The following is a 55,511-nucleotide window of genomic DNA, read 5'->3' as shown; positions in this document are numbered from 1 at the left end:
GCCATCGAGGACCTCATGCCCTGGCGCTTCAACCAGCCGTCAAGCATCGCCGCATAGGGCAACGACCTCGCGCTTACCGAAAGCTAAAGATCGGCCGGAGTCATCTTCACGACGGAGGAAAGAGATGGCCTCGGAGACGAAGCAGCCACGGTCCCTGTTGTTACCGCGACCGGCACTCGAAGTGGGCCTGACGAATGGACATCAGCCTCCTACTCGCGAGGCCGCTGGGACATCCAGTCGGCGCGAGCGGCTGCATGTGTATCATCTTGGGTCGTTGCGCGTATTCTTTTGCGCATTGTATTGTTCCCAGACGTGCATTCTGCCTTTCTGCCTCGCGTCAGCGAGCCAGAGCTTTCGACGCGCGCCCGGCACCTCAAGAGAGCGGTATTTTCCATCCGAGAATTTCGGCCAGTCGATGGCGAGGCCCAGCTTGACCATTTCGGCTGAAAGGTCGCGCCCATCCTTCAGATAACATCGGGCAACAGCGCGACCGTGCGAATCTTGAGCTATGATCTCCGCGCGAACAGTGTCACCTTTGCATAAGGTTATCAGGGCACTTTTGGCGTTTCTACCGAACGGATGGTCGAGTTCGGGAGCATCAATCCCAAACAGGCGAACCTGAGTTTTTCGGATTGTAATGGTGTCTCCATCGACCACATAGGCGCTGCCTTGGACCACCTTCTTGCTAAGCGGCGGCTTTTCAACCGTGTCTTCGGAACGTGGGGGTACGTCTTGCGACGTCCAATCAGTATGTTTGGCAATTGTCTCGCGACTGACGCGTATGAAAAAGACGACGAAGAAGACAATAGCAAGGAACAGCAAGAAAGGTATCGTTTCCATCATTCGACCCATCCATGTCTGCTATTCACGAGCACGCCCGCGAATAGCAGCGCCGCTGCCTCCGCGAAGCGTCGCCGCCGGCGGTCAGCTCGTTCAGTGTATTCCGCTCTGCTGACATGACAACGCCGCCCCCCATTGGGGGCGGCGCAAGGTTCTTGCATGCTCAGGCGATCAGCCGCGGTTCTTCAGCGCCGCGCCCAGGATGTCGCCCAGCGACGCGCCCGAGTCGGACGAGCCGTACTGGTCGATCGCTTCCTTTTCCTCGGCGATCTCGCGCGCCTTGATCGACAGGCCCAGACGGCGGGTCTTGGTGTCGATGTTGGTCACGCGGGCGTCGATGGTGTCGCCGACCTGGAAGCGCTCGGGGCGCTGGTCCTGGCGGTCGCGGGCAAGGTCCGAGCGGCGGATGAACGACTTGACGCCGTTGTATTCCACCTCGATCCCGCCTTCCTCGACGGCCGTCACGGCCACCGAGACGATCGAGCCACGCTTCACGCCGTCAACGGCTTCCGACATGGTGTCGTTTTCCAGCGCCTTGATCGACAGCGAGATACGCTCTTTCTCGACGTCGACTTCCTGCACCGCCGCGCGGACGACGTCGCCCTTGCGGAAGTTCTGGATCGCGTCCTCGCCGCGCTGGTCCCACGACAGGTCCGACAGGTGGACCATGCCGTCGATGTCGCCTTCCAGGCCCACGAACAGACCGAACTCGGTAATGTTCTTGACCTCGCCCTCGATCTGGGTGCCGGCGGGGTGGGTTTCGGCGAACACTTCCCACGGGTTGCGCTGGGTCTGCTTGAGGCCCAGGCTCACGCGGCGCTTCTGCTCGTCGATTTCCAGCACCATGACGTCGACTTCCTGCGAGGTCGAGACGATCTTGCCGGGGTGGACGTTCTTCTTGGTCCAGGACATTTCCGAGACGTGGACCAGCCCCTCGATCCCGGCTTCCAGCTCCACGAAGGCGCCGTAGTCGGTGATGTTGGTGACGCGGCCCTTGTGGACCGACCCGATCGGGAACTTGTCCGCGACGGTGTCCCACGGATCGGACTGGAGCTGCTTCATGCCCAGGCTGATGCGGTGGGTTTCCTTGTTGATCTTGACGACCTGGACCTTGACGGTCTCGCCGATCGCCAGGATCTCGGACGGGTGGTTCACGCGGCGCCACGCCATGTCGGTGACGTGCAGCAGGCCGTCAACACCGCCCAGATCGACGAACGCGCCATATTCGGTGATGTTCTTGACGACGCCGTCAACGACCTGACCCTCGTGCAGGTTGGCAATGACTTCGGCACGCTGTTCGGCGCGGCTTTCTTCCAGGATCGCACGGCGCGACACGACGATGTTGCCGCGGCGACGGTCCATCTTGAGGATCTGGAACGGCTGCTTGAGACCCATGAGCGGGCCTGCGTCGCGCACCGGGCGCACATCGACCTGCGAACCCGGCAGGAACGCCACGGCGCCGCCCAGGTCCACGGTGAAGCCGCCCTTGACGCGGCCGAAGATGGCGCCGTCGACGCGCTCTTCCTTGGCGTAGGCTTGCTCCAGGCGGTCCCACGCCTCTTCGCGGCGGGCTTTCTCGCGGCTGATCGAGGCTTCGCCGCGCGCATTCTCGACGCGGTCAAGGAAGACTTCGACTTCGTCGCCGACCTGCAGGCTGGCTTCCTCGCCGGGGCCTGCGAATTCCTTAAGATCGACGCGGCCTTCCATCTTGTAGCCGACGTCGATGATGGCCTGGCCCGCCTCGATGGCGATGACCTTGCCGCGCACGACCGAGCCTTCGCTGGGCGTGTCGATCTCGAGGCTGTCGTTCAGGAGGGCCTCGAACTCCTCCATGGATGCGTTCTTCGCCATGTGGCGCTGTTATCCTTTGCGTTGCACTTTACGGGCCGGGCGGTTGGCTCCGCCGGTCTGATTGTGGCGTCCCGCAGGCGGTGACCGGGCAACGACAAAGGGTCGCGGCTGAGCGCCCGACCCGATAGCAGCGGCCTGTTGTGGCCATGTCGCCTGAAGCATGTCGCCTGAAAGACTGGCGCGCGTATACCGCGCCGGACGCCGCCGCGCAAGGCGGGCGACGCCCCGCCGAGGGAACGGGGGTCAAAGACGGGTCGCGGCCAGCTTGATCCCGAACCCCACGAACACGACCCCGACCGCCCGGTTGATCCAGCCGAGGACCCGGGGGCTGCGCCCGATCCGCGTCCCGAGCCGCGCGCCGGCAAGGATCATCGCGCCGTAGATCAGCGGACCCATGAGCCACACGACCACGCAGTGAAGCGCCATCTGCGCCCAGGCGGGACCCGCCCCCGCGACCACCTGCTGGGGCAGGAACGCCACGAAGAACAGGATCGCCTTGGGGTTCAGCAGGTTGATCAGCACCCCGTCTCGCCAGATCCGGGCGGGCCCGTGGGCGGCCGAGGTCCGGTCGACCGCCAGCGGCGACGCCGATGCCCGCAGCGCCCCGATCCCCAGCCAGACGAGCCACGCGGCCCCCGCCCACTTGATCGCACCCAGCGCCGCGGGCGATGCCGCGATCACCGCCGCCAGCCCGGCGAAGGCTGCCGTCCCCTGCAGCACCGCGCCCGTCATCACCCCCGACATCGCGATCAGCCCGTGCCTGCGCCCGCCCGAAAACGTGCGACCCAGCATGTAGGCCATGTCGGGTCCGGGCACGATAATGATGAGGACGCAGGCGGTGAGGAAGTAGGTCCAGTGGAGGTAGGTATAATCGAACATGCGGCACCTGTGTTCGCGTCGGACGTTGCGGGTGTTCCGGCTATGTTCTCTTTCTACCCGCGGCGCGGGGTTCGTCAACGAGGAAGGCTCAGCCTTCCATCCGCGCCTCGACCTCGGCCACCGCGCGGGCGATCGCCTCGTCGATGCTGAGGGCGGTGGTATCAAGGAACACCGCGTCGGGCGCGGGGCGCAGCGGGGTCGTCGCGCGGGTGCTGTCGCGGGCGTCGCGGTCGCGCAGCTGCGCCAGGATCTCGTCCTCGTCGGCGTCAAGTTCCGCCGCGCGCCGCTGTGCGCGGGTGCGGTCGTCGGCGATGACGTACAGCTTGACCTCGGCATGCGGGCAGATCGCCGTGCCGATGTCGCGCCCGTCGAGGATCGCGCCCGGTTCCTGCGCGGCGAAGCGGCGCTGGAAGTCGATCAGGGCCGCGCGCACCTCGGGGATGGCCGCGACGATGCTGGCGGTCACGCCGGCCTCGGCCGACCGCAGGTCGGGGCGGGACAGGTCGGCGGGGCCGAGCGCAAGCGCGGCGGCGATCGGATCGCCCCCCATCGCGCCCACCGCGCGGTAAAGCAGCCCGGTGTCGAGATGGGCAAAGCCGTAATGCGCGGCCAGGGCGCGCGCGATGGTGCCCTTGCCCGAGGCGGCGGGGCCGTCGATGGCGATGGTGAAGGGCATGTGGCTTCTCCCGCAGCGTGGCCGTTACATGCCATGCGCCGCCGCCGCGGGGAACCCGCGTCAGACCACCGCGGCCTCGGTCATCGGGCGCCCGTCCAGCACCCGTTGCAGCGACAGGGGCGACAGGTCCAGCGTCACCCAGTCCCCATGCACGATCTGCTCGGCGATCCCGCGCCCGACCGCCGGCGCCTGCTGCAACCCGTGGCCGGAAAAGCCGTTCGCGTGATAGAGGTTCGGCACCTGCGGATTGCGCCCGAGGATCGCGTTCTGGTCGAGCGTGTTGAACGCATAATGCCCGGCCCACAGCCGCACCACCTTTGCCGCGCCGAACCCTTCGGCGCGGTTGTAGAGCGCGGGCCAGACCTCGTCCTCGAACAGCGCGTGCTCGGGCTCGAAGTCGTTTTCGTCGCAGGGCCCGTCGGTCGCGGGCACGGTCGCAGCAAGCCACTGGCCGTGCTCGGGGCGGAACCAGATGCCCGAGGGGTCGATCACCAGCGGCGCGTCGGGGTGGCGGGCCTCGGGCGCGTCCACCACGAACACGGTGCGCTTGCGCGGCTCCACCGGCAGATCAAGGCCCGCCGTCCGCATCAGCATGGCCGCGCGGGGACCGATGCAGTTGACATAGGCCTGCGCCGTCCGGCGCCCGCCCTGTTCCAGCACGGCGGCCGCGATCCGGTCGCCGTCGCGTTCCAGCGCCACCACCCGGTCGCGCACGAACCGCACGCCCGCCGCCCGGGCCGCGTTCCGCAACCCGCCAAGCAGGCCCATGTTGTCGAAGAACCCCTCGTCCCGCGACCCCCACGACCCGGCGGCGATATCGTCGAACCCCATCCATGGGAACTTCGCCGCAAGCTCGGCGGGGTCCAGCACCCTCGTCCCGGCCCCAAGGCCGCGCTGCATCTCGGCCAGGCTTTCCAGCGTCGCGGCCCCGGTCTCGGTCCGGGCGAGGAACAGGTAGCCGTTTTCCCGGAACCCGAGGTCCGGCACCTCGCCCGCGGGACCGGTGTGGCGGGCGAAATCGCGGATGAAATCGACGCCGAAGCGGCTGATCTGCACGTTGACCGGGTCGGAAAACTGCATCCGTATCCCGGATGCCGCAAGCGCCGTCGAACTGGTGGCGTAGGTCGGATCGGGCTCGACCACTTCGATGTCGAGCGAAGGGTCCAGCCGCTTCAGCCAGAACGCCACCGAAGCGCCCATCACCGCGCCCCCCGCGATCAGCACGTCGACCATACCGGCATCCCCCTTCCGCTTGTCCCCGGGGCCAAGCGTTGGCGCAGGGTGCGGGCGGGCGCAAGACCCCGCTGCGGGTCGGGCGTGCCCCGCGGCGCGCGGGCAAGGCGCTGGACCTTGGCCGCGGTTTGGGCGATACCGCACCCCAAGGTTGCCGCAAGGATCACGTCCATGCCGTCGAAGACGTCCTCGATCATCTACCGCCTGCTGACCTGGTGGAACGGGCAGACGCTGAACACCCAGGTCTGGACCGCGCTCAACGGCAGCAAGGTCGGCGAGGACGAGCAGGGCAACGTCTATTACCAGAAGGACGGCGGCAAGCGGCGCTGGGTCATCTACAACGGCGAGTCCGAGGCGAGCCGCGTCAGCCCCGAATGGCACGGCTGGCTGCACCATACCTACGACGAGCCGCCGACCCGCGCGCCGCTGGCGCACAAGCCGTGGGAACAGCCGCACCGGCCCAACATGACCGGCACCCCCGCCGCCTATCACCCGGCCGGGTCGCTCTTGCTCGCGGACCCGATCAAGCGCCGCGACTACGACGCCTGGCAGCCCGAATAAGGGTCGCGCGATGCGGCGAAGCCTCGCCCTCGTTGCGGCCGGGATGCTGGTCGCGGCCGCCACGCCGCCCGCGTTCGCGCAGGATGCCGCGGTGCGGGCCGTGCGCGCGAACGGCGCGCTGCTGCGCGGGCTCGACAAGATTTCCGGGACGACGACCGACCTGCCGCTCGCGGTCGGCGGCAGCATCGACTTCGGTCGCCTGACCGTGCGGCTGGGCGAATGCCGCCAGCCCGCCGACGACCCGGAATCCGACGCCTTCGCGCAGATGACGATCACCGACCGGCAGGCGGGCAGCACCGCGTTTTCCGGCTGGATGATTGCATCGTCCCCGGCGCTGTCGGCGCTGGACGATTCGCGCTATGACATCTGGGTCGTCAACTGCAACGATGGCACCGACGCGGCGCGCCCCGAACTCGTCTACGAACCCGACACGACCCCCCAGCCCGAGGACGTGGGCGAGGGCGGTCCGGCCCCGGGCGAAGTTGTCGATCTGGGCGGCGAGATCAGGAACGACAGCGGCGTCGAGACGGGCGAGGAGACGGCTGGCGACGATGCTGCCGCAGATGACGCGGTCGCCGCAGACGACGCATCTGAACCCGCTGAGCCCGCCGTGACCTCGCCCCTCGTCCCGCCGCCCCGACGCAGGCCCTGAAAGCGGGGCTTCGTTCCCCCGTCGGGCCTTCAGCCGGGCGCCGGCCCGGTCGAGCCGCGCACCAGCAATTCCGGCCGCAGCACCGTCTCGCGCGGGATTTCCTCGCCCCCGATCCGCGCCAGCAGCGTGCGGGCGGCGGTCCGGCCCAGGTCCTGCTTGGGCTGACGGATGGTCGTCAGGGGCGTGGGCAGGTGCGCGACCCAGTCGATGCCGTCGAAGCCCACCACCGACACCTCGCCGGGGATCGACACGCCCGCGCGCTGCAACTCGGCCATGAACCCGGCCGCCATCTCGTCGCTGAACGCCGCGATCCCGGTGGGGCGGGCGGCGGGATCCGAGGCGAGCCACGCGGCCCCGGCGCGCGCGCCCGCCTGCAGCGTGAAATCGCCCGCATATTCCTGCGGCGGCTGTGCCAGCGCGGCCCGCAGGCCGTCCATCCGCGACAGGTGCAGGACGTTGTCGGCGGGCCCGCCGATGACGCCGATGCGGCGATGCCCCAGCGCGGCAAGATGCCCCGCCGCCATCGCCGCCCCGGCGGCGTTGTCCAGCACCACGCGCGGCAGATCGGTGCCGTCGATCCATTCGCAGGCCATCACCACCGGCGGCGCGTCGGGCAGCGCGCGCAGGTCCGCGGGCGTGACCTGCCCGTCCAGAAGGATGATCCCGTCGGCGCGCGAGGGATCGAGAAAGCGGTTGAGCGCGCGGTGCCGTCCGCCCGCATCCATCGTGTCGCCGACCAGAAGGTCGTAGCCGGCGGCGCTGACTTCCTGCCCCATCCCGGCCAGGATCTTGGCGAAGAACGGGTTCGCGAGGTTCGGCACCAGCGCCACGATCGCGCCGGTGCGCTGCTTGCGCAGGTTCCGCGCGGCGTGGTTCATCCGGTACCCGGTCGCCTCGACCGCCTGGAACACCGCGTCGCGGGCGGCGGGGGACACCATCTCGGGCCGCGACAGCGCCCGGCTGACGGTCGCGGGTGACACGCCGGCGCGGCGTGCCACGTCGGTCAGGCGGATGGTGGGCTGAGGCGCATCGGTCATGCCCGCTACGCTAGTGCCGAGGGGCGCGATCGCGCAAGCCGCCGTGAAACCGTTTGCACGTGCCAGGTGATAATCGTTGCAACCGATTTCAGGCTGTGCATTGCTGAGCCGTGGAAAGGCGGAGGCATGATGCGGACGATCAAGGGACCGGCCCTGTTTCTGGCGCAGTTCGCGTCGGACGTGCCGCCGTTCGGCGACTGGCACGGGATCACCGCATGGGCGGCCTCGCTCGGCTATGAAGGGGTGCAGGTGCCGAGCGGCGACTCGCGGCTGTTCGATCTGGACCTCGCCGTCAGCTCGCAGGACTGGCGGGATGAGTTTCTTGGCATCGCCGCGGCGAACGGCATCGCCGTAACCGAACTGTCGTGCCACCTGCAGGGCCAGCTGGTCGCCGTGCATCCCGCCTATGACGCGGCCTTCGACACATTCGCGCCACAAGCCCTGCGCGGGAACGCAAAGGCGCGGCAGGACTGGGCCGCCGATCAGGTCGGCAAGACGATCCGCGCGAGCCGCCTGCTCGGCCTCGATGCGATGGCGACGTTTTCGGGCGCGCTGGCTTGGCCCTATCTCTACCCCTGGCCGCAGCGCGCGCCGGGGCTGGTCGAGACCGCGTTCGACACCCTCGCCGCGCGCTGGCGGCCGCTGCTGGAGATGGCCGAGGATCACGGGATCGACGTCTGCTACGAGCTTCATCCCGGCGAAGACCTGCACGACGGCGTCACGTTCGAGATGTTCCTGGACCGCGTGGGCCACCACGCCCGCGCGAACCTGCTGTACGATCCATCGCATTTCGTGCTGCAGCAGCTGGACTACCTGGACCACATCGACATCTATCACGACCGCATCCGCATGTTTCACGTCAAGGACGCCGAGTTCCGGCCGACGGGTCGGCAGGGCGTCTATGGCGGGTTCCAGAACTGGGCGGATCGCGCGGGCCGCTTCCGCAGCCCGGGCGACGGGCAGGTGGACTTCGCGCAGGTTTTTTCGAAGCTCGCCAAGCACGACTTCCCGGGCTGGGCGGTCGTGGAATGGGAATGCGCGCTGAAGCACCCCGAGGACGGGGCGCGCGAGGGGGCCGAGTTCGTGCGCCGGCACATCATCCGCACCACGCCCCACGCGTTCGACGACTTCGCCGCGCAGGCGCCGGACAAGGCGGCCGTCGCCGCCGCGCTGGGGCTGGCATGATGACGGCGATCCCCTTGGGCATGGTCGGCGGCGGCGAGGGCGCGTTCATCGGCGCCGTCCACCGCATCGCCGCGCGCTTGGACGGCCGGTTCCGGCTGGTTGCGGGGGCGCTGTCGTCGGACCCGGCGCGGGCGGAGGCGTCGGCGCGCGACCTCGGCCTCGACCGCAGCTATTCCGACTTTCGCGAGATGGCGCGGGCGGAAGCCGCGCGCGAGGACGGCATCCGCGCGGTGTCGGTGGTGACGCCGAACCACCTTCACGCGGCGGTGGCGACCGCCTTTCTCGACGCCGGCATCCACGTCATCTGCGACAAGCCGCTGGCCGCGACGGCCGGGCAGGCGCAGGCTATCGCGGACGCGGCCGCCCGCAGCACCGCGCGGCTGTTCCTGACCCACAACTACTGCGCCCACCCGATGGTGCGCGAGGCGCGCGCGATCGTGGCCGAGGGCGGGATCGGCGATCTGCGGCTGGTGCAGGCGGAGTTCCTGCAGGGCTGGCTGGCCGACGACACCCGCAGCAAGCAGGCCGACTGGCGCACCGATCCGCAGATGGCCGGGGCGGGCGCGATCGGCGACATCGGCACCCATGCGTGGCAGCTTGCGGCCTTCGTCACCGGGCAGGTGCCTGACCGGATCTCGGCGGACCTCTCCAGCATGGTGGCGGGGCGGCGGGTGGACGACGACGCGCGGATCGCCCTGCGCTATGCGTCGGGCGCGAAGGGCGGGCTGTGGTGCAGCCAGGTCGCCGTGGGGCAGGAGGGCGGGCTGTCGCTGCGCGTGTTCGGCACGAAGGGCGCGCTGGAATGGCGGCTGGACGACGCCGAGCGGCTGGTATTCACGCCGAAGGACGGGCCCGCGCAGCTGCTGACCCGCGCCCGCGACCGCTCGGCCTCGTCGCGCACGCCCACGGGCCACCCCGAAGGGTATCTGGAAGCATTCGCCAACCTATACGCCGACATCGCCGACGTGATCAGCGGCGACCTGCGCCACGCGGACCGTATCCCGGGCCTTGCCGACGGGCTGTCGGGCATGGCCTTCATCGCTGCCGCGCAGGCGTCGTCTGCAAAGGACGGCGCGTGGGTCGAGGTGACGCCATGACCGCGCCCGTCCTCGCCCTGTCCGCCGTCACCCGCCGCTTCGGCGAGATCGAGGTGCTGCACGGCGTCGATCTTGCCCTGCAGGCGGGTGAGGTTCACGCCCTGATAGGCGAGAACGGCGCCGGCAAGTCCACGATCATGAAGATCCTCGGCGGGTTCCTGCAACCGACCACGGGGCAGGTGCTGCTTGACGGCGAGCCTGCCGCCTACCGCAGCGGCCCGGCGGCGGAAGCGGCGGGGATCGTGGTGATCCATCAGGAATTCAACCTTGTCCCCGACCTGTCGGTGGCGGCGAACATCTTCCTGGGGCGCGAGATCACGCGCGGGCCCCGCCTTGACCACAAGGCGATGGCGGACGCGGCGGCGGCGCTGCTGGCGCGGCTCGACACCCCGATCCGGCCCGGCGCGCTGATCCGCGACCTGTCTGTCCCCGACCGGCAGATGGTCGAGATCGCAAAGGCCCTGTCGCGCCGCGCCCGCGTTCTCATCATGGACGAACCCTCGGCCGCGCTGACCCGCCGCGAGGTGGAATCGCTTTACGCGCAGGTGGACCGTCTGCGCGCGGAAGGTGTGGCGCTACTGTTCTGCTCGCACCGGCTGGACGAGGTCGCGCGGCTCGCCGACCGCATCACCGTGCTGCGCGACGGGTCGGTCGTGGGTCGTGCCGTGCGGGGCGAGATGACCGAGGACGGGATGGCGACCGCGATGGTCGGGCGCGAACTGTCGGACATCTTTCCGGCCAAGGCCGCAAGCTTTGGCGACGAATTGCTGCGGGTCGATCATCTGAACGTTGCCGGCGCGGTGCCGGTGCGCGACGCGACCCTGACGCTGCGCCACGGCGAGGTGCTGGGGATCGCGGGCCTCGTGGGCTCCGGCCGGACCGAACTGGCCGAGGCGATCGCGGGGCTGCGCCGCAGCGACGGCCGGATTTCCGTACGCGGCGCGCCCACGCAGATCGGCAGCCCTGCCGACGCCGCACGCGCGGGTATCGCGTATCTGACCGAGGACCGGAAGGAAGCGGGCCTGCTGCTGGACAAGCCGCTGACGCAGAACCTCACCCTCGCGGCGCTGGGCAGCTTCGGCTTCCGCATCGACGCCGCGCGCGAGGCCGCCGCCATGGCCGACGCCACCCGCGACTTCGACATCCGCGCCGCGTCGCCGGACATGCAAGCGGGGTCGCTGTCGGGCGGGAACCAGCAAAAGCTGCTGCTCGCCAAGACCATGCTGACCGAGCCGCGCATCGTCATCATCGACGAGCCCACGCGCGGGATCGACGTCGGCACCAAGCAGCAGATCTACCGCTTCGTCCGCTCGTTGGCGGCCGAGGGGCGCGGGGTCATCGTGATCTCGTCCGAACTGCCCGAGGTGATGGGCCTTGCCGACCGCGTGCTGGTCATGCGCCAGGGCCGGATCGCGGGCGAGGTCGCGGGCGACGCGATCACCGAGGAAAACATCGTCCGCCTTGCGATGGGCGTCGCGGGCGGCGCGGGCGGCGCGGGCAGCACCCGCCAGGACGAGACGCGGAAGGAACCGGCATGACGCGACGCATCGACTTTCACCTGCTCGGGCCGCTGGTGGCGCTGATCGGCCTGTTCATCCTTGGCGCGCTCCTGAACCCCGCCTTTCTTGCGCCCGCGAACCTGTCGAACGTGCTGGCGCGGTCGGCGTTCATCGGGCTGATCGCGGTCGGCATGACCTTCGTCATCACGCAGGGCGGGCTCGACCTGTCGGTGGGGTCGATGGCCGCGTTCCTTGCCGGCGCGATGATCATGGTGATGAACTGGCTCGCGCCGATCACAGGGGAAAACTGGTCCACGATCCTGATCGGCATGGCCGCCGCGCTGCTGGGCGGCGTGCTGGCGGGCTGGGTCAACGGCGCGCTGGTGACGAAAGCGCGGATCGAGGCGTTCATCGTCACCCTGGGCACGATGGGCATCTTCCGCAGCCTCGTGACGTGGCTGGCCGACGGCGGCACGCTGAGCCTCGATTCCGGGCTGCGCGGGCTTTACCGGCCCGTATATTTCTCGGGGATCGGCTGGATCACATGGCCGATCATCGTCTTCGCGGCCGTGGCCATTCTCGGCGAATGGCTGATGCGCCACACCCGCTTCGGCCGCCATGTCGAGGCGATCGGGTCGAACGATCGCGTCGCCCGCTATTCCGCCGTGGACGTGGAACGGGTGCGGCTGCAGACCTATGTCCTGCTGGGCGCGCTGGTGGGCCTTGCGACCATCCTCTACGTCCCGCGCCTCGGCTCGGCCTCGGGTTCGACGGGCGTCCTGTGGGAGCTTGAGGCGATCGCCGCCGTCATCATCGGCGGCACCGCGCTGAAAGGCGGCCGGGGCCGGGTCTGGGGCACGGTCGTCGGCGTCCTGATCCTGAGCCTGATCGACAACATCCTGAACCTCGCGGACATCGTCAGCCCGTATCTGAACGGCGCGATCCAGGGGATCATCATCGTGCTTGCGGTGGTGCTGCAGCGCGAGAAACGGCCCGCCGAGGTCTGAACGACGAAGCTGATCCACACGGATAATCTAGGGAGGAACCGATGATCCGTCGCAACTTGCTGAAACTCACCGTGGCCGCGGCCGCGCTGTCGATGGCGGCGGGCCAAGCCCTCGCGCAGGACGCGGCCGCCGCCGAGCCGGTCGTGATCGGGGTATCGATCCCGTCCGCGACCCACGGCTTCATGGGCGGGCTGAACTGGCACGCCCAGCAGACGATCGACCGCCTGGGCGCGGCCAATCCGAACGTCACCTTCGTCCTCGCGACGGCGGGCGATGCGGCCAAGCAGGTCGCGGACATCGAGGACATGCTGGCCACCCGCGATATCGACGGCCTGGTCGTGCTGCCGTTCGAATCCGAGCCGCTGACCGACCCGGTCAAGCAGGTGAAGGCCGCGGGCAAGTTCGTGACCGTCGTGGATCGCGGGCTTGCGGAAGAAGGGATCGAGGACCTGTACGTCGCCGGCGACAACACCGCCTTCGGCCGGGTCGCGGGCGAATACTTCCGCGACAACCTCAAGGCGGGCGGCAAGATCGTCGTGCTGCGCGGGATCCCGACCACGCTCGACAACGAGCGGGTCGAGGCGTTTCAGGCCGCGCTCGAAGGGTCCGACAAGCAGATCCTCGACATGCAGCACGGCAACTGGAACCGCGACGACGCCTTCAACGTGATGCAGGACTATCTGGCAAAATACCCGGAAATCGACGCCGTCTGGGCGGCCGACGACGACATGGCCGTGGGCGTGCTGGAAGCTATTGCGCAAGCGGGCCGCGAGGACGAGATGGTCGTGGTCGGCGGCGCCGGCATGAAGGAAATCGTCAAGCGGATCATGGACAAGGACCCGCAGCTGCCGGTGAACGTGACCTACCCGCCGGCGCTGATCTCGTCCGCGATCGAGATGACGGCGCTGCACTTCATGTCGGACGCGCCCATGGCCGGCCGTTACATCATCGGTAGCCAGCTGATCACGCCCGAGAACGCCGAACGCTACTACTTCCCCGACAGCCCGTTCTGATCGGCGGCTCCTCGGACCTGGAACCGGACCCGGCCCCTGCGGCCGGGTCTTGCTGTTGCGCGCGGGCCATGTGCCATCCCGCAGCGCCCCCGCGCCCCTTCCCAAGCCTTCGCCGCGCGCCTAATGAATGGCCGACGCGAGGGAGAATGCCGATGAGTCAGTCGATCCAGCCACAGCCCGGCATCATGGACATCGCGCTCTACGAACCCGGAGCGGCCCATGTCCCGGGTCGCGGAGAGGCCCTGAAGCTCAGCTCGAACGAGAACCCCTTCGGACCCTCGCCCAAAGCCCGCGACGCGGTGATCCGCGCGGCCCACGTCATGCACCGCTACCCGCCGACCGACCACGCAAGCCTTCGCCGCGCGATCGGCGAGGTCCACGGGCTGGACCCCGACCGGATCATCTGCGGCGTTGGCTCCGACGAGATCATCCACTTCCTCTGCCAGGCCTACGCGGGTCCCGGAACCGAGGTCCTGTTCACCGAGCACGGCTTCCTCATGTACCCGATCAGCGCGATGGCCGCGGGCGCGACCCCGGTGCGGGTGCGCGAACGCGCGCGCACGACCGACATCGACGCGCTGATCGAGGGGGCGACGGCCGCCACGCGGCTGGTGTTCGTCGCGAACCCCAACAACCCCACCGGAACGATGGTGCCGCTGTCGGAGCTTGAGCGCCTTGCCCGCGCGGTGCCGCAGGCGATCATCGCCATCGACGCGGCTTACGCGGAATACGCGGGCGGGGACTATGACGGCGGGGCGGCGCTGGCGACCGAACTGCCCAACGTCGTCATGCTGCGCACGTTTTCCAAGATCTACGGTCTGGGCGGCCTGCGGGTCGGCTGGGGCTACGGTCCGCGCGAGGTCATCGACGTGCTGAACCGGATCCGCGGGCCGTTCAACCTGTCCGGGCCCGCGCTCGACGGCGCGCTGGCGGCGGTCATGGACCGCGAGCACGTGGACCGCTCGCGCGCCGAGAACGCGCGGATGCGTTCGTGGCTCGCCGATGCGTTGGCGGAACGCGGCGTGCCGTCCGACCCGTCTTGGGCGAACTTTGTCCTCGCCCGCTTCGACGACGAACCGGCCGCCGCCGCCTGCGACGAGGCGCTGCGCGCCGACGGCATCATCGTGCGCCGCGTCGCGGGCTACGGCCTGCCCGAGTGCCTGCGCATCACCGTAGGCGACGAGGCGTCCTGCCGCCGCGTGGCCCACGTGATCGGCCGCTTCATGACCGACCGCGCGGCCGGGTCCGGGACGGAGCGGCCGGCATGACGGCCCGTCCGTTCCGCCGCGTGGCGCTGATCGGGCTGGGCCTCATCGCCGGGTCGATGGCCCATGCGATCCGCCAGAACGGCCTTGCGGACGAAATCGTGGGCCATGCCCGCAGCCGTGAAACCCGCGACACCGCCCGCCGGATCGGGCTGGTGGACCGGGTCTGCGACACCGCCGCCGAGGCGGTCGCGGACGCCGATCTGGTCGTCCTGTGCGTGCCGGTCGGCGCCATGGCCGACGTCGCGCGAGAGATCGCGCCCCGCCTCGCCCCCGGCGCGGTCCTGACCGATGTGGGATCGGTCAAGCAGTCGGTCATCGACGCGGTCGGCCCGCATGTCCCCGAAGGCGTCCATTTCATCCCCGGTCACCCGCTGGCCGGGACCGAACATTCCGGCCCTGAATCCGGCTTCGCGACCCTGTTTCGCGACCGCTGGTGGCTGCTGACGCCGCTGCCCGGAACCGACGAGGCGGCCCAGGCGCGGCTGCTGGCGCTGATCCGGGGCATGGGCGCGCGGACCGACACGATGGACCCGGCCCATCACGACCTCGTGCTGGCGGTCACGAGCCATGCGCCGCACCTGATCGCCTACACTATGGTCGGCGTCGCCGATCACCTGAGCCGCGTGACCGAGACCGAGGTCATCAACTACTCCGCCGCCGGGTTCCGGGATTTCACCCGGATCGCGGCATCCGATCCGACAATGTGGCGCGACGTGTTCCTGCACAACCGCGAGGCCACGCTGGATATCCTCGGCCGCTTCACCGAAGAGCTGTTCATGCTGCAGCGTGCGATCCGCATGGGCGACGGCCCGTTGCTGCACGACTATTTCGGCCGCACCCGCGCGATCCGGCGCGGGATCATCGACGCGGGCCAGGACACGGCGGCCCCGGACTTCGGCCGCGCGCAGCGGGCGGACGGCAAGCCGGAAGGCTGAGCGGCGGGCTGCCTTGCGCCCGGTCGGCGCCAAGCCGGGGCAAACGGTCGAACGGACGCACCCCGCAGGATCAGCCCAGCCGGGGCGCGTTCCCGATCGGCAAGCCGCCGACGCTCGCCTTGCCGTTCCTGAACTCGACCGGCAGGCGCAGCTCGCCGGGTTGCGGCTCCGGCGGGCCTGCGGGCCGGGTCTGGACCTGGATCTGTTCGGACGCGCGGCTGGTGCGTGTGTCGGCAGGGGGCATGGCCTCGGCCCCGGGCTGGTCGGCGAGGTTGGTGAGCATCGTGTTGGCCAGCGGCACGGCGCCCGCCGGCAACAGCCCCGCCGCGGCCGCCGCATCAAGAAACGCGCGGGCATCGGCGGTGTAGACGTAGATCGTGCCCGACGCGAACCCGGCCTCGTCCCGCTCGACCCGCCCCAAGACGCGCGCCGACAGGTCGCCAAGCGTCAGCGTCAGCCCGTCCGATTGCAGCCCCTGCAACTGCGGCGGCTCCGTCGCACCGGGCACGAAGGCCCGGTCCAGATAGACCCGCGCCACGCCCCTGGCGCCGACCGGCTGCGCCAGCACCGCCCCGCCATCCGGGGCGACACCGGCCGCGAACGCGCCGGGCATCAGCCCGCTGACGTCCGCAGTCACCGCATAGGCGCTGCGCGCCGCCCGCGGCGCCTGGTTGCCCAGCTTCACCAACTCGGTGGTCACGTCGATGCCGGCCAGGGCGGGCGCGCCCGAGATCGTGACCGGCCCGCTTTTCACCGCGGCCCCGGTCAGGGCCATCGAATGCAGGGGCGACAGGCGCGCGGACAGGTCCGCGTTCGTCGCCGCGACCTCTTGCATGCGGCCGGCGACCGGCAGCGTCATCGTGGGCGGCAGGGTGGCGTGAAAGCGGTTCGGCCGCGACGGCTCGGCCCAAAGCGCCAGGGCCGGGAACTGCGCCGTGCCCGCCGCAGTCGCGACCGAGGCGTCGGTCAGCCCCAGCCCGATCCGGTCGATCTGCCGCAACGGCGTCACCGCGCGGGCGTCGATCAAAGGGTCGCTTGCGATGAAGGTCGCCGCGCGGCGGGCCAGCAGCGTCTCGCCCCCAAGCCACGCCATGCCCAGAAGCGCCGCGACGACCGCCAGCAGAACCAGAAAGACACGCATCCTATTTCCCTTCGCCTGCCGCGGCCGCGCCGCCTGTCGTCTGCCGCTTGGCATCGCCGCGCGCTTTCGCGTAACCTGCGGGACGGTCAAAGGACAAGCCATGCCCGAACACTGGATCTTCGCCTACGGGTCGCTGATGTGGGACCCGCAGGTGCCTGTCGCCGAAACCGTGGTCGCGCGGGCCGACGGCTACGCCCGCAGCTTCTGCATGCGCTCGATCCAGTATCGCGGCTCGGTCGAGGCGCCGGGTCTGGTGCTGGGCCTCGATCCCTGCGATGGGGGCGCCTGCAGCGGCGTCGCGCTGCGCTTCGACCCCGGCGACTGGCCCGAGGCGCTGGCCGAGATCAGAAAGCGCGAGTTGGTCACCGAAGCCTACCGCGAGGCCGAGTTGACGCTGACCCTTGCCGACGGGCGGCGCGTCGCGGCGCTGGCCTATGTGATGCGGCACGATCATTGGCAGTATGCGGGCGGGCTGAGCGGGGCCGAGCAGGCGCGGATCATCGCCGCCGCGCGGGGCCTGCGGGGGCCGAACGCTGATTACCTGTTCAACACCGTAGCCCATCTCGATGAGCTGGGCCTGCCCGACCCTGCCCTGACCGAGCTTGCGGCCCGGGTGCGCGGCCTGATCGCGCCCGCCGATGGCGCGCCGCCCGCGCGGGATCCTTAACCCACGCGGCGCGGGTCGAGCAGCGCATAGGGGTCGGGAAAGCGGTTCAGGTAGTCCAGCATCGGCCCTGCCGCCCGCCACTGCCGACCGAGCGCGCGCCGCAACGCGCGCGCCGCGGGCCAGTGGCGTCGGTCGAGCCCCGCGGGCAGGTCGGCCGGGCGGATATCCGGCGCGAGACGCGCGTAAAGCTCGCGGTAACGCGTCGGCACCACGGATGCGGACTGCGCGAGCCAAGGTTTCGTCGGGCCGATGAAATGGATGATGAAGGGATCGGCCATCCCTAGCAAATGCGATGACGCCCAGGTGAACTGCCAGTTCCAGAGCGGGCTCATCTCGGCCCAGTTTCCGCGCAGGATGCCGTTCAGCAGCGCCTGGTCGCGCCCCAGCCGGGCGAGGTCGCTGCGGGCGAACGCCGCCGCGTGGGCCGGCATCCCTTGGGCAATCCACGCCGCCGGGTCGGCCATCACCACGCCCGCGTTGAAATAGGGGGCGGACGGCCAGCGCATCGTCTTGAACTCGGGCGCGAGCTTGCCGGGATTGCGCCACTGCCGGTTGTCGCGCACGGCTGCGAACGCATGGCCCGCCATGTCGGCCGCCATCAGCCGGGCCGGATCGGGCGACAGCGCCGTGTCGATGACCACGTCGGCATCCATGACGAGGATGCGGCGATAGACCCCAGCAAGCGCCCGCGCCGCGAACACGTCGACATAGGTCGCGAGCGAGCGGCGGGCGTCGCCGGGCAGCGATCCGGCAAGGTCCGGGTCCACCGCGCCGAAGGCGGCGATCCCCGCGCCTGCAAGCGATGCGGGCAGGTCGACCCGCTGCGGCGATCCGATCAGCACGTCGAAGCGGCGGTCGGGCAGGGCGGCAAGCTGGAGCGCCGGGACCGCCGCATAGGGCAGGTAGGCCGCGTCGCAGGCAAGGATCACGGCGCAGTCGTGGCGCGGCGAAAAGCCGGGCGTGAAGTCGGGGTCGGCGGTTGCGGGCATCGGCGGCTCCCTGACTGGATCGGGGCGCGCGCCCGCCGGGGACGGGCAGGGCGCATCCCGACCCGCCTAGCGCCGAAGGCGCGGGGTCCGCAAGGCAATGTTCCGCGCGGTGGGGGCATCGGTGCGCCGGTCGTTTCGTCATTCCAGTGCCGCCATCTGCCACAGCGACGAATTGGACGCAGGCGGTCCGTTGCGGGCGTCCGGCAGGCCGGGCAGGGCCTGCGCGCCGCCCGGCAGGATCGGGGCGCGGGCATCGCCCAGAAGCGCCGGGTTGCCCTGCGCCAGCGCCGCGAGCGATCCGCCGCCCTGCGCCATCGTGCCGACCGGCGCGCCCAGCAGAAGGCCGGGCGGCAGGTCCGAGGGGAGGTCGGGCTGTGGCGATTGGTCCATTCGCAGATCATCGGGCAGGTCGGCGGGGGTCTGTCCGGTCCACCCGTCCGCCATGTCGCTGACGGGCCCCGCGGCCGCACCGCTGTCCAGCAGCGCATCGACCGAGGTGCCGTTCGCCTGCGCGACGAACCGGTCAAGCGCGGCGATGTCGGGATCGACCGCCGCGACCCGCCGCCCGGTCCCAACGCCCGCACGAACCGAGATTCCGTGCGCCATGTCCGACCGCCACAGGTCCGGCGCCGCGCGAGTTCCGCGAGGGCGGGTGCGCGTGGGCGCCAGGCCCGCGACCTGCACGGCCTGATGCGGCCCCGCCTGCGGCAGCCCACGCTCGTTGACCATCGCCCGCAGCTGGTCGAACCGGGACAGATACCTCGACGCGTAGTGCGGGGTTCGGGAGTGGAACGCGCCCGCCGCGGCCCGCCAGTCGCCGGTGTCCTGATACAGTTCGCGCACGAACCGCGCCGCGTAGCGGGCGTTCGACAGCGGGTCCAGCATGTCGGCCACCGACGCGAAATGCTGCCCGTGCCAGCGATAATTGATCTGGAAGCAGCCGAGGTCCATGTTCGTTCGTCCCTGCCGCACCCGTTCCTCGGCGAACGCCAGAAGCGACTGGGGATCGTCGTGCCAGCTGCCCGTGCCTTCGGCATTGACGCTCCACGCCCATGGGCGCAGGCGGCCGTTCAGCTTGCGGCCGGTTTCGGTCAGCGTGAGCGCCGTCAGGATGTCGGGCGGCACCCCGCTTTCGGCGGCGGCCTGCAAGGCGGCCTGTTCGCAGACCGCGGCATAGGCTTCGGCCCGATTGTCGCCCGCCGCCGCGGCCGCACGCGCCCCCGCCGGCGCGATCAGCGCCAGCAGCATCAGCAGAAGGGACAGGACAGGGCGCGACATGACGCCCTGCCTACACCCTTCCGCCTAACGCGCGGTTAAGGGCGGGCCGTCACCATCTTCATCACCGCGCCGCCGATGTCGGCCACCGCCGCGTTCCGCGCGCTCATGTCGGCGGTCGTGTCCGAGACCGAGATCGAGATGAACACCGGCGCGCCGCCCGGCGGCGTCACCATCGCGGAGAGCGTGCGGCTGTTGTCGCCCGATCCCGACTTGTCGGCCACGTCCCAGCCCGCCGGAACCGATGGCCGCAGCAGCGCCCCGGTGACCCCGCCCGGCCGCATCCAGTCGGCAAGCTGCGCCCGCGCGGCGGGGGGCAGCGCGTCGCCGGTCAGCAGCACCTCAAGCGTGTTCGCCATCGCGGCGGGGGTCGTGGTGTCGCGGTCGTCGCCCTTGGCCAGCACGTTCAGCGCAGGCTCCAGCCGGTCCGACCGCGACACCTCGTCGCCGATCCCGCGCAGGAACTTCGTCACCTCGGACGGACCCCCCAGCCGCTCGAACAACAAATTCGCGGCGGTGTTGTCGCTTTGGTCGATGGTGGCGAGGCAGAGGTCGGCGATGGTCATGCCGCCGCCGACATGCCGTTCCGTGACCGGCGCGTGGGTGACGATGTCGTCCTGCGTCACCGCCAGTATCTCGTCCAGCGCCAGATCGCCGCCCTCGACCCGCGCGAGCACCGCGGCGCAAAGCGGGACCTTGACGGTGCTGTTCATCAGGAACCGTTCATCCTGTCGGTAGCCCCACCGCGTGCCCGCGCCGCTGTCGTGGACGGCGACGCCGATGCGGCCCTCCAGCCGCTGCTCCCATCCGCTGATCGTTGTGCGAAGGTCGTCGGCCGCGGACTGCGCGAGCGCGGGAAGGGGTGTGAGGGCGAGGGAAAGCGCAAGCGCGGCGCGGGTGAGAAACATGGGCGTATTCCTTTTGGCCATGATGAAAAGTCGTGCAACCAAGGCTATTCAGGCCGCGACGCCTGTTGCAGGCGACAAAATCTCGACCTTGCGATAAGTTCTTCTCATGCCGGATCGTCCCGACCTGCCGCTGAACGGGCTGCGTGCCTTTGAAGTCGCCGCCCGCCAAGGCAGCTTCATTCGCGCCGCGATCGAGCTGCGGGTGACGCAGGCCGCCGTCAGCCACCAGATCGCCCGGCTGGAGGATCTGCTGGGGGTGGCGCTGTTTCTCAGGACGCCCGGCGGCCTCGTCCTGACCGACGCGGGCCAGGCGATGTTCCCGGCGGTCGAGCGCGGCCTTGACGGAATCGCCCGCGCGCTCGACCGGCTGTCGGGCGGGCAGCGGGCCGAGGTCCTGAACCTGGGCGTCGTCACCACCTTTGCGACCGGCTGGCTGATCCCGCGCCTGGGCGATTTCAGCCACAGCCATCCCGGAATCACCCTACGGCTTTCGACCCACAACAACCGGGTCGAGATCGCGCGCGAGGGTCTGGACGCCGCGATCCGGTTCGGGGCGGGGCGGTGGCCGGGGCTCGAGGCGGTGGAGTTGCTGGCGGCGCCCATGACGCCGCTGTGCGCGCCTGGGCTTGCGCTGCGCGACCCGGCCGACCTGCGCGACCACCTGCTGCTCAGAAGCTACCGCGCCGACGAATGGCCGCGCTGGTTCGCCGAGGCGGGCGCGGCCTGCCCGCCCTTAACCGGCCCGGTGCTGGACAGCTCGGTCGCGCTGGCCGACCTTGCGGCGGGCGGGCACGGCGTGGCGCTGCTGCCGCTGCCGATGTTCGGGCAGGCGCTGGATGCCGGGCGGCTGGTCCGGCCGTTCGCCCAGGCGGTCACGCTGGGCAGCTATTGGCTCACGGTGCCCGGGGATCGCCGGATGACGCCGGGCACGGCGTCGCTGCTTGAATGGATGCGGGCGGAACTGGCGGGCTGAAGCGGCGATGCCTCAGCCGCACTTCGAGTTGCCGCAATCCATGCAGGTCAGGCAGTTTTCCACCTTGCGGACGGCGGTGCTGCCGCAGGCGGGGCAGGTGGGTCCGCGCGGGCGTGCGGCCGCAGCGGCCCCCAGTTCCGTCACCTCGGCCTGCGGGTCCGATTTCAGCCCCAACCCCTCGCCCGCAAGCGATCCCGTCGCGACCATGTGCCGCTCGATCACGCCGCCGATCGCCGCGAGGATGGACGGCACGTAGCGCCCCTCCATCCATGCCCCGCCGCGCGGGTCGAACACGGCCTTCAACTCTTCGACCACGAAGCTCACGTCGCCGCCGCGCCGGAACACGGCCGAGATCATGCGGGTGAGGGCCAGCGTCCAGGCGTAATGCTCCATGTTCTTCGAGTTGATGAAGATCTCGAACGGACGCCGCGCGCCGTCCATCACCACGTCGTTGATGGTGATATAGATCGCGTGCTCGCTGCCCGGGAACTTCAGCTTGTAGGTCGCGCCTTCCAGCGCCGCCGGGCGGTCCAGCGGCTCGGTAAGGTAGCCCGCGCCGGCCGCCGGCGCCGGCTGCGGCGTGGCCGCGTCGCTGACCGACAGGACGCTGCCCGTCACCTCGTTCGGGCGGTAGGTGGTGCAGCCCTTGCAGCCGAGGTGCCAGGCTTGCAGGTAGACGTCCTGAAAGGCGTCGAAGTCGATGTCCTCGGGGCAGTTGATGGTCTTGGAGATGGACGAATCCACCCATTCCTGCGCCGCCGCCTGCATCGCCACGTGGTCCAGCGGCGGCAGGGTCTGCGCGTCCACGAAATGCGCGGGCAGGGGTGCGTCGCCGTTTATGCCGCGCCACATCTGGACGGCGTGATCGACGACCTCTTCCTCGGTCCGGGTGCCGTCCTTTTGCAGGACCTTGCGCTTGTAGGCATAGGCGAAGACCGGCTCGATCCCCGAACTGACGTTGCCCGCGTAAAGGCTGATCGTCCCGGTCGGCGCGATCGAGGTCAGCAGAGCGTTGCGGATGCCGTGGGTGCGGACCGCCTCGCGCACGTCGTCGTCCATCCGCCGCATGAAGCCCGAGGCGAGATAGGCATCGGCATCGAACAGCGGGAAAGCGCCCTTCTCGCGCGCAAGGCCCGCCGAGGTCAGGTAGGCCGCGCGCGCGATCCGCTTCATCCACGCGCGCGTCGCCTTGACCGCGTCGGGGGCGCCGTAGCGCAGGCCGACCATCAGCAGCGCGTCGGCGAGCCCGGTGACGCCCAGGCCGATCCGGCGCTTGGCCGCCGCCTCGCGCGCCTGCGCCTCAAGCGGAAATCTGGACGCGTCGACGACGTTGTCCATCATCCGAACGGCGGTCGCGACCAGTTCGTCCAGCGCCGCCTCGTCCAGCCGCGCTCTGTCGGTGAACGGGTCCAGCACTAGCTTCGCGAGGTTGATCGACCCCAGCAGGCAGGCGCCGTAGGGGGGCAGGGGCTGCTCGCCGCAGGGGTTGGTGGCGCTGATCTGCTCGGCGTAGTGCAGGTTGTTGTCGGCGTTGATGCGGTCGATGAAGATCACGCCCGGCTCGGCATAGTCATAGGTCGCGCGCATGATCCGGTTCCACAGCTCGCGCGCCTGCACGGTGTGATAGACCCGGCCGCCGAACTGCAGGTCCCAGGCGGCGTCGGCCTGAACCGCCTCCATGAACGGGTCGGTGACGAGGACGGACAGGTTGAACATCCGCAGCCGGGCGCTGTCCTGCTTGGCCTTGATGAACGCCTCGATGTCTGGGTGATCGCAGCGCATCGTGGCCATCATGGCGCCCCGGCGCGACCCCGCCGACATGATCGTGCGACACATCGCGTCCCAGACGTCCATGAACGACAGCGGGCCGGATGCGTCGGCGGCGACGCCCTTCACCTCGGCCCCGCGCGGGCGGATGGTCGAGAAGTCGTAGCCGATGCCGCCGCCCTGCTGCATGGTCAGCGCGGCTTCCTTCAGCATCTCGAAGATGCCGCCCATGCTGTCGGGGATCGTGCCCATCACGAAGCAGTTGAACAGCGTCACGCTGCGCCCGGTGCCCGCGCCCGCGAGGATGCGCCCGGCGGGGAGGAAGCGGAAATCCTCGAGTGCGGCGTAGAAGCGCTCCTCCCATATCGCCGGATCGGCCTCGACGCTGGCGAGATCGCGGGCGACGCGGCGCCAGCTGTCCTCGACGGTGCCGTCCACGGGCGTTCCGTCCGCGTCCTTCAGGCGGTACTTCATGTCCCAGATCTGCTCGGCGATGGGGGCGGCGAAACGGGTCATGTCGGGGATCCTCGAAGCGGTCTGCGGGCAAAGAGGGGGTGAATGCCGCACGGCGCGGGTTCGGGCAAGCGGATAAGCGGGATCAGTCGTCGGCATCAGTCGTCGGGTCGGTGCCGCACTGGCCGGCCAGTTCGTCCATGACCTGCTGCCACAGGGTCGCGGGCTGCGCGCCGGGCACGACATGGGTGTTGCCCACGATGAAGGTCGGGACTGAGGTCACGCCGCGCTGGCGGGCGTGGGTTTCAGCCTCGATCACCTCGTCGCGGTCGGCGTCGGTGGCCAGCAGGCGCTCGACCATCATGCCGTCCATGCCGGCCGCGTCCGCGATCTGCGCCAGCACGTCGGCGCGGCCGATGTTGCGGCCCTCGCGCCAGTGCGCGGTCATCAGACCCGACATGACGCGGGTCTGCGCGCCCTCGATCCGCGCCCAGTGCAGCAGGCGGTGCGCGTCGGTGGTGTCGGGGATGCGGTCGATCGCGGCCATGTTCAGCCACAGGCCCAGCCGCTCGGCCGCTTCCAGCACGGGGCGGTTGGCGGCAATGATGCCCTTGTCGTCCTTGAACCGCGCCAGCATGTAGGCGGTGTGCGCCATCCCCGACCGCGGCATGTCGGGGTTCAGCCGGAACGGGCGCCAGGTCACGTCGAACGGGTGGTCGGGGCGGCTTTCCAGCGCCCGGTCCAGTTCCGCCTTGCCGATTAGGCACCACGGGCACACGGGATCGGCGAAGATGTCGAGGGTGACGGTCATCTGGGTTCCAAGGGCTGGGGCGGCTGTGGGCGGCTGTGGGCGGGCGGCTGTCGGGCGTCGTTCGATCCCGAGATGCGGGCTTTGCATACGCGCCGCAAGGGGCGGGGCCCGGAAACGGGCAAGGGGCGGGAGCCCGGAAACGGGCAAGGGGCGGGGGCCCCGAAACGGGAACGGCCCGCGCGGGTGGCGGGCCGTTCGCATCCTGTCCCGCCGGCACCTCCGGCCGCGCCCTGTCGGGGCGGCCGGGAAAGCCGGGTCGGAGCCGGGGTTCAGAGCAGGCGGAGGTTCGCGGCAGAAGCGCGGCCGTCGCGGCCGGACTGCAGCTCGTATTCCACTTTCTGGTTGTCGTTCAGGCCGGTAAGGCCGGCACGCTCGACCGCCGAGATGTGGACGAACACGTCCTTGCCGCCATCATCGGGTGCGATGAAGCCGAAACCCTTGGTGCCGTTGAACCATTTAACCGTGCCGGTCGCCATGACCTTGTCTCCTTCGTAATCCCGGCGGCGAGATTGCCGTTCCGAGCCGTGCAGCCCTTTCGCAGTCCGGCTGCCCCGTGAAGGGAGGCGGTAGAAAGTCATGCTCACGCATCGTCAACGATGCCCGATTCGCTGCAAAACGCAAGCCCCTGCATCACGGTTGCGCGACCAGCGCCGGATGCCCGGCAGAAAACTGCCGGGCGCGTGCTCGCAGGTCGTCCGGCGCGCCCGTCAGCGCTGATCGGGCGGGGTCGCCTCGGCCGCCAGCGCCGCGATGGCGTCGTCCAGCGTTTCGGTTCGCGATCCCTGCTGGTCGAGGCGTCGGATCGACACGGTGCGCTCGGCCACTTCCTTTTGCCCGATCGCCATGATGACCGGGACCTTGCCCAGCGAATGCTCGCGGACCTTGTAGTTGATCTTTTCGTTCCGCGTGTCCGCCTCGGCGCGGATGCCCGCCGCGGTCAGCGCCGCCACGACCTCGTGGACGTAAGGATCGGCATCCGACACGATCGAGGCCACCACCACCTGCCGGGGCGCGAGCCAGAGCGGCAGCTTGCCCGCGAAGTTCTCGATCAGCATGCCGATGAAGCGCTCGAAGCTGCCCAGCACCGCGCGGTGCAGCATGATCGGGCGGTGCTTCTGCCCATCCTCGCCCACGTATTCGGCGCCCAGCCGCTCGGGCAAGTTGGGGTCCACCTGCAGCGTGCCGCACTGCCAGTCGCGGCCAATCGCGTCGGTCAGCACGAACTCGAGCTTGGGGGCGTAAAAGGCGCCCTCGCCGGGAAAGATTTCATAGCTGTAACCGGCGCTCGTCACGGCGTCGGCAAGCGCAGCCTCCATCCGGTCCCAGCTTTCCTCGGTTCCGACGCGTTTTTCGGGACGCGTGGACAGCTTGATGCGCCAGTCGGTGAAGCCCAGGTCGGCATAGATCTGCGACAGGAACCCGATGAAGCGGCGCGATTCTTCCTCGATCTGGTCGAAGGTGCAGAAGATATGCGCGTCGTCCTGCGTGAAGCCGCGAACGCGCATGATCCCGTGCAGCGCGCCCGACGGCTCGTAGCGGTTGCACGACCCGAACTCGGCCATGCGCAGCGGCAGGTCGCGGTAGGATTTCAGGCCGACGTTGAACACCTGCACGTGGCAGGGGCAGTTCATGGGTTTAAGCGCGTTGACCGTCTTTTCGCGGGCATGATCCTCGTCCACTTCGACGATGAACATGTTCTCCTGGTAGTTCTCCCAGTGGCCCGACTGTTCCCACAGCTTGCGGCTGACGACCTGCGGCGTGTTCACCTCGACATAGCCGCCGCGGCGCTGCTGGCGGCGCATGTAGTCCTGCAGCGTGGTGTAGATCGTCCAGCCGTTCGGGTGCCAGAAGATCTGGCCCGGCGCCTCTTCCTGCATGTGGAACAGGTCCATCTCGCGGCCGAGCTTGCGGTGGTCGCGTTTCGCGGCCTCCTCCAGCATGGTCATGTGGGCCTTGAGTTCGTCGCGGTTGCGGAACGCCACGCCGTAGATGCGCTGCAGCATGGGGCGCGTGCTGTCGCCCAGCCAGTAGGCGCCGGCGACATGGGTCAGCTTGAAGGCGTCGGCGGGCAGCTGGCCCGTCGATTGCAGATGCGGGCCGCGGCACAGGTCCTGCCAGTCGCCGTGCCAGTACATCCGCAGGTCCTGCCCTTCCGGAATGCGGTCGATCAGCTCGACCTTGAACGGCTCGCCGCGGTCCTTGTAGTAGGCGACGGCGCGGGCGCGGTCCCAGACCTCGGTGCGGACGGGATCGCGGGCGGCGATGATCTGGTGCATCTTCGCCTCGATCGCGCCCAGGTCCTCGGGCGTGAAGGGCTCGGCGCGGTCGAAGTCGTAGAACCAGCCGTAGTCGCGGACCGGGCCGATCGTGACCTTCACGTCGGGCCAGAGCTCCTGTACCGCGCGGGCCATGACATGCGCGAAGTCGTGCCGGATCAGTTCCAGCGCGGGCTCTGCGTCCTTCATGGTGTTGATGGAGAGCTGCCCCGAGGCGGCGATCGGCCAGGCAAGGTCGATATGGTTGCCGTCCAGCGTCGCGCTGATCGCGTTCTTGGCGAGACTGGGGGCGATCGAGGCCGCGACCTCGGCCGCGGTCACGCCGGCGGGGTAGTCGCGGCTTGCGCCATCGGGAAAGGTCAGGGAAATCTGGGACATCGCGTCCTCCCAATCGGTTTGGCGCCCACGGAACGCCCGGTTGCGGGTATGTTTTCGTCCTGTGGCGCGAAGGGGCGGCGGTGTCAATGCGATGGACTGGCCCGATGGACCGGCGCGGACGCCACTTGCCCCGCTTCGCCGGGGGCTTCACGCCCCCGGACCCCCGTGGGATACTTGAGCAAAGAAGAATGGGGGCTGATGATGCTTCATACCACGGCGGCGGGACGGCGGCTGGCCTATGACCTGATCGAAGGCGCGGGGCCGGCGGTCGTGTTCCTGCACGGGTTCCGGTCGGACCGGAAGGGAACCAAGGTCGCCGCGCTGGCGGATTGGTGCCGCGCCGAGGGGCGGGCGATGCTTGCGTTCGACCTGTCGGGGCATGGCGACAGCGACGGCGCGGTCGAGGAGTTCGGGATTTCCGACTGGGTCGAGGATGCCGCGGACATTATCGACGCGCTTGCGCCGGGGCGGCACGTGCTGGTCGGATCGTCCCTTGGCGGGTGGCTGTCGTTCCTGCTGGCCCGCGCGCGCCCGGACCGCGTCGCCGGGCTGGTGACGATCGCCGCCGCGCCGGACTTCACCCGGCGGATGGAGGCCGGGTTCTCGGACGCCGAAAGGGCCGATCTGGCGGACAAGGGCGTCGTGACGCGTCCGTCGGACTACGAAGGCGGCGACTATGTCTTTTCGCGGCGGCTGTTCGATCAGGGCGCCCGGAACCTCGTTTTCAACGAGCCGCTGACCCTGCCGATGCCGGTCAGGATGCTGCAGGGCACCGCCGACGTGGACGTGCCCATGTCCGAGGCGCTGCGGCTGCTGGATCACGCGACCGGGCCGGACATCCGCCTGACGCTGATGCGCGACGCCGACCACCGCTTTTCCGCGCCGCCTCAGCTGGCGCTGATGCTTTCCGCCGTCGCCGAGATCGTCGGGCAGGAAGCTTGACCCCCGCGCGGCTCTGCCGCATAGTTAACTGAACGATCGTTCAATAACCGGGGGAGGGGTTGGCGGATGTTCACCCGAGGCATGGAATTCGACCTGGGCGAGGATGTGAACGCGCTGCGCGAGACCGTGCACCGCTGGGCGCAGGACCGGATCAAGCCGATTGCGGCGCAGGTCGACGGATCGAACGAGTTTCCCGCCCCCCTGTGGCGCGAGATGGGTGACCTGGGCCTGCTGGGCATCACCGTCGCCGAGGAATACGGCGGATCGGGGATGGGTTACCTGGCCCACACCATCGCCGTCGAGGAAATCGCCCGCGCCTCGGCCAGCATCAGCCTGTCCTACGGGGCGCATTCCAACCTGTGCGTCAACCAGCTGAAGCTGAACGGCTCGGACGAGCAGAAGCGGAAATACCTGCCGAAGCTGTGTTCCGGCGAGCATGTCGGGGCGCTGGCCATGTCCGAGGAGGGGGCGGGGTCCGACGTCGTCGGCATGAAGCTGCGGGCGGACAAGCGGAACGGCTACTATGTCCTCAACGGCTCCAAGTACTGGATCACCAACGGCCCCGACGCGGACACGCTGATCGTCTATGCCAAGACCGACCCCGAGGCGGGCAGCAAGGGCATGACCGCCTTCATCGTCGAAAAGGGCACCAAGGGGTTCACCCAGGGGCCGCACTTCGACAAGCTGGGGATGCGCGGGTCGAACACGGGCGAGCTGGTATTCGACAACGCCGAGATCTCGTTCGAGAACGTCCTGGGCGCCGAAGGCAAGGGCGTGCGCGTGCTGATGTCCGGCCTCGATTATGAACGGCTGGTCCTGTCGGGCATCGGCACGGGGATCATGGCCGCCTGCCTTGACGAGGTCATGCCCTATGTCCGCGAGCGCAAGCAGTTCGGTCAGCCGATCGGGAACTTCCAGCTGATGCAGGGCAAGATCGCCGACATGTACGTCGCGCTGAACACCGCGCGCGCCTATGTCTACGAGGTCGCGCGGGCCTGCGACGCGGGCCGCGTCACGCGGCAGGACGCGGCGGGGGCGGTGCTTTACGCCAGCGAGCAGGCGATGGTGCAGGCGCACCAGGCGGTGCAGGCGCTGGGCGGCGCGGGGTTCCTGAACGACTCGGTCGTTTCGCGCCTCTTCCGCGACGCCAAGCTGATGGAGATCGGCGCCGGCACCAGCGAGATCCGGCGGATGCTGATTGGCCGCGAGTTGATGGCGCTTGACTGAGATGCGCGACGATGGGACCGGCGGCACCGCGTAATACTGGAGTGAACCATGCGTAGTATCCTGATCGCCGCGCTCGCGCTGCTGGCCGTGCCCGCATCGGCCCAGACGGCCGAGCCTGTCCACGATGACGCCCTGCTGACCGCGTGCCTCGCCGAGAACGCCGAGGCGGGCGACGTCTGTATCGGCCGCGCCTCGACCGCCTGCATGGCGACGCCCGGCGGCGACACCACCATCGGGATGAGCACGTGCATCGCCGCCGAAACGGCGCAATGGGACGGGCTTCTGAACGACGCCTACAAGGAGCTGACGGCCGAGCCGGGGAAGCGCGCGGATAACCTGCAAGCCGTCCAGCGTTCGTGGATCGCCTTTGTCGATGCCGCCTGCGCCTATGAGGCGGGCGCGTATGAAGGCGGGACGGTGGCCGGATCGGTGGGCGGCGCATGCAAGATGACGAACACGGCACGCCGCGCGCTGGACCTGCGCGGATACCAGCAGGAAGGCAGCGTCCGTTGAGCGCGGGGCGCATCGTCATGGCATGGGCAGGGGCGCGGATCGGTTGGGTCCGTGCACCCGGCAACCAACGGTTTGCGATGACGAGCGCCCGCCCGAAGCTTCTCGCGATCTGCCTCGCAGTCCCGCTGGCGGCCGCGCCGGTCGGCGCGATGCCCGCCGATCAGGCCGACATCGATGCGCCCGCGCTTGACGCCTGCATCGCCCAGACAGGGGGCGGGCAATCGGCGATGTCCTGCGTCGGCACTACCCGCGATGCGTGCGTTGCAAAGCTGAAGGCCACCTACAAGGACGTGGGCGAGGTCCACGGCGAGATGCCGTGCCTCGGCGCCGAGCGCGACTACTGGGAAGGCCGCCTGACTGATCGCTACGACAGGCTGATGGCGATCGAGCAGGGGCGCGCCGCCGAACGCGCCGAGGCGCTGCGGCAGGCCGAGCGGGCGTGGATCGCGTTCCGCGACGCGCTGTGCAGCTATGACAGGATCACCAACGGCCACGGCACCGGGGGGGAGACCGCCGAGCCCATTTGCCTCGTGCGCGAGACGGCGCGGCAGTCGCTGATCCTCGACGGCTACATCGCGGATCGGAACTGATGCAGCCGACGCTCGCCGGTTCCGACTACGAGGTGCTGCGGCGCGGCTTTCGCTGGAACCTGCCCGCGCGCCTGAACATGGCCGAGCAGGTCGTGGGCGACTGGGCCCGGTGCGAACCGGGCCGGACGGCGATCGTCGAACATGACGGGGCGGGGCCTCGCGCGATCAGCTACGGCGAACTTAGCGCGCGCGCCGACCGCCTTGCCCACGCGCTGGGCGCCGCGCGCGGCGACCGCGTCGGGGTGCTGCGGACGCAATCCGCGTGGACCGCCGCCGCGCATGTCGCGATCTGGAAGGCGGGTGCGATCTCGGTCCCGCTGTTCAAGCTGTTCGGGGTGGACGCGCTGCGGCTGCGGCTGGACGACGCCGGCATCCGCACCGTCGTGACCGACCCCGAGGGGCGCGCGATGCTTGCCTCCTTCGACCTGCGCGTGATCGTCCCGGAAGAGGACGACCTGCCGCATGCGGGCACCTTCCCGACCGCCGACACCGGGCCGGACGATCCGGCGGTGATGATCTACACCTCGGGCACGACCGGCGCGCCCAAGGGGGCGCTGCACGCCCACCGGGTGCTCACCGGCCACCTACCGGGGGTGGAAATGAGCCACGACCTGCTGACGCCCGGCCGCGACGTGCTGTGGACGCCCGCCGACTGGGCGTGGATCGGCGGGCTGCTGGACGTGGCGATGCCGGGCCTCGCCTTGGGCGTTCCGGTGGTCGCGGCGCGGCTGCCCAGGTTCGACGTGGATGCGGCGCGCAAGCTGGTCGCGGACTGCGGCGTCACCTCGGTGTTCCTGCCGCCGACCGCGCTCAGGATGCTGAGGGCCTCTGACGCGACGCTGCCGGGGCTGCGCTCGGTCGCGTCGGGCGGCGAGACGCTGGGGGCCGAGATGCTCGACTGGGGCAGGCGGGCGCTTGGCGTGACCATCAACGAGTTTTATGGCCAGACCGAATGCAACATGGTGGCGTCCTCCGCCTCGACCATGTTCCCCGCGCGCCCGGGCTGCATCGGCCGCGCCGTGCCGGGGTTCGACGTGGCGGTGATCGACGAGGACGGCCAGCCGACCGAGGCCGAAGGCGACATCGCCATTCGCCGTCACGGGGCAGGCGGGGGCGCGGCGTCGATGTTTCTGGGCTACTGGAACCGGCCCGACGCCACGGCGGAAAAGTTTCGCGGCGACTGGCTCGTGACCGGCGACCGCGGCGTGATCGAGGACGGCCACATCCGCTTCGTCGGCCGCGACGACGACGTGATCACGTCCGCCGGCTACCGCATTGGCCCGTCCGAGATCGAGGACGCGCTGATCCGCCACCCCGCCGTCGCCGCCGCAGGCGTCATCGGCAAGCCCGATCCCCTGCGGACCGAGATCGTCGTGGCCTACGTGGTGCTGCGTGACGGCTTCGCCGCCAGCGCCGCGCTCGCCAAGGAACTTCAAGACCACGCCCGCACCCGCTGCGCCGCGCACAGCTACCCGCGCGAGGTCGTGTTCCTGACCGCCCTGCCGATGACCGTCACGGGCAAGGTCATGCGGCGCGAACTTCGCAAGCTCGCGGCCACGGACGCCGCCCCTTCCAACGACACGCCCTTACCGGAGCCTGCCGCATGAAACTCCGCACCACCGCGCTGCCCTCGTCCGACGCCTTCCGCCAGAACCGCGAGGCGCATCTGGGGATGCTCGACACCGTCCGGCAGGCCGCCGACGCCTCGATCCGGGGCGGCGGACCCGAGGCGGTCGCCCGCCATGTCAGCCGCGGCAAGATGCCGCCGCGCGAACGGGTCGCGAACCTTCTCGACCCCGGCTCGGCGTTTCTGGAGATCGGCGTCACCGCCGCGCACGGCATGTATGACGGCGCGGCGCCCGGCGCGGGCGTGATCGCGGGCGTGGGCCGCGTCAACGGGCAGGACGTGATGGTCGTCGCCAACGACGCCACCGTGAAGGGCGGCACCTACTATCCGCTGACCGTCAAGAAGCACCTGCGCGCGCAGGAGATCGCCGAGGAATGCGCGCTGCCCTGCGTCTATCTGGTCGATTCCGGCGGGGCGAACCTGCCCAATCAGGACGAGGTGTTCCCCGACCGCGACCACTTCGGCCGCATCTTCTACAACCAGGCGCGGATGAGCGCCAAGGGGATCCCGCAGATCGCCGTTGTGATGGGGTCCTGCACCGCGGGCGGCGCCTACGTGCCCGCGATGTCGGACGTGACGATCATCGTCCGCGACCAGGGCACGATCTTCCTAGCCGGACCGCCGCTGGTGAAGGCCGCAACCGGAGAGGTCGTCAGCGCCGAGGACCTCGGCGGCGGCGACGTGCACACGCGGCTGTCCGGCGTTGCCGACTACCTGGCCGAAGACGACGCCCACGCGCTGGCGCTCGCCCGCCGCGCGGTCGGCAATCTCAACCGCCGCCTGCCGCAGACGGTGACGTGGCAATCGCCCGAAGCGCCGCTTTACGACCCCGAGGAGATCCTGGGCGTCGTGCCCGCCGACCTCCGCACCCCCTACGACATCCGCGAGGTGATCGCCCGCGTCGTGGACGGCTCGCGCTTCGACGAGTTCAAGGCCCGCTTTGGCGAGACGCTGGTCACGGGGTTCGCCCATGTCGAGGGCTGCCCGGTCGGCATCGTCGCCAACAACGGCGTGCTGTTCAGCGAGGCCGCGGTCAAGGGCGCGCATTTCATCGAACTGTGCAGCCAGCGCAACATTCCGCTGGTGTTCCTGCAGAACATCACCGGCTTCATGGTCGGCCGGAAATACGAGAACGAGGGGATCGCCCGCCACGGCGCCAAGATGGTGACGGCGGTGGCCACGACCAGCGTGCCCAAGATCACGATGCTGGTCGGCGGGTCGTTCGGCGCGGGCAACTACGGCATGTCGGGGCGCGCCTATTCGCCGCGCTTCCTGTGGACCTGGCCCAACAGCCGCATCAGCGTCATGGGCGGCGAGCAGGCGGCCGGCGTGCTGGCCACCGTCCGGCGCGAGGGGATCGAGCGCAAGGGCGGCAGCTGGTCTGCCGAGGAGGAGACCGAGTTCAAGCGCCCCACGATCGAGATGTTCGAGCGGCAGTCCCACCCGCTCTACGCCTCGGCCCGGCTGTGGGACGACGGGATCGTCGATCCGCGCAAGACGCGCGACATCCTGTCGCTGTCGCTGCGGGCAAGCCTGAACGCGCCCATCGAGCCGACGCGCTTCGGCATCTTCAGGATGTGACGGCGATGGAAAGACGCATCATCAACGCGCCGGATGCTCCGTCCCCTTCGGGCGGCGGGGCAGAGGCCGTTCATCTGGTGGGTGCCTCGCAGTGGCTGCTGGTCAGCGGGCAGGTCCCCCTTGATGCCGAGAACAGGGTGCCGGACGGGTTCGCCTCGCAGGCAAGGCAAGCCTGGGCAAATCTCGACGCGCAGTTGCGTGCTGCAGGCATGACGAGACGGGACCTGCAAAAGGTCACCGTCTATCTGGCCGACCGCAGCTACGCGGATGAGAACCGAGCCGCCCGCACAGCATATATCGGCGATCATTCCTGTGCGGTGACGGTCGTCATCGCCGGCATCTTCGATCCCGCGTGGCTGCTGGAAATCGAGGCGGTGGCCGCGTGATGACCTCGGACATCCACCCCCAGGAACTGACCGCACGCTTCCCTGATGCAGACCGCACCGGGTTCGGCGACGGGCCGGAACTCTCCGCGCATCTGCTGGACCTGATCCGCACCGGCCGCAAGACCGCCACCTGCGGCGCCTTCGACCCGGACGGCGACCCGGTTCCGCGACGCGGCGATATCTGCATCGCCGACGACTGGGACGGCCGCCCCGCGCTCGCCTATCGCGTGACCCACGCCGAGGTGCTGCGCTTCGACGAGGTGTCCGAGGATTTCGCGCTGGCCGAAGGCGAGGGCGACCATGCGCAATGGCGCGCCGCGCACGAGGCGTTCTTCGCCCGCACCTGCGGGTTCGATCCGGCGATGAAGGTGGTGTGCGAGCGGTTCGAGCTGATCGCCACGGCAGATGACTTGAAAGGTTAAGCCCATGTTCAGCAAGATCCTGATCGCCAACCGGGGCGAGATCGCCTGCCGCGTCATCGACACCTGCCGCAAGCTGGGGGTGCGCACCGTCGCGGTCTATTCCGACGCCGACCGGGCCGCGCGGCACGTCGCGATGGCCGACGAGGCGGTCCATATCGGCGGGCCCGCGCCAAAGGACAGCTACCTGCGCGGCGACGCCATCATCCAGGCCGCGCTGGATACCGGCGCGCAGGCGATCCATCCGGGCTACGGCTTCCTGTCGGAGAACCCCGGTTTCGTGGATGCGGTCACGGCGGCGGGGCTGGTGTTCATCGGCCCGTCCGCCGACGCGATCCGGGCGATGGGCCTCAAGGACGCGGCCAAGGCGCTGATGGAAAAGGCGGGCGTGCCCGTCGTTCCGGGCTATCACGGCGAGGATCAGGACGGCGCGTTTCTGCGCGCCCGCGCCGACGAGATCGGCTATCCCGTCCTGATCAAGGCCGTCGCGGGGGGCGGCGGCAAGGGGATGCGGCTGGTCGAGCGGCCGGGCGACTTTGCCGACGCCCTCGCCTCGGCCCAGGGCGAGGCGCAGACGGCGTTCGGCAACCCCGCCGTCCTGATCGAGAAATACGTGACCGCGCCGCGCCACATCGAGATGCAGGTGTTCGGCGACGGCACGAACGCGGTCCACCTGTTCGAGCGCGACTGTTCGCTGCAGCGCCGCCACCAGAAGGTGATCGAGGAAGCCCCGGCCCCCGGCATGACGCCGGAGGTGCGCGCCGCGATGGGTGCCGCCGCCGTGCGGGCCGCGCAGGCCATCGGCTACGCGGGCGCGGGCACGATCGAGTTCATCGTCGACGGCTCCCGCGGGCTGCGCCCCGACGGGTTCTGGTTCATGGAAATGAACACCCGCCTTCAGGTGGAACACCCCGTCACCGAGGCGATCACCGGCGTCGATCTGGTCGAATGGCAACTACGCGTCGCCTCGGGCGAGCCGCTGCCGGCCGCGCAGGACGATCTGACGATCAACGGTCATTCCTTCGAGGCCCGGCTTTACGCCGAGGACGTGCCCGCGGGCTTCCTGCCCGCCACCGGCCGCCTCGCGCACCTGAAGTTCGCGGACGAGGCGCGGAACGAGACCGGCGTCCGGCAGGGCGACGCGATCAGCCCGTGGTACGACCCGATGATCGCCAAGGTCGTCACCTGGGGCACGACCCGCGCCATCGCCCTGGGCAAGCTGGAATCCGCGCTGGTCGACACCGAGGTCGCGTGCACGGTCACCAACATCGACTTCCTGATCGCGCTGACCCGGCACGAGGGCTTTCGCCGGGGCGAGGTCGATACCGGCCTGATCGCCCGCGACATGGATGCGCTGCTGAGCGAGGCCGAGGCCGAGCCGGAAACGCGCGCGCTGGCGGTGCTCGGCGTCGCCGGGCTGCACGACCCTACGGTGCGCGGCGGCGTCACGTTGTGGTCGCCGCTCAGGCGCACTGTGACCTGGGAAGGCGGCGAGGGCGTGGTCGAGGTGCTGGGCCCCGGCGAGGCGCGGGTCACGCTGGACGGGACCCCGCACGATGTTTTGTGGCAGGGCGGCCGCTGGTGGGTGAACGGGACGCCCCGCCGCTCTCGCATCGTGACCCACGAAGCGGGCGTCAGCGTCTTCGGCGGCCGCAGCCTGACGCTGGTGCCGCACGACCCGCTGGACCGGCAGACGGAAGCCGCAGGCGGCGGGCTGACGCTTTCGCCCATGCCGGGGCTGGTCAAGGCGGTGTTCGTCACGCCCGGACAGGCGGTGGCCGCGGGCGACCGGCTCGCGATCCTGGAAGCGATGAAGATGGAACACACGCTCACCGCCGCCCGCGACGGCACCGTGGCCGAGGTGCTGGCGCAGGCGGGCGAGCAGGTCGAGGCGGGGGCGGCGCTGATCCGGCTTGACGACGACGAAGCCGCCGCCTGACATCGGCATATCGCAAAGGGAAAGCCCATGAAGCTGAGCGCACGCAACATCCTCAAGGGCACCGTGGTGGAAATCACGACCGGCGCCGTCAACGCCATCGTCCGCATCGACATCGGCGGCGCCGTCATCACCTCGTCGATCACCAACGCGGCCGTCGAGGAACTGGGCCTGAAGGTCGGCGAACCCGGCTATGCCGTCATCAAGGCGAGCGACGTCATGGTGGGGCGCGACTGATGGCCGACGCCCCTTCTGCCCCTCCCGCCAGCGGCGGCCCGGTCAAGGGCGCGGACGAGGACGCGATCGTCCTTTGGCACGTGCCCCTGTCGCGCTCGATGCGGGTCCTGTGGCTCCTGAACGAGCTCGAACTCCCGTTCAGCCTGCGGGTGCTCGACATCACCTCAAAAGACATGCGCGCGGCCGAATACGCGGCGATCCACCCGGTCGGACGCGCGCCCGCGCTGCAGATCGACGGCAGCGTGATCCACGAATCCGGGGCGATCATCGAATATCTGTGCGAGACGCGGGGCCAGCATCTGTGGCGCGCACCGGGGGCCGAGGGGCGGCTTGGCTGGCTCGACTGGCTCCACTTCGCGGAAACCATCGGCCAGCACATCGCCAACCTTACGCAAAGCCACCTGATGCTGCGCGACCCGTCGATGCGTTCACCGACGGTGATGAAGCTGGAAACCGCGCGCCTTGGCCGCACGCTGCGGCTGGTCGAGCAGACGGTCGGCGATCAGGACTGGCTCATGGCCGCGGGCTTTTCGGGCGTGGATTGCGCGGTCGGCTGGTCGGTCTGGACCGCGCGCCGGTTCGTCCCCCTGTCCGCGGCTCTGCAAGGCTATGTCGACCGCTGCGCCGACCGCGCCGCCTTCCAGGCGTCTCTGCCCGGGGCGGAGGACCCGGTCCTTTACGACCGCGATTTCTACGAGGTGCCGGATGCCTGACCCCGTTGAAATCTTCGAGATGGGTCCGCGCGACGGGCTGCAGAACGAAAAGCGGCTGATCCCGGCCGCCGAAAAGATCGCGCTGGTCGACATGCTGTCCCGCGCCGGGTCTCGCCGGATCGAGGTGACGAGCTTCGTCAGCCCGAAATGGGTCCCGCAAATGGCCGACGCGGCCGAGGTTATGGCGGGGATCACCCGCGCGCCGGGCATCAGTTACGCCGTGCTGACCCCGAACATGAAGGGCTACGAGGGCGCGCGGGCTGCAAAAGCCTCCGAGATCGCGATCTTCGCCAGCGCCTCGGAAGGGTTCAGCCGCGCGAACCTGAACTGCACCATCGCGGAAAGCCTGGAACGGCTCGCCCCCGTCGCGGCCGCCGCGCGGGCAGACGGGGTTCCGGTGCGCGGCTATGTCAGCGTCGTGACCGACTGCCCGTTCGACGGACCCACGCCGCCCGCAAGCGTCGCCCGCGTGGCCGCCGCACTGCGCGACGCGGGTTGCTACGAGATCAGCCTGGGCGACACGATCGGGCAGGGACGGCCCGAGACGATCGACGCGATGCTGGCCGCCGTGCTGGACGAACTGCCGGCCGACCGGCTTGCCGGGCATTACCACGACACCGCCGGGCGCGCGCTCGACAACATCGACGCGAGCCTTGCGCGCGGGCTGCGGGTGTTCGACGCGGCGGTGGGCGGCCTTGGCGGCTGCCCCTATGCGCCGGGCGCCAAGGGCAACGTCGCGACCGAAAAGGTGGCGGGGCATCTGGAACGGCTGGGGCACCGGACCGGGCTCGACATGGGCGTGATCGCCGAGGCGGCCAACTACGCAAAGGGACTGCGCGCATGAGTTTCGACACGATCCGCATCGACACGGACGCGCGCGGGGTGGCGACGCTGTGGCTCGCGCGCGCCGACAAGCACAACGCGCTGTCGGCGCGGATGCTGGACGACCTGACCGCCGCCGCACGTCAACTTGGGGCGGACAACGCGGTGCGCGTCGTGGTGCTGGCAGCCGAAGGTAAAAGCTTTTGCGCGGGCGGCGATCTGGCGTGGATGCGCGAGCAGATGGATGCCGACGCCGCAACGCGACGGGCGGGCGCGGCGGCGCTGGCGGGGATGCTGAACGCCATGAACGAACTGCCGAAGCCGCTGATCGCGCGCTGCCACGGCAATGCCTTTGGCGGCGGGGTCGGTATGCTGTCGGTCAGCGACGTGGCGATCGGGGCCGAGGGGGCGAAGTTCGGCCTGACCGAGACCCGGCTGGGCCTGATCCCGGCAACCATCGGCCCCTATGTCGTGGCGCGCATGGGCGAGGCCAAGGCCCGCCGGGTCTTCATGTCCGCCCGCATCTTCGACGCCGCCGAGGCGCGGGACCTCGACTTGCTGGCCCGCGTCGTTGCGCCGGATGATCTGGACGCGGCGGTCGAGGCCGAGGTCGCGCCCTATCTTCAGGTCGCGCCGAAAGCGGTGGCGGCGGCGAAGTCGCTGGCCCGCGCGCTGGGGCCGCGGATCGACGCGCAGGTGATCGAAATGACCATCGACCGGCTGGTCGGGGTGTGGGAGGACGACGAGGCCCCGCACGGCATCGCCGCCTTCTTCGACAAGCGCCCGGCCCGCTGGCAGGGCTGACGCGGCGGGGCTGAACCGAAAACGGCGGGCCGATGCGCCCGCCGTTTCGCGTTTCAGGAATCGCAGTCAGGCCGCGCCCGGCTCGTCCAGCGCCTCGTCGCAGCGGGCGCAGGTCGCCGGATGGTCGTGGCTGCCCACGTCCGGTAGGATCCGCCAGCAGCGCTGGCACTTCTCGCCATCCGCCCGTTCGAACACCACGCCCACATCCGCGACCTCGGCCAGGCGGAACGCCTCGGACGGGGAGGGGTCGGCGGTCAGCACCAGGTCCGACACGATGCACACGTCGGCGAAATCCACCGACCGCAGCGCGGAAAGCAGCCCCGCATCCTCGACATGGACGACCGGCGCGGCTTCCAGGCTCGCGCCGATGGTCTTGTCGGCGCGCCGCACCTCGAGCGCCGCCGTCACCGCGCGGCGGGCGCGGCGGATGCCGTCCCACTTGGCGGCCAGCGCATCGTCGTGCCAATCGGCGGGGGTGTCGGGGAAGTCGTGCAGGTGCACGCTGTCCTCGTCCGACGGGAAGCGCGACAGCCACACATCCTCCATCGTGAAGGGCAGGATGGGGGCGAGCCACAGTGTCAGGCGGTTGAACAGCGCGTCCAGCACGGTGCGCGCGGCGCGGCGGCGCAGGCTGCTGGCTGCGTCGCAGTAAAGCGCGTCCTTGCGGATGTCGAACCAGAACGCGGACAGGTCGACGGTGGCAAAGTCGAACAGCCCCCGGAACACGCCCTGGAAATCATAGGCGTCGTAGCCCGCGCGGACCCGGCCGTCGAGTTCGGCGAGCCGGTGCAGGACCCAGCGTTCAAGCTCCGGCATGTCGGCCGGGGCGACCCGCTCGGCCTCGGTGAAGCCGTCGAGCGCGCCCAGGAGGAAGCGCAGCGTGTTGCGAAGGCGGCGGTAGCTGTCGGCGGTGCCTTTCAGGATTTCCGGCCCGATCCGGCTGTCGGCGGTATAGTCCACCTGCGCCACCCAAAGCCGCAGGATGTCGGCGCCGTATTGCTGGATGACCTCGGCCGGCACGATGGTGTTGCCGAGCGACTTGGACATCTTCATGCCCTTTTCGTCCAGCGTGAAGCCGTGGGTCAGGACGCCGCGATAGGGCGCGCGGCCGGTCGTCGCGCAGGCCTGCAGCAGCGACGACTGGAACCAGCCGCGATGCTGGTCGGTGCCTTCCAGATAGAGGTCCGCGATCCCGTCGGGCGTGCCGTCGGCACGGTCGCGCAGGACAAAGGCGTGGGTCGAGCCGCTGTCGAACCACACGTCCAGCACGTCCATGATCTGGTCGTAATCGGCCGGATCGACGATGCCGCCGAGGACCTGTTCCTTGAAGCCGTCGCGGTACCAGACATCCGCGCCCTCGGTCTCGAACGCCTCGAGGATGCGGGCGTTGACCTGATCGTTCCGCAGCAGGAAATCATCCGCATCCGGCCGCACGCCGCGCCGCACGAAGCAGGTCAGCGGCACGCCCCAGGCCCGCTGCCGCGACAGCACCCAGTCGGGCCGGTTCTGCACCATCGAGTGGATGCGGTTGCGCCCGCTTTGCGGCGTCCACGTCACCAGCGCGTCGATCGAGCTCAGCGCCCGCGCGCGGATCGTGTCGCCGTTCTGCCCCTTGCCGTCGTCCAGCGGCTTGTCGATCGCCGCGAACCACTGCGGCGTGTTGCGGTAGATCAGCGGCGCCTTGGACCGCCAGCTGTGGGGATAGGAGTGCTTGAGCTTGCCCTTGGCCAGCAGCGCGCCCGCGCCCGCCAGCGCCTTGATGTTCGAGACGTTGGCCGGGCCTTCCTTGCCGTCCGCGTCGATGATCGCCTGTCCGCCGAACAGCGGCAGGTCCGTGCGGTAGCTGCCGTCAGGCTCGACGTTGTGGGTCATCGGCAGCCTGTATTTCAGGCCAAGCTGATAGTCGTCATCACCGTGGCTCGGCGCGGTGTGGACGAACCCGGTGCCCGCATCGTCGGTGACGTGGTCGCCCGGCAGGACGGGAACGTCATAGTCCCATTCGGCCGCACCGCCGTTGATCCCGCGATAGGGGTGGGCGAGGACCAGCGAGGCCAGTTCGTCCGCCGGAACGTCGCGCAGACGGGTCACGGCGTCGGCTTCCACCTTTGCGGCCGCGAACACGTCGGCCGCCAGCTTGTCGGCCAAGAGGTACGTCCCCGCCTTGTCGCCCGCGACCTGATAAAGCCCGTAGGCGATGCCCGGGCCAAAAGCGACCGCGCGGTTCTGCGGGATCGTCCACGGCGTCGTCGTCCAGATCACCACGCGCGCGTCCAGCAGGTCGGTCTTCATGCAGGCGTCGCTGGCCGCGAACTCGCGCTGCGAGGCGACCGGGAATGCCACCCAGACCTGATGGCTCGTATGGTCGTGGTATTCGACCTCGGCCTCGGCCAGCGCGGTCTTTTCGACCGGCGACCACATGACCGGCTTCGATCCCTGATAAAGGCTGCCGTTCATCAGCAGTTTCATGAACTCGCCCGCGATCACCGCCTCGGCGTGGTAGTTCATGGTGAGGTAAGGGTCGTCCCACTTGCCGGTGACGCCGAGGCGGCGGAACTCCTCGCGCTGGACGCCGACCCAGTGTTCGGCGAAGCGGCGGCATTCCTGCCGGAACTCGACGACGTCCACGGCGTCCTTGTCGAGGCCCTTCTGGCGGTACTGCTCTTCGATCTTCCATTCGATCGGCAGGCCGTGGCAGTCCCAGCCGGGGACATAGCGCGCGTCGCGGCCCATCATCTGCTGGCTGCGGACGATGAAGTCCTTGAGCACCTTGTTCAGCGCGTGGCCGATGTGCAGATGCCCGTTCGCATAAGGGGGGCCGTCATGCAGGATGAACGGCGCGCGCCCGGCCGAGGTGCCGCGCAGGCGGTCGTAGATGCCAAGGCGTTCCCAGCGGGCAAGCCAGTCCGGCTCGCGCTGCGGCAGGCCCGCGCGCATGGGGAAATCCGTTTCCGGCAGAAAGACGGTCTCGCGGTAGTCGGGGGTTTGGGGCTGCAGGGCGGGCTGCATGTCGGTCGTGTCGGCGCTCATCGGGCGGATCCTTGGAATGCTTGGGGGCAGGCATCATCCCGGCAGCGCGAAACCTCACGCTGCCGGGCGGCTAATTCGGGATATCCGGGCCGCGTGAAGCATGGGCGTGGTTATAGGAACCGACCGGGGGCGCGGCAAGGGCAGGGCGGACGGGCGGCGTCCGGGGGAACTTCGTTCCGGTCGCGCGGCGAAGGGTGAGGATCGCAGGGACGATTTCCGCCGGATCGCGGCAAGCGGAGTGTCGCGTTCCGCACCACGCCCGCGCCACCCCGCGCCGTTCCCGCGGCGCCACGTCGGCCGCCCTCGGCATCCTTTTCCCACGATCCCCCGCGCCGGTGGCATTGAAGCGGGCCTTTCGGCACGGTAGCAAGCCGGCATGACGCAATCAGCACCCATTCCGGCGGCCCCGCCGGCCATCGCGTTCCGTGGCGTCGTCAAGGTCTGGCCCCATGCCGGCGGGTCGGTCGCGGCGCTGGACGACGTGGACCTGCAGGTGCCGCACGGCGGGATCACCGGCGTGATCGGCCGGTCGGGTGCGGGCAAATCGACGCTTCTGCGGCTGGTCAACGGGCTGGAGCGCGCATCCTCGGGCCGGGTGGAGGTGCTAGGGCGCGACGTGACCGCCGCGCGCGGGCGCGACCTGCGTGACCTGCGCCGGGACGTCGGCATGATCTTCCAGCACTTCAACCTGCTTGCGAACCGCACCGTGCGCGGCAACGTCGCCCTGCCGCTGGAAGTCGCGGGCACGCCGCGCGGCCGGATCGGGGCGCGCGTGAACGAACTCATCGATCTCGTGGGTCTGGGACCGCTGGCCGACCGCTATCCGGCGCAGCTTTCGGGCGGGCAGAAACAGCGCGTCGGCATCGCCCGCGCGCTCGCGACCGAACCGAAGGTGCTGCTGTCTGACGAGGCGACGAGCGCGCTTGATCCCGAAACCACGACATCGGTGCTGGCGCTTCTTCGCAACATCAACCGCGAACTTGGCCTGACGATTCTGTTGATCACCCACGAGATGGCGGTCGTGCGCGACATCTGCCAGCACGTCGCGGTGATCGAGGCGGGCAAGATCGTCGAGACGGGCGCGACCTACGACATCTTCGCCGCGCCCCGGCACGAGGTCACGCGGTCGTTCCTGTCGGGGGTGACGGGCGCGGCGCTGCCGGGCTTCATCGCGCGGCGGATCGTGGCGCAGGGCGCGGGGCCCGCGATCCTCAGGATCACCTTCGCGGGCGACAGCGCGGCCGAGCCGGTCCTGTCGCGCATCGGATCGCAGCTGGGCGTGGATGCCAGCATTCTGTCGGGCACGATCGAGGAAATCGACGGCCGCCCGTTCGGCAACCTGACGGTGGAATTGCCGGCGGCGGACCTGGGCCGCGTGCGGGATTTCCTGCACGCGCAGGACCTGCGGACGGAGGTGCTGGGCCATGTCGGCTAACCTTGCCGCGCTGATCTGGGAAGCGACCCTTCAGACGCTTTACATGGTCGCGGTGTCGGGCGTGATCGGCACCGCCATCGGGCTGCCGCTTGGCGTATTCCTGGCCACGTCGAAGCGGGGCGAGCTGATGTCGTCGCCGCTGGCGAACCGCGTGCTGGGGCTCGTGGTGAACGCCATGCGCTCGGTCCCGTTCATCATCCTCGTGGTCGCGATCATCCCCTTCACGCGGCTGATCGCCGGCACCTCGATCGGCACCACCGCCGCGATCGTGCCGCTGACGCTGGCGGCCGCGCCCTTCATCGCCCGGATCGTGGAAACTGCGATCCGCGACGTGGACGGCGGCCTGATCGAGGCCGCGCGCGCCATGGGCGCGACCCCCGGCCAGATCATCCGCAAGGTCCTGGTGCCCGAGGCGCTGCCCGGTATCGTCCTTGGCCTGACGCTCGCGATGGTGTCGCTGATCGGCTATTCCGCGATGGTGGGGGCCGTCGGGGGCGAGGGTCTGGGCGATCTCGGCATCCGCTACGGCTACCAGCGTTTCATGCCCGAGGTGATGCTGGTCGTCGTCATCGTCCTGATCGTCCTCGTGCAGGCGGTGCAGTCCACCGGCGAATGGATCGCCCGGCGGCTGGATCATCGCGCCGCCAAGGACCGCGGGCTGTAATCCAATCCGAAAGCAAGGAGCATCGAGATGCTGAAATACATCGCCGCCGCGCTGGTCATGTCCGCAGGCATGGCTGCGGCCGAGGACATCAAGATCGGCGTCAGCCCCGGCGAACACGCCGAGATCCTGGAGCAGGTCGCGCCGATCGCCGCCGCCAAGGGCCTGAACCTCGACATCGTCGAGTTCTCGGACTACGTCGTCCCGAATACCGCGCTGGCCGACGGCGACCTGCAGGCCAACAGCTTCCAGCACGTCCCCTATCTGGAAAACCAGATCAAGGACCGCGGCTTCGATCTGGTTGTCGTGGCCAAGACCATCACCACGCCCATGGGCGTCTATTCCAGCAAGCTGAAGTCGCTGGGGGAGCTTGCCGACGGCGCCACCGTCGCAATCCCGAACGATCCGACGAACGGCGGCCGCGCCTTGCTGGTGCTGGCCGAACAGGGGCTCATCACCGTGAACCCGGACGCGGGCCTTGTCCCCACGCCGCTGGACATCACCGGCAACCCCAAGAAGCTTGAATTCAGCGAGCTTGACGCGGCGCAGCTGCCCCGCGCGCTGCAGGATGCGGACGCCGCCGTCATCAACACCAACTACGCGCTGGACGCGGGCCTAAGCCCCAAGAACGATGCGATCGCGATGGAAAAGGCCGACAGCCCGTATGCCAACGTGATCGTCGTGCGCGCGGGTGACGAGGGGCAGCCCTGGGTCAAGACGCTGGTCGAGGCGTATCATTCGCCCGAGATCAAGTCGTTCATCGACACCAAGTACGAAGGCGCGGTCATCCCCGCCTGGTAAGTTCATTCATCGGCTCTGACGAAAGCGGCCCGCCGGTGACGGCGGGCCGTTCTTCGTTCTGCGGTCGCCCGGCGCCTCTCAGGCAGTCGCGGGCGCCCTGCGCGCCACCGACAGCAGCCGCAGCGCGATGGGCACCGCGATGACCAGCCCGATGATCGTCGCCGTCCAGTCCGGCGCGACCAGCAGAATCGCCGCGAAGGCAAGCAGGATCCGCTCGATCGTCGAGGGGCGGGAGAACAGCCAGCCGGTGATCGCCGCCGAAAGCGTGAAGATGCCCAGCACCGCGCCGCCGAAGGCGAGAAGGAAGTTCGGCCAGGTGAAGTCTTGCGTGACCAGCAGCAGCGCGGGTTGGAACGCGAACACGAACGGCACCAGCGCCTTGCCCATCGACAGCCGGAACGCGGTGTTCCCGGCCTTGAAGGCGTTGGCGCCCGCGATCCCCGCGCCCGCATAGGCCGCCATCGCCACGGGCGGCGTCACGTCGGCCAGCACCCCGTAGTAGAACACGAAGAAATGCGCGACGATCGGCTCGACGTTCATCAGCCCCAGAACGGGCGCGGCGACCGCGACCATGATGATGTAGTTCGCGGTCGTGGGGATGCCGCAGCCCATCAGCACGCAGACCACCGCCGTCAGGATCAGCGTGAAAAGCAGCGTCAGGGTGTCGAGGCCCATGATCTCGAACGGCAGGACCGACAGCCAGCCCGACACGTCCTGCGCCCAGCCCGAGGCGATGCCGGTGACCATGTAGGCGATCTTGAAGCCGACCCCGGTCAGGGTGACGACACCGATCACCACGCCCACCAGCGCCGCGGCGGCGGTGACCGACAGCGACTGCTTGGCGCCCAGCTTGAACCCTTCGTAGAGGCCGTGCGCGGTGCCCTTCAGCCCCTCGACCACGCCCTTGGCCGAAAGCTCCTGCCACAGCAAGACCGCGATGCACGCGGTGATCGACCAGAAGGCGGCGGCAAACGGCGTGCGGCCCGACATCAGGATCACGATCAGCAGCACCAGCGGCACGAGCGTAAGCCAGCCCTGCCGCAGCACCTTCCATGCGTTCGGCAGTTCCGACCGGTGCAGGCCGCGCAGGCCAAGCCGCTTGGCTTCCAGGTGGACCTGCACCAGCACGCCGAAGAAGTGCATGAAGGCGGGCACGATGGCCGCCGTCAGGATCGTGGTCAGCGGCAGGCCCAGATACTCGATCATCAGGAACGCGACTGCGCCCATCACCGGGGGCGTGATCTGCCCCCCGGTCGAGGCGGCGGCCTCGACCGCGGCGGCGAAGTGGCGGGGGTAGCCCACGCGGATCATGGCCGGGATCGTCAGCGCCCCGGTCGTGACGGTGTTGGCGATGGACGACCCCGAGATCGTGCCCAGCATCGCCGAGGACAGGACCGACACCTTGGCCGGCCCGCCCGCGTAGCGCCCGGCGGCGGCCGAGGCCACGTCGATGAACAGCTGCCCCAGCCCGATCCGCGTCGCCATGACGCCGAAGAGGACGAAGTGGAACACATAGGTCGCGATCACACCCAGCGCGGTGCCGTAGATGCCCTGGCTCGTCAGGTACAGGTGGTTGACGATGTTGGGCCAGCTCGCGCCCGGATGGACGAGGATGCCGGGCATGTGCTGGCCGAAATAGGCGTAGGACATGAACAGGATCGCGATGACCGGCAGCGGCCAGCCCATGGACCGCCGCACGGCCTCAAGCAGCACCACGATCAGGATCGTGCCCATGGCGATGTCGATCGTCGTCGGGTTGCCGACCCGGAACGCCAGCTGGTCGTATATCCATGGCACATACAGCGCGGCAACCGCGCCGGCGATCCCCAGGGCCCAGTCGATCAGCGGCAGGCCCAGAAGCGTCAGCGGCCCGCGCGCGACCTGCTGCCGGCCGAAGGCGGAAAACGACATGAAGACGAGGAAGGTCGTGGCGGCGAGATGCAAGCCCCGATGGACCGTCGCCTGCGGGATGCCGAAGCCGGCGGTGTAGTAGTGATAGCAGCTCAGCAGGAACAGGATCGCCCCCACGAGGATCGCCACCGGCCGCACCAGCTCGCGGAAGCGCATCTCGGGATCGTATTTTTCCTCGATCTCGGCGAGCTGGTCGGCGCTCAGCACATCGGGCGCGTCGTAATGCGTGGGGCGGGGGTCGGTCATGTCGTTGTCCTTGAGGGCAGGGGGCCCGCAGGCGATCGTGCGCCTGCGGGCTGGTTCGGGGCGCGGGTTACTGGATCAGCCCGGCTTCGCGATAGAAGCGTTCGGCGCCCGGATGCAAGGGCAGGCCGAGGCCGGCGGCCGCGTTTTCCTTGACGATCATCTTGCCCTTGGCGTGGCCCGCATCAAGCTGCGTGCGGGTCGCGTCGTTCCAGATCGCCTTCGTGATGTTGTAGATCAGCTCTTCGGGCTGGTCGGCCGAGGTCAGCCACTGCGCGCCCACGGCGATGGTCTGCACGTCGGCCGCCTGGTTGTCGTAGGTGCCCGCCGGGATCGTGTTGGCGGCGAAGAACTCGTTCTCAAGCACCTTGGTGGCGACGTCGCCCTCGATCGGGACGATCACGACCTCCTGCTGGCTGGCCAGCTCGGCGATCGCGCCGGCCGGGTAGCCGCCGACGAAGAAGAACGCGTCCATGGCGCCGTCCTTCATCCGGTCCGCGGCCTGGTCGGGCTTGAGGTACTCGGGCGTGACGTCGCCTTCGGCGAGGCCGGCGGCGGCCAGGATCAGCTTGGCGTCGACCAGCGTGCCCGAGCCGGGTTCGTCCATCGACACGCGCTTGCCGCGCAGGTCGGCGACCGAGGCGATGCCCGATGCCTTGGTCGCGACCAGGTGGATCGATTCCGGGTAGAGGTTGGCGATCGCCCGCAGCTTCTCGGCCTTGGGCTGGCCTTCCCAGATGCCGGTCCCGGTATAGGCCCAGGCGGCGACGTCGCCCTGTGCGAAGCCCGACTCCATCGCCCCGCCCATGATCGCGTTGACGTTGGCGACCGATCCGTTCGAGGCGACGGCCGACGCCACCAGCCCGGGCACGCCGCAGGTGCTTCCGCCCTCGCAGGCGGCCGCGCCGGGCGGGGCCGAGATCGCGTTCGCGAGAAGCCCGCCGATGGGATAATAGGTGCCGGCGGTGCCGCCGGTGCCGATCCTGAAGAATGCCATGTCCTGCGCCGACGCCACCCCCCCAAGGGCGATCAGCGCAGCGGCCGCGAGGCCAGCCACTTTTCTGCCAAACATGCGAACGATCCTTTGCTTTGCGTGAACTGACGAAACCGTGAAGGAAGATGGCCGCCGTGACAACCTTTCGATTGCCGTGGCGGAGCCGTTTCGGGGGGTGAACCGCGCGGCCGCGGTCGCGTTGACCCGCCACACAGCGCAGCGAGGGACGGGGAACCGGCATGGCGGACACGGTCGCGGATTTCATCTGGAAACGGCTTCATCACTGGGGCGCGCGCCGCGTCTACGGCTATCCGGGCGACGGAATCGGCGGCCTGGTCGGCGCGCTGCACCGGATGCAGAAGGAAGCGCGGGATGACGCGGACGCGCCCTGCATCGACTTCGTGCAGGTCCGGCACGAGGAGATGGCGGGGCTTTGCGCCTCGGCCCATGCCAAGTTCACGGGCGAGGTCGGGCTGTGCATGGCGACCTCGGGGCCCGGCGCGATCCACCTGCTCAACGGTCTTTACGACGCCAAGGGCGACCACATGCCGGTGGTCGCGCTGGTCGGCCAGCAGGCGCGGTCCGCGATGGGGGCGCATTACCAGCAGGACGTTGATCTTCAGTCGCTTCTGAAGGACGTGGCGGGCGCCTTTGTCCAGACCGCGACGGTGCCCGCGCAGGTGCCGCACCTGATCGACCGCGCCTGGCGGATCGCAAAGGGCGACCGTGCCGTGACCGCGGTGATCCTGCCCAACGACCTGCAGGTCGAAAAGATGGAGGATCGGCCGCACGAGCATTTCTACGTCCAGTCCGGCGTCGGCCTGTCGATGACAAACCCGGTGCCTGGGCCCGACGCGCTCGCGGCCGCGGCCGAGGTCCTGAACGCGGGCGAAAAGGTCGCGATCCTGATCGGCGCGGGCGCCAAGGGGGCTGCGGCCGAGGTCGCGCAGGTGGCCGACGTGCTGGGCGCGGGTGTCGCCAAGGCGCTGCTGGGCAAGGAGGTGCTGCCCGACGCGCTGCCGTGGGTCACGGGGTCGATGGGGCTTCTGGGCACGCCCGCCAGCCACGAGCTGATGCAGGGCTGCGACACCCTGCTGATGGTCGGGACCGGGTTTCCCTATGCGGAGTTCCTGCCCAAGGCCGGCCAGGCGCGCGCCGTCCAGATCGACCTGTCGGCCGGGATGCTGGGCCTGCGCTACCCGACCGAGGTCAACCTGCTGGGCGATGCCGCGGCCACGCTGCGCGCGCTGATCCCGCTTCTGACCCGCAAGGAAGATCGCGGCTGGCGCGATAGCGTCGAGACGTCGGTGACGCGATCGCGCGAGGCGCTGGCGCGCGCGGCGGACGAGAAGGCCGATCCGATCAACCCGCAGCGGATCACGCGCGAGCTGACGCCGCGCCTGCCCGACGGCGCGATCGTCAGCGCCGACAGCGGCACGACGACGGTCTGGTGGGCCCGCGACCTCGACCTGCGCGAGGGGATGATGGGGTCGGTGTCGGGCACGCTCGCCACCATGGGCTGCGCGGTTCCCTATGCGATCGCGGCCAAGTTCGCCTATCCTGACCGGGTGTCCATCGCGCTGGCGGGCGACGGCGCGATGCAGATGAACGGCATGGCCGAGCTGATCACCATCGCCCGCTACTGGAAGACCTGGGCCGACCCCCGGCTGATCGTCATGGTGCTGAACAACCGCGAACTCGCCTTCGTGACGTGGGAGGAGCGGACCCAGATCGGCGATCCGAAATACCCGTCGAGCCAGGACTTGCCGGACATCCCCTACGGCGATGTGGCAAAGCTGATGGGGCTGGGCGGACGCCGGGTGGAACGGCCCGAGGATATCGGCCCCGCCTGGGACGAGGCGCTGGCCGCCGACCGGCCGTTCGTGCTGGACATCCTGGCCGACCCGAACGTGGCCCCGCTGCCTCCCCACATCACCCTGAAGCAGGCGCGAAGCTTTGCGAACGCGCTGTGGGCCGAGGAGGACCGGGTCGGCGTGGTGCGCGGCGCGGCGCGACAGATCGTCGGCCGATTGCTGCCCGGAGACTGAGCGGGGCGGCGGCCGGCGGGCAGGGTGACGTGAGATTGTGATTTTACTGTCACGAAACCGATACGGAACGCTCCTATGGGAAAAGATGGCCCAAAACCTCTCTCCAACCAGGAGCCTGCCATGAACATGAAGATCACCGCCTCGGCGCTTGCCATCGCCGCGCTGTCGGCGACCGCCGCCTCGGCCCGCGACAACGTCCAGATCGCCGGTTCGTCGACCGTGCTGCCCTACGCCACGATCGCCGCCGAAGCCTTTGCCGAAAACACCGACTTCGCCGCGCCCGTCGTCGAAGGCGGCGGTTCGTCGGCCGGCCTGAAGCAGTTCTGCTCGGGCGTGGGCGAGAACGGCATCGACATCGCGACCGCTTCGCGTCCGATCAAGGACATCGAAGTCGCCGAATGCCAGAAGAACGGCGTCACCGACATCATGGAAGTCCGCCTGGGCTATGACGGGATCGTCTTCGCCTCGTCGAACACCGGCGGCGACTTCGTCCTGACCCCGTCGGACGTGTTCAACGCGCTGGCCGCCGAAGTCGTCGTCGACGGCAAGGTCGTCGCCAACCCGCACACCAGCTGGAAAGACGTCAACGCCGAGCTGCCCGACCAGCCGATCCTGGCCTTCATCCCCGGCACCAAGCACGGCACCCGTGAAGTGTTCGAGGAAAAGGTCCTGATCCAGGGCTGCAAGGACACGGCCGCGCACGACGCGCTCGTCGCCGCGAAGGGCGAAGACGAAGGCGAAGCCGCCTGCAAGGCCGTTCGCGCCGACGGCAAGTCGGTCGACATCGACGGCGACTACACCGAGACGCTGGCCCGCCTGGGCTCCAGCCCCGAAGGCGTGGGCGTGTTCGGCCTGTCGTTCTACGAACAGAACACCGACAAGCTGAAGGTTGCCACGATGTCGGGCGTCACCCCCTCGACCGAGTCGATCGCCTCGGGCGAATACCCGGTTTCGCGCCCGCTGTTCTTCTACGTCAAGAAACAGCACGTCGGCACGATCCCCGGCCTGAAGGAGTTCGCCGCGTTCTTCGTGTCGGACGCCGTCGCCGGTCAGGGCGGCCCGCTGGCCACCTACGGCCTGGTTCCCGATCCCAAGCTGGCCGACACCCAGGCGGCCGTCGAAGCCGAAACCGTCATGGCCGCGAAGTAAGCGAGCCCCGAGGTTGATACCGGGACGGGCCGTCATGGCCCGTCCTTCTTCCCGAGTTCCCGCGTTCGCGCGCCCGTGAGGTGGAAATGTCTCCCTTCTGGATCATGGTGACCATCCTGGCTCTGGCCCTGGTGGGATACATTCTGGGACGACGCCGTGCTGGCAGTTCCGCCGCGGGCGACATCCGCAAGCTGCACTCGCGTCCGACCTACTATGGCTGGAACACCGCGATCTGGACCGCGCTGCCGTCGCTTCTGCTGCTGCTCGTCTGGGTCCTGGCCCAACCGCTGATCGTTGACCGCGCCGTGAACGGGAACATCCCCGACAGCGCCGTGTCCGACAGCCAGACGCGCGGACAGATCATGTCCGAGGTGCAGGGCACCGCGTTCGAGCTTGGCCGCGCCGTCAACGAAGGCATCGTTTCCCAGTCCGAGGCGCGGGCACTGTCGCTCGACGACGCGGCCACGACCGAAAAGCTGGCCGCGGCAGGGATCGAGATCACGCCCAGTGCCCCCGTGCTGGAAGCGGCCAAGGATTACCGGGCGTTCAACCTGAACGCCTCGCGCGCGCTGACCGGGGCTGCGCTGGTCCTCGCGCTGGCGGGCCTTGCCTGGTCGCTCAGCCAGATCAAGCCCGGCTACCGCGCCCGCAACATCGTCGAAAGCTTTGTGCGCGGGTTCCTGATCCTTTGCTCGCTGCTCGCCATCGCGACCACAGTGGGCATCGTGCTGTCGCTCGTGTTCGAATCGATCCGCTTCTTCCAGCTGTATCCGTGGCAGGACTTCTTCTTCGGAACCGAATGGACACCCAGCTTCGGCGGCGGGTCCAAGCTGGGGATGCTGCCGCTGCTGTGGGGCACGCTCTACATCTCGCTGATCGCGCTTCTGTTCGCGGTTCCGATCGGGCTGTTCGCGGCGATCTACATGTCGGAATATGCGACCCCCCGCGTGCGCGGCTTCGTCAAGCCGGTGATCGAGGTGCTGGCCGGGATCCCGACCATCGTCTATGGCCTGTTCGCCCTTGTCACCGTGGGGCCGCTGATCCGCGACTGGATCGCCGCCCCCGCGGGCTTCGGCAACTCGGCCTCGTCCGTGATGACCGCGGGCCTGGTGATGGGCATCATGCTGATCCCGTTCGTGTCGTCGCTGTCGGACGACATCATCAACGCGGTGCCGCAGTCGCTGCGCGACGGCAGCCTTGGCCTTGGATCGACCCCGTCCGAGACGGTGCGCAACGTGATCCTGCCCGCGGCGCTGCCGGGGATCGTCGGCGCCATCCTGCTGGCCGCCTCGCGCGCCATCGGCGAGACGATGATCGTGGTCCTGGGCGCCGGCGCGATGGCGCGGATCAGCGGCAACCCGTTCGACGCGATGACCACCATTACCGTCAAGATCGTGGGCCAGCTGACGGGTGACAACGACTTCGCCTCGCCCGAGACGCTGGTCGCCTTTGCGCTCGGCCTGACGCTTTTCGTGATGACCCTCGCGCTCAACATCGTGGCGCTGGTCATCGTCCGCAAATACCGGGAGCAGTACGAATGACGGACGCAGTTTCCGCCGGACCGCGGCGCGTCGGCGCCCAGGGTGCCACGCGCAAGTCGCTGCTGGTCGCCGATGCGCGCACCCGCCGCCGCAACGCCGCCGAAACGCGGTTCAAGGCCTACGGCATCGTCGCCATCGCGATCGCGATGCTGGCGCTCGTGTTCCTGCTGTTCACGATCGTCCGCGACGGCAGCGGCGCGTTCCGCCAGACCTTCATCGACGTTCCGGTCACCATCGACGCCGCGATCGTCGACCCAAAGGGCAACCGCGACCAGAAGGACATGGCGGGCGTCCTGACCATGTCCTACGGCAGCATGCTGGAAAAGTCGCTCGAGACCTGGGTCGCGCAGAACAACGTGCAGATCGAGGGGCTGGGCAAGGCGGATTACGCCAGCTTCTATTCCAGCCAGGCCCGCGCCACCCTGCGCGACATGGTCCTGGAAAACCCCGAGATCATCGGCACCACCATCAACGTGCCCGCGCTCGCCTCGTCCCGCGTGGACGGGATGTTCAAGGGCCGCGTGACCGCCGAATCCGCGGAAATCGACGCCCGCACCTCGCTCGCGCAGTTCCGGCTGGCCGAGGCGATGGAAGAAAAGGGGGCGCTGACCACCCGCTTCAACTGGGACTTCGTGACCCAGCCCGATGCGTCCGACAACCGGGCCGAGGCCGCGGGCCTTGGCGTCGCGATCATCGGCTCGGCCTACATGATGCTGATCGTGCTGGTGCTGGCGCTGCCGATCGGCGTCGCCGCCTCGATCTACCTGGAAGAGTTCGCGCCCAAGAACCGCCTGACCGACATCATCGAGGTCAACATCTCGAACCTCGCGGCTGTGCCGTCGATCGTGTTCGGGATCCTGGGCCTGGCCGCGTTCATCAACTTCATGGGCCTGCCGCGCTCGGCGCCGATCGTCGGCGGTCTGGTGCTGACCTTGATGACGCTGCCCACGATCATCATCTCGACCCGCGCCGCGCTGAAGGCGGTGCCGCCGTCGATCCGCGACGCGGCGCTGGGGGTGGGCGCGTCCAAGATGCAGACGGTGTTCCACCACGTCCTGCCGCTGGCGATGCCCGGCGTGCTGACCGGCACCATCATCGGCCTGGCGCAGGCCCTGGGCGAGACCGCGCCGCTGCTGCTGATCGGCATGGTGGCCTTCGTGACCGCCTATCCCTCGGCCCCGCCCGAGGGGTTGTTCGAGCCGGCGTCGGCGCTGCCGGTGCAGGTGTATAACTGGACGCAGCGCGCCGATTCGGCCTTCTTCGAGCGTGCGTCCGGGGCGATCATCGTGCTGCTGGCCTTCCTTTTTGCGATGAACCTGGTGGCCATCATCCTGCGCCGCCGCTTCGAACGGCGCTGGTAACAGGAGTTGAGCGACATGAACGACATGCGACTGGCGGAGCGCACAGTGGATACGCAAGGCAAACCGATCAAGTTCAGCTGCCGCGACGTGCAGGTGTATTACGGCGACAAACACGCCATCAAGGACGTGAACGTCGATCTGGAAGACAAGACCGTGACGGCCTTCATCGGGCCGTCGGGCTGCGGCAAGTCCACCTTCCTGCGCTGCCTGAACCGGATGAACGACACCATCGACATCGCCCGGATCGAGGGCAAGATGATCCTCGACGGCGAGGACATCTATGACCGCCGGGTCGACCCGGTGCAGCTGCGCGCGCGCGTGGGCATGGTGTTCGAGAAGCCGAACCCGTTCCCCAAGTCGATCTACGACAACGTGGCGTACGGCCCGCGCATCCACGGCCTGTCGCGCAACAAGGCCGAGCTTGACGGCATCGTCGAAAAGGCGTTGCGCGGCGCGGCGCTCTGGAACGAGGTCAAGGACCGGCTCAACGAAACCGGCACCGGCCTGTCCGGCGGCCAGCAGCAGCGCCTGTGCATCGCCCGCGCCGTCGCCACCTCGCCCGAGGTGCTGCTGATGGACGAACCCTGCTCGGCGCTCGACCCGATCGCCACCAGCCAGGTCGAGGAACTGATCGACCAGCTGCGCGAGGAGTTTTCGGTCGTGATCGTGACCCACTCGATGCAGCAGGCCGCCCGCGTGAGCCAGAAGACCGCGTTCTTCCACCTGGGCAACCTGGTCGAATACGGCACCACCGACGACATCTTCACCAACCCGCAGGACCCGCGGACCGAAAGCTACATCAGCGGCAAGATCGGCTGACGCCCACTGCCGCGAAGGGAGAGACGCTCATGAACCGCGACCGACACATCGCATCGGCTTTCGACCGGGATCTGGAAACCGTGCAGGCTCTCGTCGTCAAGATGGGGGGGCTGGTAGAGGCCGCGATCTCGGACGCGGCGCTGGCGCTGGAAACGCGAGACGACGAACTGGCCGAGGACGTGCGCCGCCGCGACCGCAGCATCGACCTGCTGGAAGCGCAGGTCAACGAAGAGGCGGCGCGGCTGATCGCGCTGCGCTCGCCCACGGCCACCGACCTGCGGCTGGTGCTGACCGTCATCAAGATCTCGGCCAGCCTGGAACGGGTGGGCGACTATGCCAAGAACATCGCCAAG

At 69.3% G+C, this 55,511-nt stretch carries 50 protein-coding genes (1 of these 50 only partly in view); 33 read left to right on the top strand and 17 right to left on the bottom strand.

The genetic code is table 11. The annotated features are described in order from the left end of the window. Positions 1 to 261: 261 nt before the first annotated feature. The 5 genes from FNF32_RS08805 to FNF32_RS08785 all read right to left on the bottom strand — a co-directional run bounded on the left by FNF32_RS08805 (position 262) and on the right by FNF32_RS08785 (position 5,479). Positions 262 to 843 (bottom strand): thermonuclease family protein, encoded by a 582-nt coding sequence (locus FNF32_RS08805; RefSeq protein ID WP_246087753.1) that lies wholly within the window; start codon positions 841 to 843, stop codon positions 262 to 264. A 168-nt stretch (positions 844 to 1,011) separates the two neighbouring features. Then, a complete protein-coding gene (rpsA, locus tag FNF32_RS08800) occupies positions 1,012 to 2,691 on the bottom strand; it encodes a 30S ribosomal protein S1 (protein WP_131673531.1) in 1,680 nt (559 codons plus the stop codon). A gap of 243 nt (positions 2,692 to 2,934) precedes the next feature. Further along, on the bottom strand, positions 2,935 to 3,570 hold the full coding sequence (locus FNF32_RS08795; RefSeq protein WP_131673530.1) for a LysE family translocator: 636 nt from the start codon (positions 3,568 to 3,570) through the stop codon (positions 2,935 to 2,937). Between the two features lie 88 nt (positions 3,571 to 3,658). Further along, positions 3,659 to 4,246: a (d)CMP kinase gene (locus FNF32_RS08790; RefSeq protein WP_131673529.1), complete on the bottom strand. Its 588-nt coding sequence runs from the start codon at positions 4,244 to 4,246 to the stop codon at positions 3,659 to 3,661. A gap of 60 nt (positions 4,247 to 4,306) precedes the next feature. Further along, positions 4,307 to 5,479, bottom strand: coding sequence for an NAD(P)/FAD-dependent oxidoreductase (locus tag FNF32_RS08785; protein WP_131673528.1), 1,173 nt, complete (start codon positions 5,477 to 5,479; stop codon positions 4,307 to 4,309). A gap of 171 nt (positions 5,480 to 5,650) precedes the next feature. On the opposite strand from FNF32_RS08785, the gene FNF32_RS08780 reads away from it, so the two are divergent. Continuing rightward, entirely contained in the window at positions 5,651 to 6,040 is a 390-nt protein-coding gene (locus FNF32_RS08780) for an NADH:ubiquinone oxidoreductase subunit NDUFA12 (protein WP_131673527.1), read from the top strand. 10 nt (positions 6,041 to 6,050) lie between these two features. Further along, on the top strand, positions 6,051 to 6,692 hold the full coding sequence (locus FNF32_RS15810; protein ID WP_131673526.1) for a DUF2155 domain-containing protein: 642 nt from the start codon (positions 6,051 to 6,053) through the stop codon (positions 6,690 to 6,692). Positions 6,693 to 6,721: 29 nt separating this feature from the next. Here the strand turns inward: FNF32_RS15810 and FNF32_RS08770 are convergent, their stop codons facing one another. Continuing rightward, a complete protein-coding gene (locus FNF32_RS08770) occupies positions 6,722 to 7,729 on the bottom strand; it encodes a LacI family DNA-binding transcriptional regulator (RefSeq protein ID WP_131673525.1) in 1,008 nt (335 codons plus the stop codon). A 129-nt stretch (positions 7,730 to 7,858) separates the two neighbouring features. Here FNF32_RS08770 and FNF32_RS08765 point away from each other — a divergent pair, with 129 nt between their 5' ends. From FNF32_RS08765 to FNF32_RS08735, 7 genes are all read left to right on the top strand, one after another. Then, positions 7,859 to 8,914: a sugar phosphate isomerase/epimerase family protein gene (locus tag FNF32_RS08765; RefSeq protein ID WP_131673538.1), complete on the top strand. Its 1,056-nt coding sequence runs from the start codon at positions 7,859 to 7,861 to the stop codon at positions 8,912 to 8,914. Next, a complete protein-coding gene (locus FNF32_RS08760) occupies positions 8,914 to 10,011 on the top strand; it encodes a Gfo/Idh/MocA family protein (RefSeq protein WP_131673537.1) in 1,098 nt (365 codons plus the stop codon). The genes FNF32_RS08765 and FNF32_RS08760 overlap by 1 nt, the downstream gene beginning before the upstream one ends. After that, positions 10,008 to 11,549 (top strand): sugar ABC transporter ATP-binding protein, encoded by a 1,542-nt coding sequence (locus FNF32_RS08755; RefSeq protein ID WP_131673536.1) that lies wholly within the window; start codon positions 10,008 to 10,010, stop codon positions 11,547 to 11,549. Before FNF32_RS08760 ends, FNF32_RS08755 begins: the two co-directional genes overlap by 4 nt. After that, entirely contained in the window at positions 11,546 to 12,517 is a 972-nt protein-coding gene (locus tag FNF32_RS08750; protein WP_131673524.1) for an ABC transporter permease, read from the top strand. The genes FNF32_RS08755 and FNF32_RS08750 overlap by 4 nt, the downstream gene beginning before the upstream one ends. Positions 12,518 to 12,558: 41 nt before the next feature. Then, positions 12,559 to 13,530: an ABC transporter substrate-binding protein gene (locus FNF32_RS08745; protein WP_131673523.1), complete on the top strand. Its 972-nt coding sequence runs from the start codon at positions 12,559 to 12,561 to the stop codon at positions 13,528 to 13,530. 152 nt (positions 13,531 to 13,682) lie between these two features. Next, complete coding sequence (gene hisC / locus FNF32_RS08740) at positions 13,683 to 14,798, top strand: histidinol-phosphate transaminase (protein ID WP_131673522.1); 1,116 nt, start codon at positions 13,683 to 13,685, stop codon at positions 14,796 to 14,798. Beyond that, positions 14,795 to 15,733, top strand: coding sequence for a prephenate/arogenate dehydrogenase family protein (locus FNF32_RS08735; protein ID WP_131673521.1), 939 nt, complete (start codon positions 14,795 to 14,797; stop codon positions 15,731 to 15,733). The genes hisC and FNF32_RS08735 overlap by 4 nt, the downstream gene beginning before the upstream one ends. 70 nt (positions 15,734 to 15,803) lie before the next feature. Here the strand turns inward: FNF32_RS08735 and FNF32_RS08730 are convergent, their stop codons facing one another. Beyond that, positions 15,804 to 16,874 (bottom strand): DUF2125 domain-containing protein, encoded by a 1,071-nt coding sequence (locus tag FNF32_RS08730; protein ID WP_185961905.1) that lies wholly within the window; start codon positions 16,872 to 16,874, stop codon positions 15,804 to 15,806. Between the two features lie 100 nt (positions 16,875 to 16,974). On the opposite strand from FNF32_RS08730, the gene FNF32_RS08725 reads away from it, so the two are divergent. Further along, positions 16,975 to 17,541 (top strand): gamma-glutamylcyclotransferase, encoded by a 567-nt coding sequence (locus FNF32_RS08725; RefSeq protein WP_131673519.1) that lies wholly within the window; start codon positions 16,975 to 16,977, stop codon positions 17,539 to 17,541. On the opposite strand, the gene FNF32_RS08720 is transcribed toward FNF32_RS08725, so the two are convergent. The 3 genes from FNF32_RS08720 to bla all read right to left on the bottom strand — a co-directional run bounded on the left by FNF32_RS08720 (position 17,538) and on the right by bla (position 20,713). Then, entirely contained in the window at positions 17,538 to 18,530 is a 993-nt protein-coding gene (locus FNF32_RS08720) for a glycosyltransferase family 8 protein (RefSeq protein WP_131673518.1), read from the bottom strand. The genes FNF32_RS08725 and FNF32_RS08720 overlap by 4 nt on opposite strands. Positions 18,531 to 18,668: 138 nt before the next feature. Beyond that, complete coding sequence (locus tag FNF32_RS15605; RefSeq protein WP_246087752.1) at positions 18,669 to 19,808, bottom strand: lysozyme family protein; 1,140 nt, start codon at positions 19,806 to 19,808, stop codon at positions 18,669 to 18,671. Positions 19,809 to 19,843: 35 nt separating this feature from the next. After that, the gene (bla, locus tag FNF32_RS08710; RefSeq protein WP_131673517.1) at positions 19,844 to 20,713 is read right to left on the bottom strand and encodes a class A beta-lactamase; all 870 of its coding nucleotides are present in this window, start codon (positions 20,711 to 20,713) and stop codon (positions 19,844 to 19,846) included. A 106-nt stretch (positions 20,714 to 20,819) separates the two neighbouring features. On the opposite strand from bla, the gene FNF32_RS08705 reads away from it, so the two are divergent. After that, the gene (locus FNF32_RS08705; protein WP_131673516.1) at positions 20,820 to 21,686 is read left to right on the top strand and encodes a LysR substrate-binding domain-containing protein; all 867 of its coding nucleotides are present in this window, start codon (positions 20,820 to 20,822) and stop codon (positions 21,684 to 21,686) included. 12 nt (positions 21,687 to 21,698) lie between these two features. Here FNF32_RS08705 and FNF32_RS08700 read toward each other — a convergent pair whose 3' ends face one another. From FNF32_RS08700 to thrS, 4 genes are all read right to left on the bottom strand, one after another. After that, on the bottom strand, positions 21,699 to 23,969 hold the full coding sequence (locus FNF32_RS08700) for an adenosylcobalamin-dependent ribonucleoside-diphosphate reductase (RefSeq protein WP_131673515.1): 2,271 nt from the start codon (positions 23,967 to 23,969) through the stop codon (positions 21,699 to 21,701). 82 nt (positions 23,970 to 24,051) lie between these two features. Then, positions 24,052 to 24,717 carry a DsbA family oxidoreductase gene (locus FNF32_RS08695; protein WP_131673514.1) on the bottom strand — a complete coding sequence of 222 codons (666 nt, stop codon included), beginning with the start codon at positions 24,715 to 24,717 and terminating at the stop codon, positions 24,052 to 24,054. Positions 24,718 to 24,986: 269 nt separating this feature from the next. Beyond that, the gene (locus tag FNF32_RS08690; protein ID WP_131673513.1) at positions 24,987 to 25,193 is read right to left on the bottom strand and encodes a cold-shock protein; all 207 of its coding nucleotides are present in this window, start codon (positions 25,191 to 25,193) and stop codon (positions 24,987 to 24,989) included. Between the two features lie 231 nt (positions 25,194 to 25,424). Beyond that, positions 25,425 to 27,371 (bottom strand): threonine--tRNA ligase, encoded by a 1,947-nt coding sequence (gene thrS / locus FNF32_RS08685; protein ID WP_131673512.1) that lies wholly within the window; start codon positions 27,369 to 27,371, stop codon positions 25,425 to 25,427. Positions 27,372 to 27,569: 198 nt separating this feature from the next. On the opposite strand from thrS, the gene FNF32_RS08680 reads away from it, so the two are divergent. From FNF32_RS08680 to FNF32_RS08620, 13 genes are all read left to right on the top strand, one after another. Continuing rightward, the gene (locus FNF32_RS08680) at positions 27,570 to 28,313 is read left to right on the top strand and encodes an alpha/beta hydrolase (RefSeq protein ID WP_131673511.1); all 744 of its coding nucleotides are present in this window, start codon (positions 27,570 to 27,572) and stop codon (positions 28,311 to 28,313) included. A 66-nt stretch (positions 28,314 to 28,379) separates the two neighbouring features. Continuing rightward, entirely contained in the window at positions 28,380 to 29,540 is a 1,161-nt protein-coding gene (locus FNF32_RS08675) for an isovaleryl-CoA dehydrogenase (protein WP_131673510.1), read from the top strand. A gap of 48 nt (positions 29,541 to 29,588) precedes the next feature. Further along, entirely contained in the window at positions 29,589 to 30,053 is a 465-nt protein-coding gene (locus FNF32_RS08670; protein ID WP_131673509.1) for a lysozyme inhibitor LprI family protein, read from the top strand. Between the two features lie 77 nt (positions 30,054 to 30,130). Next, positions 30,131 to 30,643, top strand: a complete 513-nt coding sequence (locus FNF32_RS08665; RefSeq protein WP_185961904.1) for a lysozyme inhibitor LprI family protein — start codon at positions 30,131 to 30,133, stop codon at positions 30,641 to 30,643. Continuing rightward, positions 30,643 to 32,250 (top strand): AMP-binding protein, encoded by a 1,608-nt coding sequence (locus tag FNF32_RS08660; protein ID WP_131673507.1) that lies wholly within the window; start codon positions 30,643 to 30,645, stop codon positions 32,248 to 32,250. Before FNF32_RS08665 ends, FNF32_RS08660 begins: the two co-directional genes overlap by 1 nt. After that, complete coding sequence (locus tag FNF32_RS08655) at positions 32,247 to 33,851, top strand: carboxyl transferase domain-containing protein (RefSeq protein ID WP_131673506.1); 1,605 nt, start codon at positions 32,247 to 32,249, stop codon at positions 33,849 to 33,851. The genes FNF32_RS08660 and FNF32_RS08655 overlap by 4 nt, the downstream gene beginning before the upstream one ends. Positions 33,852 to 33,856: 5 nt before the next feature. Continuing rightward, positions 33,857 to 34,237 (top strand): RidA family protein, encoded by a 381-nt coding sequence (locus tag FNF32_RS08650; protein ID WP_131673505.1) that lies wholly within the window; start codon positions 33,857 to 33,859, stop codon positions 34,235 to 34,237. After that, on the top strand, positions 34,237 to 34,659 hold the full coding sequence (locus tag FNF32_RS08645; RefSeq protein ID WP_131673504.1) for an ASCH domain-containing protein: 423 nt from the start codon (positions 34,237 to 34,239) through the stop codon (positions 34,657 to 34,659). Before FNF32_RS08650 ends, FNF32_RS08645 begins: the two co-directional genes overlap by 1 nt. A 4-nt stretch (positions 34,660 to 34,663) precedes the next feature. Next, on the top strand, positions 34,664 to 36,595 hold the full coding sequence (locus FNF32_RS08640) for an acetyl-CoA carboxylase biotin carboxylase subunit (RefSeq protein ID WP_131673503.1): 1,932 nt from the start codon (positions 34,664 to 34,666) through the stop codon (positions 36,593 to 36,595). A 27-nt stretch (positions 36,596 to 36,622) separates the two neighbouring features. After that, positions 36,623 to 36,829 carry a TOBE domain-containing protein gene (locus FNF32_RS08635; protein ID WP_131673502.1) on the top strand — a complete coding sequence of 69 codons (207 nt, stop codon included), beginning with the start codon at positions 36,623 to 36,625 and terminating at the stop codon, positions 36,827 to 36,829. Beyond that, positions 36,829 to 37,542, top strand: coding sequence for a glutathione S-transferase family protein (locus tag FNF32_RS08630; protein WP_131673501.1), 714 nt, complete (start codon positions 36,829 to 36,831; stop codon positions 37,540 to 37,542). Before FNF32_RS08635 ends, FNF32_RS08630 begins: the two co-directional genes overlap by 1 nt. Beyond that, positions 37,535 to 38,386: a hydroxymethylglutaryl-CoA lyase gene (locus tag FNF32_RS08625; protein WP_131673500.1), complete on the top strand. Its 852-nt coding sequence runs from the start codon at positions 37,535 to 37,537 to the stop codon at positions 38,384 to 38,386. Before FNF32_RS08630 ends, FNF32_RS08625 begins: the two co-directional genes overlap by 8 nt. Further along, positions 38,383 to 39,168: a crotonase/enoyl-CoA hydratase family protein gene (locus FNF32_RS08620; protein ID WP_131673499.1), complete on the top strand. Its 786-nt coding sequence runs from the start codon at positions 38,383 to 38,385 to the stop codon at positions 39,166 to 39,168. Before FNF32_RS08625 ends, FNF32_RS08620 begins: the two co-directional genes overlap by 4 nt. Positions 39,169 to 39,234: 66 nt before the next feature. On the opposite strand, the gene ileS is transcribed toward FNF32_RS08620, so the two are convergent. Continuing rightward, the gene (gene ileS / locus FNF32_RS08615) at positions 39,235 to 42,195 is read right to left on the bottom strand and encodes an isoleucine--tRNA ligase (protein ID WP_131673498.1); all 2,961 of its coding nucleotides are present in this window, start codon (positions 42,193 to 42,195) and stop codon (positions 39,235 to 39,237) included. A 376-nt stretch (positions 42,196 to 42,571) separates the two neighbouring features. Here ileS and FNF32_RS08610 point away from each other — a divergent pair, with 376 nt between their 5' ends. From FNF32_RS08610 to FNF32_RS08600, 3 genes are read left to right on the top strand one after another with little or no spacing between them, the layout of a single operon-like run. Beyond that, positions 42,572 to 43,630, top strand: coding sequence for a methionine ABC transporter ATP-binding protein (locus FNF32_RS08610; protein WP_131673497.1), 1,059 nt, complete (start codon positions 42,572 to 42,574; stop codon positions 43,628 to 43,630). Next, positions 43,620 to 44,294, top strand: a complete 675-nt coding sequence (locus tag FNF32_RS08605; protein ID WP_131673496.1) for a methionine ABC transporter permease — start codon at positions 43,620 to 43,622, stop codon at positions 44,292 to 44,294. Before FNF32_RS08610 ends, FNF32_RS08605 begins: the two co-directional genes overlap by 11 nt. 27 nt (positions 44,295 to 44,321) lie before the next feature. Then, positions 44,322 to 45,092 (top strand): MetQ/NlpA family ABC transporter substrate-binding protein, encoded by a 771-nt coding sequence (locus FNF32_RS08600; protein ID WP_131673495.1) that lies wholly within the window; start codon positions 44,322 to 44,324, stop codon positions 45,090 to 45,092. 78 nt (positions 45,093 to 45,170) lie between these two features. Here the strand turns inward: FNF32_RS08600 and FNF32_RS08595 are convergent, their stop codons facing one another. Next, positions 45,171 to 47,249, bottom strand: coding sequence for a TRAP transporter permease (locus tag FNF32_RS08595; protein WP_131673494.1), 2,079 nt, complete (start codon positions 47,247 to 47,249; stop codon positions 45,171 to 45,173). A gap of 67 nt (positions 47,250 to 47,316) precedes the next feature. After that, positions 47,317 to 48,318 carry a TAXI family TRAP transporter solute-binding subunit gene (locus tag FNF32_RS08590; protein ID WP_131673493.1) on the bottom strand — a complete coding sequence of 334 codons (1,002 nt, stop codon included), beginning with the start codon at positions 48,316 to 48,318 and terminating at the stop codon, positions 47,317 to 47,319. 161 nt (positions 48,319 to 48,479) lie between these two features. Here FNF32_RS08590 and FNF32_RS08585 point away from each other — a divergent pair, with 161 nt between their 5' ends. The 6 genes from FNF32_RS08585 to phoU form a co-directional block, all read left to right on the top strand. Beyond that, positions 48,480 to 50,288 carry a thiamine pyrophosphate-requiring protein gene (locus FNF32_RS08585; RefSeq protein ID WP_131673492.1) on the top strand — a complete coding sequence of 603 codons (1,809 nt, stop codon included), beginning with the start codon at positions 48,480 to 48,482 and terminating at the stop codon, positions 50,286 to 50,288. Positions 50,289 to 50,408: 120 nt separating this feature from the next. Beyond that, positions 50,409 to 51,437, top strand: a complete 1,029-nt coding sequence (locus FNF32_RS08580; protein WP_131673491.1) for a substrate-binding domain-containing protein — start codon at positions 50,409 to 50,411, stop codon at positions 51,435 to 51,437. Positions 51,438 to 51,523: 86 nt separating this feature from the next. Then, the gene (pstC, locus tag FNF32_RS08575) at positions 51,524 to 52,978 is read left to right on the top strand and encodes a phosphate ABC transporter permease subunit PstC (RefSeq protein ID WP_131673535.1); all 1,455 of its coding nucleotides are present in this window, start codon (positions 51,524 to 51,526) and stop codon (positions 52,976 to 52,978) included. Further along, complete coding sequence (pstA, locus tag FNF32_RS08570; protein WP_131673490.1) at positions 52,975 to 54,339, top strand: phosphate ABC transporter permease PstA; 1,365 nt, start codon at positions 52,975 to 52,977, stop codon at positions 54,337 to 54,339. The genes pstC and pstA overlap by 4 nt, the downstream gene beginning before the upstream one ends. 15 nt (positions 54,340 to 54,354) lie before the next feature. Next, the gene (pstB, locus tag FNF32_RS08565; RefSeq protein ID WP_143796568.1) at positions 54,355 to 55,158 is read left to right on the top strand and encodes a phosphate ABC transporter ATP-binding protein PstB; all 804 of its coding nucleotides are present in this window, start codon (positions 54,355 to 54,357) and stop codon (positions 55,156 to 55,158) included. 29 nt (positions 55,159 to 55,187) lie between these two features. Then, positions 55,188 to 55,511 carry the 5' end (the start) of a phosphate signaling complex protein PhoU gene (gene phoU, locus FNF32_RS08560; protein WP_131673488.1) on the top strand. 399 nt of this gene lie beyond the right edge of the window, so only the first 324 of its 723 coding nucleotides appear in the window; its start codon is at positions 55,188 to 55,190; its stop codon lies off the right edge, out of view.

Origin of the sequence: Paracoccus marinus (assembly GCF_007018965.1) — a bacterium.
Classification (GTDB): Bacteria; Pseudomonadota; Alphaproteobacteria; order Rhodobacterales; family Rhodobacteraceae; genus Paracoccus; species Paracoccus marinus.
Note: the sequence above shows the minus strand (reverse complement) of the source record. Positions and strands in the feature narration are given on the sequence as shown.

Bases quoted from the DNA above. Each gene is read 5' to 3' on its own strand.
- FNF32_RS08600 (WP_131673495.1), top strand. From the start codon at position 44,322: ATGCTGAAATACATCGCCGCCGCGCTGGTCATGTCCGCAGGCATGGCT.
- FNF32_RS08765 (WP_131673538.1), top strand. From the start codon at position 7,859: ATGCGGACGATCAAGGGACCGGCCCTGTTTCTGGCGCAGTTCGCGTCG.
- FNF32_RS08785 (WP_131673528.1), bottom strand. From the start codon at position 5,479: ATGGTCGACGTGCTGATCGCGGGGGGCGCGGTGATGGGCGCTTCGGTG.
- ileS (WP_131673498.1), bottom strand. From the start codon at position 42,195: ATGAGCGCCGACACGACCGACATGCAGCCCGCCCTGCAGCCCCAAACC.
- FNF32_RS08720 (WP_131673518.1), bottom strand. From the start codon at position 18,530: ATGCCCGCAACCGCCGACCCCGACTTCACGCCCGGCTTTTCGCCGCGC.
- FNF32_RS08750 (WP_131673524.1), top strand. From the start codon at position 11,546: ATGACGCGACGCATCGACTTTCACCTGCTCGGGCCGCTGGTGGCGCTG.
- FNF32_RS08660 (WP_131673507.1), top strand. From the start codon at position 30,643: ATGCAGCCGACGCTCGCCGGTTCCGACTACGAGGTGCTGCGGCGCGGC.
- pstB (WP_143796568.1), top strand. From the start codon at position 54,355: ATGAACGACATGCGACTGGCGGAGCGCACAGTGGATACGCAAGGCAAA.
- FNF32_RS08630 (WP_131673501.1), top strand. From the start codon at position 36,829: ATGGCCGACGCCCCTTCTGCCCCTCCCGCCAGCGGCGGCCCGGTCAAG.
- FNF32_RS08770 (WP_131673525.1), bottom strand. From the start codon at position 7,729: ATGACCGATGCGCCTCAGCCCACCATCCGCCTGACCGACGTGGCACGC.
- FNF32_RS08625 (WP_131673500.1), top strand. From the start codon at position 37,535: ATGCCTGACCCCGTTGAAATCTTCGAGATGGGTCCGCGCGACGGGCTG.
- FNF32_RS08655 (WP_131673506.1), top strand. From the start codon at position 32,247: ATGAAACTCCGCACCACCGCGCTGCCCTCGTCCGACGCCTTCCGCCAG.
- pstA (WP_131673490.1), top strand. From the start codon at position 52,975: ATGACGGACGCAGTTTCCGCCGGACCGCGGCGCGTCGGCGCCCAGGGT.
- FNF32_RS15605 (WP_246087752.1), bottom strand. From the start codon at position 19,808: ATGTCGCGCCCTGTCCTGTCCCTTCTGCTGATGCTGCTGGCGCTGATC.
- FNF32_RS08650 (WP_131673505.1), top strand. From the start codon at position 33,857: ATGGAAAGACGCATCATCAACGCGCCGGATGCTCCGTCCCCTTCGGGC.
- FNF32_RS08620 (WP_131673499.1), top strand. From the start codon at position 38,383: ATGAGTTTCGACACGATCCGCATCGACACGGACGCGCGCGGGGTGGCG.
- FNF32_RS08605 (WP_131673496.1), top strand. From the start codon at position 43,620: ATGTCGGCTAACCTTGCCGCGCTGATCTGGGAAGCGACCCTTCAGACG.
- FNF32_RS08705 (WP_131673516.1), top strand. From the start codon at position 20,820: ATGCCGGATCGTCCCGACCTGCCGCTGAACGGGCTGCGTGCCTTTGAA.
- FNF32_RS08795 (WP_131673530.1), bottom strand. From the start codon at position 3,570: ATGTTCGATTATACCTACCTCCACTGGACCTACTTCCTCACCGCCTGC.
- FNF32_RS08695 (WP_131673514.1), bottom strand. From the start codon at position 24,717: ATGACCGTCACCCTCGACATCTTCGCCGATCCCGTGTGCCCGTGGTGC.
- FNF32_RS08640 (WP_131673503.1), top strand. From the start codon at position 34,664: ATGTTCAGCAAGATCCTGATCGCCAACCGGGGCGAGATCGCCTGCCGC.
- FNF32_RS08635 (WP_131673502.1), top strand. From the start codon at position 36,623: ATGAAGCTGAGCGCACGCAACATCCTCAAGGGCACCGTGGTGGAAATC.
- FNF32_RS08735 (WP_131673521.1), top strand. From the start codon at position 14,795: ATGACGGCCCGTCCGTTCCGCCGCGTGGCGCTGATCGGGCTGGGCCTC.
- FNF32_RS08610 (WP_131673497.1), top strand. From the start codon at position 42,572: ATGACGCAATCAGCACCCATTCCGGCGGCCCCGCCGGCCATCGCGTTC.
- FNF32_RS08675 (WP_131673510.1), top strand. From the start codon at position 28,380: ATGTTCACCCGAGGCATGGAATTCGACCTGGGCGAGGATGTGAACGCG.
- rpsA (WP_131673531.1), bottom strand. From the start codon at position 2,691: ATGGCGAAGAACGCATCCATGGAGGAGTTCGAGGCCCTCCTGAACGAC.
- FNF32_RS08730 (WP_185961905.1), bottom strand. From the start codon at position 16,874: ATGCGTGTCTTTCTGGTTCTGCTGGCGGTCGTCGCGGCGCTTCTGGGC.
- FNF32_RS08745 (WP_131673523.1), top strand. From the start codon at position 12,559: ATGATCCGTCGCAACTTGCTGAAACTCACCGTGGCCGCGGCCGCGCTG.
- FNF32_RS08805 (WP_246087753.1), bottom strand. From the start codon at position 843: ATGATGGAAACGATACCTTTCTTGCTGTTCCTTGCTATTGTCTTCTTC.
- thrS (WP_131673512.1), bottom strand. From the start codon at position 27,371: ATGTCCCAGATTTCCCTGACCTTTCCCGATGGCGCAAGCCGCGACTAC.
- FNF32_RS08590 (WP_131673493.1), bottom strand. From the start codon at position 48,318: ATGTTTGGCAGAAAAGTGGCTGGCCTCGCGGCCGCTGCGCTGATCGCC.
- FNF32_RS08690 (WP_131673513.1), bottom strand. From the start codon at position 25,193: ATGGCGACCGGCACGGTTAAATGGTTCAACGGCACCAAGGGTTTCGGC.
- FNF32_RS08670 (WP_131673509.1), top strand. From the start codon at position 29,589: ATGCGTAGTATCCTGATCGCCGCGCTCGCGCTGCTGGCCGTGCCCGCA.
- FNF32_RS08580 (WP_131673491.1), top strand. From the start codon at position 50,409: ATGAACATGAAGATCACCGCCTCGGCGCTTGCCATCGCCGCGCTGTCG.
- FNF32_RS08680 (WP_131673511.1), top strand. From the start codon at position 27,570: ATGATGCTTCATACCACGGCGGCGGGACGGCGGCTGGCCTATGACCTG.
- FNF32_RS08645 (WP_131673504.1), top strand. From the start codon at position 34,237: ATGACCTCGGACATCCACCCCCAGGAACTGACCGCACGCTTCCCTGAT.
- FNF32_RS08595 (WP_131673494.1), bottom strand. From the start codon at position 47,249: ATGACCGACCCCCGCCCCACGCATTACGACGCGCCCGATGTGCTGAGC.
- FNF32_RS08585 (WP_131673492.1), top strand. From the start codon at position 48,480: ATGGCGGACACGGTCGCGGATTTCATCTGGAAACGGCTTCATCACTGG.
- FNF32_RS08760 (WP_131673537.1), top strand. From the start codon at position 8,914: ATGACGGCGATCCCCTTGGGCATGGTCGGCGGCGGCGAGGGCGCGTTC.
- hisC (WP_131673522.1), top strand. From the start codon at position 13,683: ATGAGTCAGTCGATCCAGCCACAGCCCGGCATCATGGACATCGCGCTC.
- FNF32_RS08790 (WP_131673529.1), bottom strand. From the start codon at position 4,246: ATGCCCTTCACCATCGCCATCGACGGCCCCGCCGCCTCGGGCAAGGGC.
- pstC (WP_131673535.1), top strand. From the start codon at position 51,524: ATGTCTCCCTTCTGGATCATGGTGACCATCCTGGCTCTGGCCCTGGTG.
- FNF32_RS08700 (WP_131673515.1), bottom strand. From the start codon at position 23,969: ATGACCCGTTTCGCCGCCCCCATCGCCGAGCAGATCTGGGACATGAAG.
- FNF32_RS08780 (WP_131673527.1), top strand. From the start codon at position 5,651: ATGCCGTCGAAGACGTCCTCGATCATCTACCGCCTGCTGACCTGGTGG.
- FNF32_RS15810 (WP_131673526.1), top strand. From the start codon at position 6,051: ATGCGGCGAAGCCTCGCCCTCGTTGCGGCCGGGATGCTGGTCGCGGCC.
- FNF32_RS08665 (WP_185961904.1), top strand. From the start codon at position 30,131: ATGACGAGCGCCCGCCCGAAGCTTCTCGCGATCTGCCTCGCAGTCCCG.
- FNF32_RS08725 (WP_131673519.1), top strand. From the start codon at position 16,975: ATGCCCGAACACTGGATCTTCGCCTACGGGTCGCTGATGTGGGACCCG.
- bla (WP_131673517.1), bottom strand. From the start codon at position 20,713: ATGTTTCTCACCCGCGCCGCGCTTGCGCTTTCCCTCGCCCTCACACCC.
- FNF32_RS08755 (WP_131673536.1), top strand. From the start codon at position 10,008: ATGACCGCGCCCGTCCTCGCCCTGTCCGCCGTCACCCGCCGCTTCGGC.